Here is a 57,671-nt window from a genome sequence, read left to right on the forward strand (position 1 = left end):
ACGAGCAGATAACAAAATCGACTCAATATGGAGAGTACCTTGTTTATTTGTTCGCCGAGGACATGTCAGCAGTATATTTGACGTTCTTGCAAGGCGTTACTGAGCCGCTAAAGCAAGGGAAGAAAGCTGCATATCAATATCTGCAAAATAAAGTTATTGAGATTCGAAAAGTGGTTCCATTGGAAGGTATGAATAAAGATAGGAACATCATTTTGACTGAGAGTGGCGGGTTAGGCGATGCTTATCAAGAATCGACTATTGCCTACTTCAAATACACCAGAGAAACAATGCCCTCCGACGAGCAGCTATTGGCCGATCTCAGAGCCATGATCGATAACTATACTCTATACGCGGAGAGGAGACAGGTGGCTGTGACCGCAGAGACGAACCTGCATGAAGAGACGGAAGCATTCGAAGTCGAAGTGCCAATTCTGGAAGACCATCTACGTGTCCAAGAGAGGGTCAATCAAATCAAGACATTCATCGCAATCCGCGGCTTCAGCTACCCTGGCAGCTTGATCGAGAACTTCTACCTCTCGCTTAAGACGAAGCCTTTCGTTATCCTAGCCGGTATTTCAGGCACAGGTAAAACGAAGCTCGTCAAGCTATTCGCCGAATCGCTTGGTGCAACTGAACAGAACAAGCAGTTCGCCCTCATCCCTGTTCGCCCAGATTGGAGCGACCCGAGCGATCTGATTGGCTACCAAGACCTCGCCGGTAAGTTCCGTCCTGGTCCGCTCACCAAGGTGCTCCTTGAGGCTATGCAGCCAGCCAATCGGAACAAGCCATACTTTATCTGTCTAGATGAAATGAACCTCGCACGAGTAGAACACTACTTCAGCGATATGCTCAGCATTCTAGAGACCCAGCGGCGTGAGGGGGAACGTATCGTTACAGATACGATTGTTCCACAAGAGCTGCTTCAAACGATGGAGAACGACGGGACTCTCTCCATCTCGAATCTCGTTATTCCAGACAACGTGTTTCTGATCGGAACGGTCAATATGGACGAGACGACGCATCCTTTTAGCAAAAAGGTACTTGATCGCGCGAACACGCTGGAGTTCAATTACATTCGTTTAGACGATTTTCCGATGGAGCGCTCAGGTGATTCAGAGCAATCTGAGGCCGTTCCCGCTAGCTTCCTGAAGGCCGACTATCTTGCTCTTCAAGATGCCTTCTCTGAACATCAGCAGCTTGTGAGAAGCACGACCGGGCAACTCGTAGAAGTGAATCAGATTCTTGAGGAGCTGCATGCTCACGTTGGTTTCCGTGTCCGTGATGCGATCTGCTTCTATATGATTTATAACCAACGATTTGAACTACTGGATGAGAATGCGGCCTTCGACACGCAACTGCTCCAGAAGATTCTTCCTCGTATCCAAGGTAGTAGCCAGTCGGTGAAACGAGTTCTCATCGCGCTGATGCAATTTTGCGTTGGCAAGAAGGGCGGCAGTATGTCGGATCTTGAGATGGACTCGTCCGAACTATACAAACCATGGCGAAGCTACAATGAAACACCAGAAGCACGCTATCCTCAGAGTGCTCGCAAGCTAGCCTACATGCTGCGGAGGTTAGAAGAAGATGGATTCACTTCTTTCTGGCTCTCCTAATGAAAGCCGCGAGCTGCTGCAGCTACGAACGAATTTGTTCGATGTGTATATCAAAGGCAAGGCGTATCACCCAACGGTAGAGACGCTCCAGCTTCATCGCGAGAACGAAGGAACGCGGATGAAGACGGAGATCACGGCTACAGTATTGAATGAACAGATTCAGCTTCAGGATTACAAGCTATTCTCGGTAGCTTCGCAGGATTGGGTGGACGGACTTACGGAACAGGCGGAACCATGCTTCTACGAGACGCAATCCTATGAGCTTATTATTGAGAGTCATACGGATCAGAAGATTGAGTTCTTCCATGTGAGTCCGTATCTGCGACAAGCCGTGAAGCCAGTCGGGCGGAGTGGGAGATTGTTCTCAGGCGTGCTCCAGTTCCAGAATGAGATCGGTTATACGGATCTAGAGATCCGTCTGAACGGACAAACAGGCCTTAAGCTCCAGTTAGAGATTTATCCGACGAAGCTAGATTATAAGCGGGATTACCATGCGATTCTGAATGAAGTGAATCAGCAAATCTATAACCTGTCATTTGATTTCATGCGCAAAACCTATCAGGCCACAGGACTAACGCAGACTAGCTCGCAGAGCTTGACGGAGTATTTTACGATACTGCGCAATGTCTTTGATCAGTTAACGGGGGCGATAGAGCGCATCGATAAAATGCCTCATCATCGGATGAATCAGGAGCAGCACATTCGAACCGCAGACAAAGTGAAGCGGGCAGGTAGTGAAAATGTCGCATTCCTCGCGAAGCGTCCACATCTGTTAGTTCAAGACCATAAGATTGGTTTCATTCCGATCGGTACCGAGATGTACCGTCCTACGCAATTGCTCGAGACGAAGCGGAAGCTAGACTACAACACGAATGAGAATCGGTTTCTCCGATGGATGTTAGAGCGGATTGATCATAAGTTAGCCGATCTTCAAGCGATTGTCACCGATAAGAAGCGTCGTTCTCAAAGTCCTGATCCTGTTCTTCTCGATCAGATTAAACGAATGAAGACTGTACTTAGGCGGTTGCTCCAGTTTGATTTTCTCCAGCAGGCGGGGGAGATGCGGCATTTTAACATTTCGATGGTTCTCCAAATGGCACCGGGATATCGGGAAGCTTACCGAATCTATCTGATGCTAATGAAGGGCCTGTCGATACAGGGTGACCTATTCCATGTATCAATGAAGGATCTGGCTCAACTCTATGAATATTGGTGCTTCCTCAAAATCCATGATTTATTGGCGAAGAAGTATCGACTGTTAAAGCAGGATATCATTCGAGTGAACCGAAGCGGACTTTTCGTAACATTAGATCGAACGCAACGTGCGAAAGTAGATTATGAAAATCCGAATAATGGTGAACGATTCACGCTCTATTACAATGCTCTGCCTTCCGAGGATCAGCATAAGGAGCCGCCGACATTAGCGCAGAGGCCCGATAATGTGCTCACCCTTCATAAGCATGATGGTCTGGGTCAGTCGAAGGTTTACAAGTACGTATTCGATGCCAAGTATCGGATCAATCCTGCCTTCGAAGGGTCTTGGTACCAACGCCAGTATGGTCAACCTGGTCCAGAGGAAGACGATATTAATACGATGCATCGTTACCGTGATTCGATCGTGTATCAGGAGAAGGGTTCTACAGAGTATGAGCGGAGCATGTTCGGCGCGTATGTATTGTTCCCGTATGCGGATGAGGAGAAGTTCCGCACGCATCGTTTTTACCGTAGTATTGATTTGATTAATATTGGCGCATTCCCGCTATTGCCGGGCAGTACGTCGTTGCTGGAAGCTTTTCTAGACGAGCTCATTCTTGATAGTCCGGAAAAAGCATTCGAGCGCTCCACCCAGCCTCGTGGTACGAAGCCTTATTACGAGAACAAGCTCAGCGGACGCAATATGCTCGTTGGCTCTATGCGTACAGGTCAGTTGGAAGCTGTACTGCGAGGCAGCAGCTACTATATGCCTTTGAAAAATCTATCCGATCACAAGGTGCTGACCTCGTTAGAGTATATAGCGCTGTACCAGTCTCGGAAGCAATTTGAACATGAAGCTGGTGTTCAGTGGTATGGACGTATTACAGATTGGCGGATTGTCAAACGACGTGAAATTAAGGAGCGGCCTCCGACCGAGGGGACAGAAGAAGAACTGTATGTGTACTACACAATTGAACAATGGCAGCAGCGTAAGACCACGATCGAGCCCGGGGGCCAAAGTGTTTACACCTGTCTATATACGACCAAGTATTTGTTCGACAATGCGCTAGAGCTTGCTGAGCTCCGATTGGAGAATGAGGAACAGCTACGTGAATGGCGGGAGAAACGTCGTCGCGGTAAGGTGAAGGTCCGGTTAGATAGCGAACATGTAGATTTGGCGGAAAATGTGATTGGAATAGAGCTTGAGTGATGTCTCATGCTAACTAAAGGAGCCTCTAGATGTTATCCAAGCTGATGGCATTGTTTAAGAACGAACCGTCCAAGAAGAAAGCGTCAACTTCCATCAACACTGCTGGAGCTAAGAAGAAGCCGTCGCAGAAGAAGGTTGAAGCTGGACGAATCGGGGAAATTGGCGAATACAAGATTAACATTCAATTAGACCAATTGCCGAAGGATTGTACCTATCTAAGCGATTTGCTACTTCCAAATTCGAAATCACGGACGGGCTATTCGCAGATTGACCATTTGGTTATTTCCCCTTTTGGATTGTTTGTTATCGAAACAAAAAACTATAATGGCGAGATCAAAGGCACCCGTTCCGATAAGTATTGGAGTGTAAGTAATCGTTTCAAGATGTACAATCCGCTCATGCAAAACTATGGGCATATTAAGGCGCTCGAGGCTCAGCTTGGTGAATATAAGTCGGCGAAGTATATATCGATGATTTCCTTTACGATGAGATGCAGATTCAGCATTGATCCCGAACTGCGCAAAATTCATTCCGACGAACTTATCGTTTACGATGTGGAGCTGTCAGAGTTTATTAACCGGAAAATCCTTCGTTTGAAGGCTGAGCTGCCTGCTGAAATATTCTCGGGCGATGACACTCGACGCATTTATGAGAAAATCAATAACATCAATATTGTAGACCCTCAAATTAGAGCTGAGCATGTTCATAAGATGAAAAGTGGAAAAACGGAATAATGGACCGTTTGATGAATGAACAGGTAGAAGGGGCTGTCCATCAACAGCCCTTTTTTTCACAATCCCCTTGACCCTCACACCAATGTCACGGTTTATAATCATCTCGAATCGACCATGCAGGAGGCGTTGTGTTTATGAAAATCGGTGAGCTCTCGGCTCGGACAGGTGTCAGTATTCGTTCGCTTCGTTACTATGAGGAGCAGGGACTACTGGCTCCGACGCGGAGCGATAACGGATATCGTGAATTCTCGCCGCTGGCGGAGGAGCAGGTGCGAACGATCCAGCTGTACCTTGGGCTCGGGCTGTCCACGGATCAGATCGCCGGTTTTCTGCACTGCGTCTTGAAGAACAGGGAAGCGTTCTGCAATGAGGTGCTGCCGATCTACCGCGAGAAGCTTGCGGAGATCGACTCGCAGATTCATCTGCTGCAGAACATTAAGCTGAACCTGGAAGATCGCATTCGGTCGATTCTAGATGAACGGCCTGAGGGTCAATTGGAGGAATGAGAGATGAGCCTGCCCGTTGTTGACGTAAGCAGCTTTGACCAAGCGATTCAGTCGAATGAGCTGACGTTTGTTGATTTTAGCGCGAAATGGTGCCCGCCTTGCAAAGTGCTGCATCCACTGCTGGAGGAGCTGCAGCAGGAGGAAGGGGGGCGAGTGTCAATCGCTTATGTGGATTGCGATGAATCGCCTGAGCTGTCCTCGCGGTTCGGCGTCATGTCGATGCCGACGGTGATTCTGTTCCATAATGGTGAACCAGTCGAGAAGCTGATCGGTCTGCGACCGAAGGAAGTATACCGGACGTTACTGGGTCGGTATACCGTTTAAGTAAGTCGTCTGTTCAAGAGAGGTCCGAATTCGGATCTCTTTTTTAGTTATAATTAGAGGAGAGCAACAGCCATCTGAACGAGTAGGAAGTGAACCCATGATCGAAGTAGCAGCTGCCATCATCGAAGACGAGCAAGGCCGGATCCTGATTGCAAGACGCAAGCCGGGCAAGTCGCAGGCGGGCTTGTGGGAGTTTCCCGGTGGCAAGATCGAGCAAGGCGAGCTTGCGGAAGACTGTCTTCGTCGAGAGCTCATGGAAGAGATGCAAATTAACATCGCACCCTACGCTTATTTCGGTGTGAACGATCATCACTATGGCGCGACGCATATTCGGCTCATTGCTTATCGAGCGCGGTATATGAGCGGTCAGATTGCCTTGGTCGATCATGATGAGTACCGATGGATCACCACGTGCGATCTCACGGAATTCACTTTCGCCCCTGCGGACGTGAAGTTTGTCGAGATGCTCCAGCATTCAGCGTCTTAACGTACAGCAATAACAACGCACAGAAGGACCATGGATGCCAAACAAGCATCCATGGTCCTTCATCATGCCTCCGCTATCTCACAGCTGTTATCTCAGCTATCTCATAGCTATTCAGCATTCTTTCATTATCTATTCCCCAATCCTCACATACACCCGCTCGCCATGCTGCTCCACGACAACAGGCGAATCATAGAACCCGCTGAGCACATCGGTCGTCAGCACGTCCTCGTTCCGGCCGCTGCGCACGACCTCGCCCTGCCGAATGAGCAGCGTGTGCGTGAACACCGGCAGAATCTCCTCCGTGTGATGCGTGACGAAGATGATCGTTGGCGCATCCGGGCTTTCTGCCAGCTCCTTGATGCTGTCCAGCAATCTCTCCCTTGAGAATAGGTCTAACCCGTTGCATGGCTCGTCCAGAATTAGAATACGAGGCTTCGCCATCAGCGCACGCGCGATGAGCAGCTTCTGCTTCTCGCCCTGCGAGCAGGTCCGGAACTCGCGATCCCATAGATGAGAGGCGCCTAGCTTGGCTATCAATGTGCGAGCAAGCTCTATATCTTCCTCTTCAACACGGTCATACAGGCCAATCGTCGCGTGTTTGCCGCTGATGACGATATTTTGCACACGGTCGGATGCGTACAGCTTCTCCTGCAGCGAGGTGCTGACCCAGCCGATTTCTTTGCGCAGCGCACGCAGATCGACTTCTCCGAATCGATGCCCCAGTACGCTGACCGTTCCTTCCGATGGCCAGAAGTAGCCGTTAATCAAGTTAAGCAGTGTGGTCTTGCCAGAGCCGTTGAGCCCAAGCAGCGCCCAATGCTCGCCGGGAGCCACCTGCCAATTCACATCCTTCAGCAGCGTAAGTCCTTCCCGGCGATACGTCGCATGTTCGATCTCGATAATCATTTCATTCGTTCTCCTTCCCATGGGGTGGTTCGTTCAACAACAAAGCATTTGTTTATTATATCAAAAACGGCATGAACAGCGCGTGAACGACGCTAGCCTATCAGTATAATTTAACATACCCCGCGCAGATTCGACGTACAGCGTCGTTATCTGTAGGAGACGGTACCCAAGTACAGTATAATGAACTCATATATTCAAACACGGAGAGGTCGAGGTTGGATGGAGCGTGTGAACGCGCAAGTGTTGAGCTTTGATTGGATTCGATATGACGTTATGAACTATGCCATGCAGCAAAACTTTGTCCCTATGATTCGGAAACTAACGTTTCACAACCATTTGGCTGTCGATCTGTCCGGCGTACAGGTTCGGTTGAAGGCGGAGCCAGATTTTGCAGTGGAATGGTCGAAAAATCTAGATCATATACCAGCAGGGCAGCCGATTGAGCTGGGACCGATTCAATTACAGGTGAACGGAACGTTTCTAGCAGGATTAACCGAACGTCTGACAGGCGTTCTGTCGCTGGAAGTGACACATGAGGGGCAAGTGCTCATTCAAGAGAGTGTCAATCTGACCTTGCTTGCGTACGATCAATGGAGCGGATTAACGATGGCACCCGAGATGGTGGCCGCCTTTATTATGCCGAATCATCCGGTCGTAGCGCAGATTCTAAGAGAGGCATCGGTCTGGCTCGAGAAGTGGACGGGCAATCCGTCCTTCGATGCCTATCAGAGCCGCAATCCGAATCGCGTGCAGCAGCAGGCGGCAGCGATATATAACGCCATACAAGCGCATCAGCCGACCTATTGCGTTACCCCGGCAAGCTTCGAAGAGCTGGGACAGCGGGTTCGATTACCGGATGCGATCATTAGCACGCATAAGATGGGCAATTGTTTGGACCTATCTCTTTTATATACCGCATGTCTAGAGGCGGCGGGGCTGCATCCGCTCGTTATTTTCACCGAAGGGCACGCATTCCCTGGGGTTTGGCTGGTTGAAGAAACATTCGCGGAGAGCCTACAGGATGACATCTCTTTACTTAGCAAAAGACTTGCAGCGGGCGTGCACGAGATCAGCATCGTGGAAGCGACCGCTATGTGCGCAGGCAGCCATTCGAGTTATCAGGATGCAGCCGGGCTTGCAGCTCAACATTTGGCGCAGCCGGATCAGTTCGATGGCTTTATTGATGTGAAGCGGGCTCGTTCCAGCGGCATCCGTCCGATTCCGATTCGAATCGCCTCAGCATCAGGCGGGTTTGAATTGGTAGAGGAAGAGCTGCCTCGTAAACATTCGCATGCCTCAGGAGAGGCGCCCGAAGAGATTATCGTTCAAGCGCGCCCTGTTGAGGTCGATTCGATCTCGATGACGAAGCTGAAGCAATGGGAGCGGAAGCTGCTGGATCTTACGCTTCGCAATACGCTGATCAACTTTCGAATGACGAAGTCGGCGCTGCCGCTGCTCCATTCACGACTAGGCGAGCTGGAGGATGCGCTGGCCGACGGACAGGAGTTTCAGCTTCTGCCGAAGCCTGTGGATTGGGATCGTTCGGATCGAAGCGCAGAATTGTTCCAGCAGGTCAGTCATGAACATCCGCTTACCCAGCTTGTCTACGAGGAGTTTCGGAGTAAACGTCTGCGTGCAGCGGTGGATGAACGGCAATTGCTAGAGAAGGCGATCCATCTCTATCGCTCTGCCAAGCTATCGCTGGAAGAGAACGGGGCTAATACGTTGTTCCTCGCGTTTGGGCTTCTCAAATGGTACGAGTCTCCGGCGAGCGAACAGCCGCGATACGCGCCAATTGTCCTCGTTCCAGTTGAATTGGTGAGAAAAACATCGCGGGCAGGCTTCATTCTTCGCCTACGCGATGAAGAGCCGCAGGTGAACATTACGCTGTTGGAGATGCTGCGGCAGGACTTCGGCATTCAGATCAGCGGACTGGACCCGCTGCCTCGCGACGAACACGGCATCGACCTAGCAGGCGTTTTTACGACGATCCGCCATGTCATTATGAATCTATCGCGGTGGGATATCGTGGAGTCAGCGATTATCGGCCTATTCTCGTTCAATCGATTCCTAATGTGGAACGATATTCGCAGCCGTGCAGAGGATCTGGCTCGCAATAAAGTCGTGTCCAGCCTCATAGCAGGCCGACTGAACTGGACGCCGGATATCGCATTCCCGCAGCCAGCCGAGCTGGATCAACGCTATGCACCGGATCAATTGACGCTGCCGATCAGCGCAGATTCCTCGCAGATTGCCGCGATCACGGCTGCGAACAATGAGCAAAGCTTCGTTCTGCACGGACCGCCGGGAACGGGCAAATCGCAGACGATTACGAATATGATCGCTTCCGCTCTCGCGAGCGGGAAGACGGTGTTGTTCGTCGCGGAGAAAATGGCTGCGCTTAGCGTAGTGCAGAGTAGGCTTGAAGCCATTGGTCTTGGCTCATTCTGTCTGGAGCTGCATTCGAATAAGAGCACGAAGAAGGCCGTATTGGAGCAATTAAGGCTGTCTCTGGAAGCCGCTCATAAGGCTTCGCCGGAGGATTGGAAGCAAGAGGCAACACGATTGGCTTCAGCAAGAAGTGAGCTGAACGCTTATGTGAACGCCTTGCATCGCAAGCATGATTTTGGTGCCACACTCTACGAAGCCATTGGCAGCTATGGTCGAGTAAAGACGGCAGTTTCCATAAAGGCGATTGATCCTGCCATTGCAGGTGCGATGACGCGTGAGCAATGGCTAAATTGGGACAGTGCTGCGAAGGAGCTTCGCGTTGCAGGGGAAGCAGCGGGACATCCATTCGACCATGCTTGGACGGATGCGGGTTGCAGTACGTATACGCCTGCGCTGCGTTCGCAGGCTGCTGAGCTGCTTACGTCGTACGCGAGCAACCTTATAGAGATTCAGCGGGCCTACACAGATGTAACAGAGTGGCTGGGCTATACGCACTCCGATCCGACCCAAACGGAGCTCCAATTGGTAGAAGCCGTAATAGAGTGTATGTGCACAATGCCAACGATCGTGCCGCATAACCTGCTTCGGGCGTCGGATTGGAATCAGACAAGCGAGCAATTGATGAAGGTCGTTCAACAAGGGCGAGCTCGCAATGAATTAAGAGCCGGCTTGCAGTCTCAATTCACGGCGGATGTATTAACGCTGGACGCTTCCGTTGTGCTCGCAGAGTGGAAAAGTGCAGAGCTGCAATGGTTTATACCGAAGCTGCTGAAGCAGAACCGTATCTATAAGCTGCTGCGCAAGCTGGCACTGCCCGGTAGAGCTTTCACGAAGGCAGACGTCTCTGCAACACTAACAAAGGTGATTCAATACCAGGAAGCTTCGACCGCGATCAAACAGTTTGAGTCTGTGATGTCTCCTCTCCTGGGTTTGCTATGGAATAGTGGAGAGGCAGATTGGGATGCTGTTCAGCAGTTGAATGAATGGGGAGGCAGGCTGCAGCAAGCGCTCATCCGATTGCATCAGGATGCTGCTCAGGCGAAGTCAGCAGCAACCCGATTAGCGGATCAATTGATCGCTGGAGCGGACACCTTCCTTCGGCAGCGAGGACCTTCCTGCAATCTGTATGTGAACGCTAATCGCGAACGGGAGAAGCTGGAGCAGCAACTGTCAGAGCTGTTGAAGATTGATTTCGCCCGAGTGGATGCGAAGCGGGGCAGTCAGCCTTGGTTGGATTACCGTGTCCAGATGACTTCGCAGTGGAGCGGTGCGACGGATGAGCTGCGTGAATGGTGCACCTGGCGTCTAGTAAGAGATCGTGCGGAGCAGGAGGGACTGACCTCTCTCGTCTCGGCGTACGAGTCTGGAGAGCTTCAGCACGGGGATGTTGTACCCGCATTCGAACGGGCATGGTGGCAGGCGATCATTCATTATATTGTGGGAGAAGATCCGCAGCTGTCCGCCTTCTCAGGCAAGCTGTTCGAAGAGAAGATTAGAGCGTTCCGCGAGCTCGACGAGCGGTTCGAGCAATTAACGAGACAGGAGATCGCGGCAAGGCTGGCTTCCAACGTTCCGCCGCTAAGCAGTGCGGCTGCTTCGAGCTCGGAAGCGGGGATTTTGCTCCGGGCGATTCGAAGTGGTGGTCGTGGGCTGTCGTTGCGCAAGCTGTTCGAGCAGATTCCGAATCTATTGAATCGGTTATGTCCTTGTATGTTGATGAGCCCGATGTCTGTGGCACAGTTCGTCGACCCCAAATATGCACCGTTCGATCTGGTCGTCTTCGACGAAGCTTCGCAAATGCCAACAAGCGAGGCCGTTGGTGCAATGGCGAGAGGACGCAATATTGTTGTCGTAGGCGATCCGAAGCAATTGCCGCCAACCAGCTTCTTCTCGGCAACGTCAGGCGAAGAGGATTCGGGTGACACGATCGTGCCGGAGGATCTGGAGAGCATCCTGGACGATTGCCTTGCGCTCGGAATGCCGCAGGAACATCTGTTATGGCATTATCGCAGCCGTCATGAGAGCTTGATCGCGTTCAGCAATCGGTATTTCTATGAGAATAAGCTGCTCACATTCCCGTCGCCTTGGGAGCGCAGATCGAATGTGCAGTGGCACCCTGTCGAAGGCTATTATGATCGCGGCAAGACCAAACAGAATCGGGCGGAAGCGGAGCAGGTTGTTGCAGATATCGTACGTCGATTACGCAGTGCGGAGTCCCCGAAGCATAGCATCGGCGTCGTCACGTTCAACTCGATTCAACAAGGGTTGATCGAGGATCTGCTGGATGATGCTTTCCGGCAGGACAGTGAGTTAGAGCAGCTGGCATCCCAGTTGAAGGAACCGATTTTCGTCAAAAATCTAGAAAACGTACAAGGCGACGAGCGTGATGTCATCTTGTTCTCCATTGGCTACGGGCCGGACGGGAATGGCAAGGTGGTTCTAAACTTCGGTCCGCTCAACCGCGACGGCGGCTGGAGGCGGCTCAACGTGGCCGTATCTCGTGCACGGCATGAGATGCATGTGTACTCCACACTGAGGGCGGAGCACCTAGATGTATCTAGGACGCAGTCGCAAGGTGTCGCGATGCTGCGATCTTTCCTTGAATATGCGGAGAAGGGTCAAGCTGCGCTTGGTATCCAAGCCGATCAATTGACTTCTCGCCAGCAGGGCTATGAGGCGCAGATCGCAGAGCAGTTGAGGGAGAAGGGGTACAAGGTCGATCTCCATGTCGGTACGTCCGGCTACAGAATGGACTTGGCCATTGTCGATCCGGCTGATCCAGGGCATTACGTACTGGCTATTCTGACCGATGGAGCCAGCTATCGAGAGGGAGCGACGGCACGAGACCGCGAGGTGCTGCGTGAGCAAGTGCTTCGCCAGCTTGGCTGGCGTACGCACCGCGTATGGTCGCTGGATTGGCTGGACAATCCGGGCAAAGTAATTGGCCAGATCGTTGAAGCGATACAAGCTGCGCAGTTGGATGAACGTTCCACGGAGGCGAAACGTAGGAAGGACTCTGCTTATGCAGCAATCTTAGATAAACTGCCACGGTCAGCCGCCAAGGTTACAACCGAGACAGAACCGCCTTCGAAGAAGGCGGAGCCGCCGGTTGCTATAACTAGCAGTCAGACAACAACTGCCGCAGAGCAAGTCAGCAGCATGCAGACGTGGAGAATGCCCTATCAACCCGTTATGCTAGGCAAAGTAACGCTGCCGTCAGAGGATATCTACCAGCCGATCAATGCCAGAACGGTTCGCAAGCAGATTGAACAGGTCATTCAAGGCGAGGGGCCGATCAGTCGATCGCTGCTCGTGCGAAGGGTGCTGCAGTCGTGGGGTGTCACGCGAACGACTTCGCGGGTGGAGCGTCATTTGGACGAGCTGATGAAGGAACTTGAGCTGCATACGACCGAATCGGACGAGACGATATTCTATTGGCCGCAGGAACTTGATCCAGCGCGATATGAGAATTTCCGAGTAGCGGAGGAGGATCAGAATCGCAGAAATGCCGAAGATCTGCCGCCTGAAGAGATTGCGAATGCGCTGAAGGAGCTGCTGTTCAACCAAGGCAGTCTACCAGTCGAAGATATGGCGCGGGAGACGGTGAAGCTGCTGGGCTACTCCCGTACGGGCAGCGCATTGGAGCGCGCCGTACAGGCGGGGCTGCAGGTAGCGGTAGCCAAGGGCTATGTGGAGATCGAGAATGGTCGGATTAGTTACCGGCGCGGATGATATGTTTTTAAAATACACTTGTATGATAAGATGTAAATGACATTTACAGACTGGTGGTGGTTGAAGTGGAGAAAATCTTAACGACGCAAGACCTAATGGATCAATTTTCAAACATGAATAAAGACAACTCTGTGTGTCAGATTTACATTCCTGGCAAAGGGAAGTTTACGATTGTGTTGCAGGAAGAAGATCCGAAGTCTATCGCATCAGAGGTACGTACTAATCCATCGCTGAAGCAGTTAATCAATGAAAGCATGGAGGCTTACCATAGTGGAGACTCTGCTTCTACAACCGATCTGTTGAGAGCGTTGAAGCCGAAAGACTTTGAGAAATGAAGGTAAAACAAGTCGTTTGGCCAAGACCTGTAATAAATAAGCTAAAGTCATTCAGCAATGAACGGTTTACACCGGAAGAGACATACGATTATATCGTTCAGTTGTTTCCGGGTGAGAAGTGAACGAATTATACCTTTAACATAACGATCCTCCCTGCAAAGGGAGGATCGTTTATTGTAAGAGGCAAATACGCTTGCCCAACCGATAGGGACAATTATTCATCCATGCTATAATTAGGAATCAAATTGCCAGAAAGGATGTATCTGTGCATGAGCATTATTAAGCTGCAGGGCGTAGAACTGGTTCAAGCCCCGATGACCAAATGCAAAACATGCAAGGGACTGCTAACCGTGCGCAAGCTGGAGGTGCAGTATGTGTCCAGTCAGCGCAAGGACCATACCGCCTATCTGCCTGCCGATGTCTGGTACTGCCAGCAGTGCGATAAGGGCTATGCATGGGACGCATTCAAGACGGTGATGGACTCGTCGAATCGAAGCTGGAGAATCGTAGAGCTATCCGCCGTTTCGAAAAATGCGGTCTCCGCCGCTTCCAAGTCACAGCGGCAGCCACAGCCGCAGCAAGTACCGGGCGCTGTCACCGCACAGCTCGACGCGGTCGACTATATCATTGCAGATCAGGCGCGCTATTGCGTGAACTGCGGAGGCGCTTTAATCAAACAAGCCGTCACGCTGCGCCTGTCCAATGAGCAGCAAGCTTTTTATATTCCATGCGAGATCCTCCAATGCGGCACCTGCCAACGTTGGCAGATGAGGAGGCATCACTACATGTCCCTGTCCGCGAGCCACAGTCCACATGTTATTCAAGTAGTACACCACGATCGCGTCTACGAATCGTTAGCTCATCTCGTCCATCGACAAGGCGCAGCGGGGCAGCCTGCAGCCGGCGACCCTTCTCTGTCAGGACAAGCAGCGAAGACGAATAAACAATTTAACAAATACGGTGTGTTTATTCCGGCTCCAACGAATAAGAAGGGTTACTTTGACGAGTGAGCGCTTTCGTTAGATTGGATGTAAATATCTCAATTTCACCCCTAGTTTGTTCATATAGGCTCTTCATCGACGAAACGGGCTCAATACCATGCTCCTGATGAAGCAATCTAGCAAACTCTTCATAATGTATCATCATGGCGTGACTTTCTCCCATGTGGAGGTAGGCGGTCATGAGCATCTCGTTCAATTCGTCTGAGAAAGGATCAAACTGGAGTGCGCGACGAAGGCAGAAGACAACCAGTCCAGGCTTGTGCTCCGAGGCATAGAACGCTGCCATTCGTTTGCTTAGCAGGACATAATCCGCTTGGTACTTCTTCTCCATCTCCTTCGCCCAACTGAAGCCGTCGCCCTCCATATAACTGCCGATATACAGGGAAGCGACACGTTCATAATCGACGATATTGGCGGCATTGATGTTGACGCCTAAGACAGAGTCAAGAAGATCGACATCACACCATGAACGATCCATTCGAAGGCGGTACGCATTATTCCGCGACTCCAGCGTCTCGTTACATCCCATATCTCTTAGCATTTTGCGGATATGGTAGACGCATGTGTACAAATACGCGGAGCTTTGCTTCGTGTTCGCTTCCGGCCATAAATCTACTAGGATTTTCTCCTTGGGCACGAACTGATTCCGATGATGGACGAGATAGGCCATCAGCTCGCGATCCTTTACTCGCTTCCACTTGATCATGCTTTCGGTCTGGCCGCTGACGTCCCAATGGAAATGGCCAAAGCAATAAAAGGACGAGACAAACTGCTGCTCAGCCGCCGCTGCACGTTCCTGGAGACGAGCTTTGTGCCGCCAAAATAAACGTTCAATGGTGTTGTCCAGTCTATCCCGCACCAACGGCTTGAGAATATAATCGACGACATTCAGCTCGAACGCCTCGATGGCATATTGGTCGCAGCCTGTCACGATGATAATATCGAGCTCTGGCGATCCCGCCCTCATCTTCTTCAGAGCTGCGAGCCCATTCATAATCGGCTTCTCAAAATCAAGTATGACAGCGTCGACGCCGCCATCTTGAATGATTCTAAGAGCTTGTGCAGTTTCATTTAACTTGCCGACAATTTCGATTCCCTTATAGGCTTGAAGTAGGGCCTCCATCAACAGAAGATTATTCGTCTCAGCATCGACTAACAATACACGCAGCATCTATAAGAATGGCTCCTTAACGGATGAACGTTGTACCAGATGGCAGTGGCGCTATCCATTATTGGATGGCAGCTGGTCGTTCTTCCAAATCGACTTATGCACCTAGTTTACATTATTTTGCTAGAGTCAGTCGATTCGCTAGTGGGACTTTTTACTCATTAAATCTTGTAATTTTTGTGACTAAAGTCTCGACGATCTCCGAAATATCCTAGGATTTGCAAAAGATACTTTATTGTGATGGGCAACGTGAGCAATATGGGCAATAATAAGAGAGTATTCATCCGAAATGATAAGGCAGGAGTTGTGCGCATTATGCATGCATTCGAAATCATAGTAGCTATCCTCATCGTTCTCGTTGTCATTACCGTCCTCTTCCTGCGTTATTATCCGCCATTCGGGGCGCGTGCCTCGAAGGAGCAGCGGCAGCGATACGGGCAATCTGCCCCGTACAACGGGCAGAAGCGAAAGTTCGAGAATCTCATTCCGACGAGTATGTCCATGAATGCGAAGGAAGGCGTCGATCTGCTGAAGCAGTATTTAAAGGGTAATCGGAACGCGAGACCGCGCCGACCGCTGTCGGCGTCTGCGTTCGACTTACAGGCCATTCACAGCGGTGGCGAACAGCCGAAGGTGACGTGGTTCGGCCACTCGGCTGCGCTTCTAGAGCTGGACGGCGTCAAGCTATTGCTTGACCCGATGCTTGGTCGCGCGCCGTCTCCCGTTCCGGTCGTAGGCGGCAAACGATACAGCGAGTCGATGGCAGGAATCATTGAGGCGCTCCCAGCCATTGATGCCATCATCATGTCGCATGACCATTACGATCATCTTGATTACGGTTCGATTCAGCGATTGAAGCATAAAGTAGGCCAGTTCATTGTACCGCTTGGCGTAGGCAATCACTTCGAGCGCTGGGGGATTGAGCGGGAACGAATTAAGGAATTTGATTGGTGGAACGAATATTCGTTCAACGGGCTGTCTCTTGCTTGCACGCCGGCGAGACATTTCTCGGGCCGGGGTCTGAATGACCGTAACTCGACGCTCTGGTGCTCCTGGGTAATCAGAGGCCGCAGCGCAAGCGTCTACTTCAGCGGCGACAGCGGGTACGGGCCGCATTTTGCTCAGATCGGGGAGAAGTACGGTCCTTTCGATCTGACGCTCATGGAGTGCGGGCAGTACAACGAGCGCTGGGCGGCGATCCATATGATGCCGGAGCAGACGGTACAAGCCCATCTCGATGTGCGTGGCAAAGTGTTGATTCCAATCCACTGGGCCGGATTTACGCTGGCGCTCCATGATTGGACGGACCCGGTCGAACGTGCGGTTCGAAGCGCGAAGGAACGGGATGTGCAGGTGTGTACGCCAAGAATCGGCGAGACCGTTGCGATCAATGCGGGGGCTTATCCGACGGGAGCTTGGTGGCGGGAGTAGCAGGGGACATAAGAATGAAGCGGGACGCATCCATTTGATGCGTCCCGTTTTTTGCATTTGCAGCAATCAACGAATCGGCTCTGGTTTCAACGTCTCACTTCGGACAACACCAGTGTTTATGCGGGCTGGTGCACTAATTTTAGCTTCTTTCACTTATTTAAGGTCGACCGTTTTCTAAGTCATTTTTATCCAATGACACTCACTCTAATCCAATGATTGTCCCCATATTTTTCCGTTGCCCTCGAATCTATACTGTAGTTGCTAAGAATTTGTAAGCGTTTCAATTAGACGCTTCACAGCATAATCCTCCACCAAGAAGGGGCGATTCAGATGAAGGGTAACAGGGGCAGGCAGGGCAGGAGAAGAGGGGCAGGCATACTCGTTTTAATCGCAATGCTGTTAGTGAATTTGCTGTCGGTTGTTCCGACTGCAGCAGCGGCAGATCCGGTCATACCGGACGATGCGATGAAGATTAATGGTGAAGACGCAATAGCGGGCAACATCGGCAATGATCCGAACGGTCAGGAAGGCTCGTATGCATGGATTGATCACAACAGTGCAGACTCGCGCATTACGTATGAGATTACGGCAGCTGAGGCGGGAACGTATCAATTTGCTTTCCGCTACACAGCAGGTACGGTTGGCACGGCGAAGGCAAGAACATTGGCTGTTGACGTGAACGATCAAGTTCATGTGGATGATCTGACACTGCCGGATACAGGGACATGGAATACATGGTTCACGGCTTACGAGACACTTGATCTGCAAGCAGGATTGAATACGGTTACATTGCGTTCGGAAGCGGCACAGAACGGGATGTGTCTGGACTACTTCCACGTTTGGGAGACAGCTGTAGAGCCTGCTCCTACAACTCGTTACGAGGCGGAGAATGCCGACATTAACCGGGCAATCGTATGGGAGAGCACGCAAGCGTCGGAAGGCAAGTACATCGGCAACATCGATTACGACGACAGCTATGTGCAGTTCAACCAAGTGCATGTGGACACGGCAGGCACGTATGGGGTAACGATCGGGTATGCGAACGGAACAGGGGCAGACTCAACGCATAATCTGGTCATCAATGACACACCTGCAGGTACGGTTACATACCCTGCGACCGGCGGATGGATGAACACGACGCCTTATAACGATTTTGGGCAAAAGAAAACGATCAACGTTGAGCTCCAAGCAGGCGATAACACGATTCGTCTGGTCAAAGGAACCGGCTACGCCGAGGTCGACTATATCGATCTGATCGGCTCCGTGCCGAAGGTTAGTGTACAAGCCGTCTCGATTCCAACGCCAAGCTCGAATCGTATATTCGTAGGCGAGACGCTGCGGCTCAGTGCAGTTGTCACGCCGGATAATGCATCCAAGAAGCAGGTGCTGTGGACGGCAGCTAACTCGGACGAATCAACCGAAGCAAGGGCAACGATCGATGCTTACGGCGTACTGACCTCACTAGCGGCCGGCGACGTGACGGTAACCGCGACATCGGTTGATAATCCGGCAGCGACCGCTTCCGTGACGATCACGATTGCGAACGTTGATCCGTTCGTCGTTGACCTATCCGATCGCTATCGCCCGGTAACGCACGCGGCATCCGGTGCATTGTACGGACTAGCTGAAGAAGGTCGTCCAACAGACGATCTCATCGCGCCGCTCAAGCCGCGCATGTTCACGCAGATGGCGCCAAGTGGCGGCCAGCTGCCGAATGGAGAAGTGTCGCCGATCGGCGATGCGCTGAAGGTGGCTTCGATTGCAGAACGCAACGGCGCTTCGGTGACGATCCGGATGCCGGATATTTACCCCGATTTCCCGTACAAGTGGGTAAGCTGGGACGACTGGTATGCGAAGGTCGATCAGATGGTGAACGCTAGACTGACGTCTGGCGCGAGCAATATTTATGCGTATGAGCTCTGGAATGAGCCGGATTGGACTTGGGATACGACGAAGGCAGGCGCTTATCTCGACGGCTGGAAGAAGACCTACGACCGCGTACGTTCGCTTGACCCAGACACGCCAATCATGGGACCAAGCTACAGCATCTATGTTGAGAGCTGGCTGCGCGACTTCCTCTCCTATTGCAAAACAAACAACTGCTTGCCGGATATCATTAGCTGGCATGAGCTAGGCGACTTTAGCGGCACACCGAACCCGCAGAACATTGAGTCGCGTATCGCTAACTACCGAGCAATCGAACAGGAGCTGGGCATCGATCCGCTGCCAATCAGCATTAACGAATATATGGCGTATTCCGAGGATACGATTCCAGGCAACACGATTCAATATATCGCGCAGTTCGAGCGCGGCGGAGTGGATACGGCGAACACGGCATTCTGGTTCCGTCCAGGTCGTCTTAGCAACATCGTGACGGATACAGGTAAACGGAATGGCTCATGGTGGATGTTCAAATGGTACGGTGATATGACAGGCAAGATGGCGATGACGACACCTCCACAGCCAAGCAGCATGGGTCTTGATGGTATTGCCAGCGTCGATACGAGCAGCAGCAATGTGCAAGTTATATTCGGCGGTGCGGATGGCGATCGCGACATTGTTGTACGCGGCTTCGATTCCGATGGACTTGCCTATACAGGCGGAAAAGCTTACGTGACCGTTGAGTCGACACCTTGGTACGGTGTTGATACCGAAGTGAAGGCGCCGACTGCCGTTTACAGCGGCGAGTTCGATATCGTGGACGGTCAAATCATTGTCCCGATGACGGATATGAACCCGATCTCGGCTTATCACATCGTCATTACGCCAGCGCAAGCGACGGCGAATACGCGTTACGAGAGTGAGCACGCCACGACGAATAAAGCAGGCATCTTCGCAAGCGAGCATGCTTCGAATGTTAAGTACGTCGGACAGATTGATTTTGCAGACAGCTATATAGAATATACGGTTAATGCGGCAGCTGCGGGTACTTACAACCTGACAATTGGTTATGCGAATGGCATGGATACAGTGTCGACGCACGAATTGTCGGTGAACGGTAAAGCGGCAGGTACGGTTTCGTATGCGCCAACAGGTGGCTGGACCTGGAGCGGAAAGACGGGTGTGGCTTCCGTACAAGTAACGCTGACAGCAGGTGCGAATACGATTCGTCTGACCAAAGGCGAGACGGGCGGCTACGCGGAGCAGGATTATATTCAGCTCACGCCGGTAACCGCATACGAGCAGCGTTTCGAGGCGGAGCAGGCGACAATTACGGATGCACAAGTGTTCACTGGAAGCTATGCTTCGGACTTCCGTTATGTTGGCTATATTAACAATTCGGACAGCTCCCTGTTATTCCAACCGATTGTTCCGACAGCAGGCCAATACACGCTGGAGATCGGTTATGCGAATGGCACGGAGACGACTTCGTCACACACGCTTACGATTAACGGCACGGACTCCGTTGTGCAATATGCACCGACAGGTGGCTGGGTGAATGCCTATGCGAACAAAGGCAATCGCAAAACCGTAACGCTTGACGTCAATCTGATCGAGGGCGAGAACAGCATCAAGCTGACGAAGATGGATGGCTATGCGGAGCTCGACTACATCAAGCTGACCGCTGCGGCAGCTCCAGTCGATAACGGTGGTAACAATGGCGGAGAAGATGGTGGTAATAATGGTGGCGGCAATGGGAACGGCGGAGGCGGCACAACAGGCTCCGGTGGTACCTTGGTCGCAGCAGCACCATCGAGCAGCAACACCGTTGGCACCAACGGTGTAGTGACGGCCAAGTCGACTGTTGACGCGGCAGGCGCAGCATCGGCTGTATTCGAGGCCGATTCACTGAGTGAAGCAATCCAACAAGCAGCAAGCGGCAAGCTGACGCTGAAGATCGATGGAGCAGATAAGGCTGGCAAGGTATCGATTACGATTCCAGCGGCACCGCTTCGTGATGCTGGCAAAGGGTTAACCGACGTTACGATTGAAGTAAATGGCGTGACGGTTGTAGTTGATGCATCGCTGCTGACGCAAACCAGTGATGCGAAGAACATCGTCCTTATGGTTAGTACGAAGTCGGCTTCCGAGCTGCCAGACAGCGTACGTGATGTAGTTGGCGATGCGACCGTATATGATTTCTCCCTGACGCTGGATGGTAATCGCATTGCCGACTTCGGTCAACATGGTGTAACGGTCAGCGTTCCATATGAGCTGAAGCAGGGCGAGGATCCGCACAACGTCGTCATCGTCTACCTGACAGACAGTGGCGACTACGAGGTTGTAACGAACGGTTGGTACGATGAGAAGACGGGCACAGTGACGTTCCAGCCAAAGCATTTCAGCCTATATGCAGCGATTTACGTCGATGCAAGCTTTAATGATCTAGGTGCTGAACAATGGGCAACGACGGCAGTTGAGGCACTTGCTGCACGTGAAATCGTCAAAGGTGATGGCAAAGGTGCATTCCGTCCGAACGATTCCATCACACGTGCAGAGTTTGTGCAGATGGTCGTCCAAGCATTTGGTCTATCGAATGACCAGGCATCGGCAAGCTTCTCTGATGTGAATAAGGACGATTGGTTCTATGCTTCTGTCGCGGCTGCGGAGCAATATGGCATCGTTACTGGCAGAGCGGACGGCACATTCGGCGCATCATCCAACATCTCAAGACAAGATATGGCGCTGATTCTGTATCGTGTTGCGAAGCTGGTTGGTACACCGCTCAACACCGGCGAACCTAGCAGCTTCTCGGATGCATCCGCGATTGCTGGCTATGCAGCTGATGCAGTCGAGGCGATGTACCAAAGTGGTATCGTGCATGGCATGGGCAACGGCAGCTTCGAGCCAGGTGCACAAGCAACGCGCGCTCAGGCTGCAATGATGATCTACAATTTGCTGCAACTGACATAATACGATGTAGAGTATATGAAGGCAGGTAATAGAGCGCCGTCCCGATCATGGGGCGGCGCTCTGCTTGTTATCACGTATGCATGGTATACTGGGTGTAAAATGTAAGAAACTCGAGGTGACCCCATGCCAACGACGTTTAATACACCAGACGAATATATCGCGAGCTTCGCGCCAGATATTCAAGAGAAGCTGCAATCGATCCGCAGCTTAATCAAGCAGCTAGTGCCGGAGGCGACAGAGAAGATCAGCTACGCGATGCCAGCATTCGCCTTGCATGGCAATCTCGTCTTCTATGCAGCGTTCAAGAACCATATCGGCTTCTACCCGAGCGGCAGCGGCATTGCGGCGTTCGAGCATGAATTTATCGGGCTGAAATGGTCGAAGGGCGCCGTTCAATTCCCGATGGACAAGCCAATCCCTTATGACCTAATCAGCCGTATCGTCGAGTTTCGAGCCGGGGAGAGTCGTGCGAAGGCCGAGGCGAAGAAGACTGCGAAGAAGGCTGCCAAGAAGGCTTAATCTCTAGATTAAGGAATGTTGCTATTTAACAACGGTAATGTGAAAGCCTACGGTCAGTAGGCTTTTTTTGCTATTCTAGAGCGCGATATTCTTATGGATAAGACAGTCTGTATGTTTATTAGATGAGTTTATCTAACATTTTACAAACATTTACTTGGAATTTTATTAGTACTTATCTTGTAAAATAATCCATTGAGAATGTTCTACAATGGAGGTATCGTAATGAATTCAAGCAACAAGCAGAGTCGCATCTTGCCTATCATACGCAAGCTGTCCGTGAAATCGTTCAGAGCAAAGATGATCGCGACATATCTGCTGATTTCCATCATCCCCATGCTATTCAGTTCTATTTTCTTCGCTTATTATCTGAACAATGTCGTAACGAAGGAAATTCACACGAAGGAACGGGACGTCGTTAATAGCAATACGGTTGCCATAGAATACGCGATCCAGCGTAATGTCTCGTCCTTAGAGCAAATAACGAAGAATAATCCTGATGTCATTAATGGCAACAAGCAGGGTATAGTGGATTATTTCGCCCAGATTAAATACGCTAATCTTGAAGTGGAGGAGTATGGGTATGTAGACGAACAAGATACTGCGTTTACTTCCTCTGGCAGCAAGCTCGATGTATCCGACCGTGATTACGTGAAGAAATCGCGGGATACGAAGCAGACGGTCATCAGCGATATCTTGGTCAGCAAACGGACCGGAAATCACATCATCGTCATTTTCGTTCCGATTCTGGATCAACAGAATAACTATAAAGGCGGTATCTTCAGCACCGTTACAACCGAGAATCTGGATATTTTCACCGACATGATCAAGATCGGAGAAACAGGTTTTGGCTACCTCGTATCGTCTACGGGCACGCTGTTGAATTATCCGGATAAAAGCTTGGTTGGCAAGAACGTCAATGAAATCCTCACACCGGAACAATCAGCCAAGCTCGAAGCAGCTGCTAAGAAGCAAACGAACGGGATCGTTGATGTGACCGATGAGAATGGCGATAAACGAGAAATCAGCTTCAATACGATTCCATCGACGGGCTGGCGCTTGATTTCTACCGTGGACTATGATGAGGTCTACGATTCCGTTGAGACAGCAAGAACGATTTCGATATGGCTAACTATTATTACAGCGGTCGTCGCCGCCGTGTTCGCGCTGACGTTATCGCTTGGCATGACGAAGCTGGTTTCGAAGCTTACGGATGCTGTGAAGAAGCTTGCGACCGGCGATTTGACCCCGCGTCTTCAATTTTATCGCAAGGATGAGCTTGGACAGCTCGCCCTTGATTTCAATTACATGGTGGATTCATTCTCTCTCATCGTAGGGAAGGCCAGCCATGCAGCGGAGCAGGTCGCAGCCTCTTCGGAGCAGCTAACAGCGACTGCGATGAATTCGGTAACCGTATCGAACCATATCGCACAATCCACGCAAGAAGTGCTTCGCGCAGGAGAAAGCCAACTGCAGGGAGCGGAGCAAACGTCCACGGCGATGGGAGAGATGGCTGTAGGTGTGCAGCGGATTGCGGAATCCTCATCGGCTGTGACGGAGCTTTCCCAAGATTCGCTGCATGAAGTACAAAAGGGATCCGTTGCGATTCGTGAGGCGGTCGAGCAGATGAAGCTGATTCACCACTCTGCCAGAAGATCGGCGGAAGACATGCAGACGCTGGAGGGCTATTCGCAGCAGATCGGCGAGATCGTCACCCTCATCACCGATATTACGAATCAGACGAATCTGTTATCGCTCAATGCCTCTATTGAAGCCGCACGAGCGGGCGAGCAGGGACGCGGGTTCGCCGTGGTGGCGAACGAAGTGAAGAAGCTGTCCGAGCAATCGACGCTCGCTGCCGCGAATATCGGCAATTTAATCCGCGAGGTGCAAGCTTCAACGGCTAGAGCGGCGGCGGAGATGAATCAAGGGGTACAGAACGCTGATCGGGGATCGGAGCTGATCAACACGGCAGGACAGGCGTTCACTCAGATTGCGAGCATGTTCCAAGAAGTGTCAAATCAGATCCAGGAAGTATCCGCAGCATCGCAGCAGATGTCGGCTGGAACAGAACAAGTGACGGCGTCTATGGCCGAGATCGTAACGATGACAGATGGCTCGTATCGTCACACACAAAGGATCGGAGAAGGAGCCGGACAGCAGCTGCAGTCGATGGAGGAGATTTCATCCGCATCCGAGCATTTGAGCAGCATGGCACAGGAACTGCAAGAGGCGCTCTCACAATTCAAGACGAACTAAGCAGATGAAGCGAGAATGGACTAAGAATAAGAGAAGAGGGGCTTCGCATCGAGCGGGCCCCTCTTTCTGTGCGTCCCTATAAATCTATACAGTAACGAATCTCTTCACTCGCTCGAAGGAAGCCGATCGATTCATACAGGGATAGGGCGGAGTCATTGTCCGTGAGCACCATAAGACCCGCTTTCGACAGACCTAGCGATTGGATATAGGTTAGACCTTGCGCGAGTAGGAAGCGAGCCAATCCACGCTTGCGCCAAGGCTCACGGACGAACACCTCTTCAATCTCAGCTGTATCGTCCACCTGACAGACCATTAGGCTTGCTGCCAGTTTGCCATCGTGGCGAATGGTCAGCGCTTTCCAATTCGGACGTCTCTTGTATTCATGAAGCCGCGTTAGACCAAGCGGCGTTTCGGGCCAAATCTCCGAATCGGCCTCCAAATATTCCTCTTCCTCAAGGTCAGTCGCCATTGCCCAAGAAGCATACTCAAATCCTTGTGCCAGCTCGATAACCGGGATCGGCTCCGATAGGTTATGCTGCATGCAGTACAGCGTGCTGAGGTGACGATACCCCTCCTGTATAAAAAATGCATTGTTCGCTTCCTCGGATCGATCGTTGCCGAAACACAGCAGCGTGCCATATTCGGTCGACAGCGTGTCTTTCAATTGCAATGCTCTTGCATACAGCTGCTTGTACAGCTGTCCTAGCAGCTCATGATCCGCTGCGCGATCAGGGACAGTCTTCACATTAACATAGATGGAATGTTTGCTCGCTGGTGAGCGTCCAGGTGGTACAACATTCACGATCCCGACCTGCCCTTTGGCAATCATCACGCCTTCCTGATAGGCACAGTAGACGTTTGGCCAGTTGTCTTCGTCTCCTACCCACCAGAATACGGCGTTCGGATTGTGCTTCATGACCGATTGATGCAGCTCCTCGAGCAGCGGTGAATCCTCCTGCTGATAAGGCCGAATAACAATTTCTGCTGTTATATCTTTCATAGGTAATCCCCCTTTAAACTTCTCGTATGGAAGGAACTTACAGTAGGTATATACGGAATGTGGAAACCATAGTTGCGGTAACGCGTATCTATTAACGGGATACCGACAGTCGCGTCAGCTAACGGACCGTAGAAGCATTAATGAGCGCGTACAACCTGTTTCCATGTGCTAACGGACTCGAGTGTCGCTATATCGCTGTAAATCTACTATTTTGGATCAAAAAACACGCATTAGCATCATCCCAGTCCGTTACAGCAAGCAGGCGTGTAGCCGCACAGAATAAAGTCTCTCTAGTCCGTTAACGACACGTCGATCAGCCCTGCACACGCGACGAATTTCTTCTTGTGCGGGTCGGTTCTCTCCATTAGACTAGGGAAATGTACGATGGCATTAAATGAAGGCTTGCCCAGTATAAGGGAGGCCGCGAATCCAACTCGAGAGGGTGTATAAGGTGTTCAAAAGGCTTGCATCGGAAGCGCTCGGTCTTAGCGATATCGGGCAAATCATTCCACCTCAAGACTATGATAAGGTCGACTCGGATGACTACGTCTTCCACGAGGATAACGAGAAAATTTATTTCGTCATTAAGTCCAAGAAGGACGAATACTGCTTCACCAATCTGGCGCTGATCCATCTGGACGGTGACAGTGCGCTCAGCTCCAAACGGGTGCTGAAACGTTACGCTTATTCGTCGTATTCCGTATCGAATGTATTGCTGGAGACAGCGGGTACGGTCGATATGGACGTCGAGATCAAGTTTGTGATTGGCGATACGCCATTCTCCATCGATGTGCGCAAGAGCCAGCTGGAGCAGCTGAAGGATTTGTACAAAGCGCTGTACAAGATCTCTGATATCAAGAAACACAATAACGAATATTTGAAGCTGGCGGGCGAGAGCATCGAAGTGGCCAAAGAAACGCTCAGCCACGCAATGCCGCAGAGCGCAGCGCTCTCCACGCAGTTTGATCAGATCAACCTGTCCGTCTTCAACTGGAAGAAGGATAAGCTCGACGAGTATAAGATCAAAGATTTTGGTTTCGTTTTCGAGAAATATATTAACAATTAATAGGCATCATTCATCCATCTGGGGCCCGAGAAATCGGGCTCTTTTTGTTTGCTCTAGGATTTGTTTAAGCGTATTGATAGAGGGAATAATAGAGTTAAGAGAGATATCCGAGCACAGAAGTGTGTCATGGAACGCATGCCCTCTGTATATATTGGGCGAGTGGAAGTAATCAACTGGCGCAGCACTTGTCCGATTAGGCAGGAGGATGCAGGAGATTGATGGCACCTCTGAACAAAAGGAGACCACGCCATGCGCAAGCTGGAACGCGATTTACTCGAGCTGCTATCCATTACAGCCCCGAGTGGGCAGGAGCGGCCGGTAGCGGAGTATTTGATCGAACGTCTGCAGAAGCAGGTCGATCGAGTGGAATTTGACCATTACGGCAATGTCATTGCCCAGCGCATATATGGCACCGGAATCGGGCCGACCATTCTGTTGTGCGCGCATATGGATACCGTTTGGGTAGATCCGGCGCGGGAGATTTTGCAGGACGGCGATATTTGGCATAGCAGCGTAGGTCCGCTTGGGGCGGACGATCGAGCGGGTATCGCGATTATCTTGGCGGTGCTGCGCAGTTTGGCGAGGAGCGGGGCGTTCCATGGGCGGATTAAGCTTGCTTTTACACGTGAAGAAGAGATAGGACGGATTGGCTCGGAGCAGCTCAATCTGGCGTGGCTGAGCGGGGTGGATATGAGCGTTGTTGTGGACCGCAGAGGGAGCAGGGACATCGTCGTGCGCAACAGCCGCATGGCGTTCTGCGAATGGAGTCTGGCGGCGTATTGGGAGTCGATCGGGACGATGTGCGGAATGACGGGCTGGCGCGCGGTGGAAGGCGGCCTTAGCGATGCCGTGACATTCGCTGCGTACGGCATTCCATCTGTTAATCTGTCTGCGGGCTACGAGTACGAGCACACGGCGGAGGAATATGTGAACGTGCGAGCGTGCAAGGACACGGTGCGGCTCATCGTGCAATCCCTGACGAATTATACGGCGGCGCAGCAGACGGCATCCACTGTTGTTTTTTGAAAATTATAGATCTCTGAATTGCGATTGAACTAACGAGAAGGCATAAAAAACGGCGATTGTTCAGAGGCGGAGTGCCCTGTAACAATCGCCGTTTTATCTACAATTACTTAGTAAAGGAGTCTACTGGCAACTTGAATGTCCATGGTCCTTTCATAGCGACCTGAGGGTTGCTTACAGTAAACTGCAGCTTATTGCTGGTTGGCTCGACTTTGACAACAAAATGATCAATTATCCCCGTCTCGTCATTCAGTGTTCTTCCATCAATGCTAAAATCGCGAACCAAACCGCGAGTGTCTGCCGATCCGCTGGTATCTACATAAACTTTAGCCCATTCCTCGCCGTTTTCTTGGAACCGTTCAATAGCAGAAATTTTGATTGGGAAGCCTGCTAAATCGAAAATGTAATCAACATCTTTCTTAGATTCCTTTGGAAGATCGAGTGAAACTGCAGCCTCGTCCTGGTATATGACGTTAATCTCTGGGATCGTAATGATATAGTTTTTTGTATTCAGGTCGGACATATTGAAGAGGAACTCGCTTACGGGACTAGAATTAGCCATTCCTCGCTCGAGCGAGATAGGTTTGCCCGCGTCATCCCAAACTTGAACGTGTTGAATCGGAGCGTAATCACTGCCGGTGAAATTCAGGCCATAATCATCGATCATAAACTTATCAGGAACTGTGGAGACCAAGCTGATTCTCGCTTTTTCCCCTGAGAGACTGGCGACAGCAGAAATCTGAACATCGTCTACGACGACCGTTTCTCCTAGTTCGTCATAGCTGCTTACTGACTTAGATTCGATTAATGTCAGCGGAATCGAAACCTCGGGGAATTGATCGATTTTAATCTTGGCATGTTTGCCTATATCAAGAGTTCCCTTGTACCAAAACGTTCCGGCCCATTTATCCGTAGTATAAGTAAGTTGAGATGAAGAGACGGTATAAGCGACTCCTTGGTCGTTCACAACGGTCAGGTTATTAAGTTTATTCACATGTGAAGCTGTTACGGTTATATAGGACATTTCTTCATCAACCATCATGCCCGTGATGGATATCGATCCTTCGCCAACCTGAGCATCCACTTGTTGAGGGAGTATAAGCATTTCGGACTGCTCTTTTGAATCTGTGACGATGCCAATGCCCGGGACAAAATGTAATGCATTGCGTAAAGCTGCGAATACTTGAGTGTTAAAAAACGCAGTAGAGACTATGGTAATACCGAGTACTAATGCAGCAATTGCTCTTCGAGGGCGGGGTCTCATCCATATGGACCTTTTCTTTTTTTGTTCAATTTTATTGTACGCGTTCATCTCGGCTAAGGCCGATTGGACTCCCAATTGGCTTCTTTGATGCAGATTGCGAGGGACTGGAATATTATCGATTTCTTGTTTTAGTTTATCGTTCATAAACATCCTCCTCGAATAATTCATTTCGAAGTTTTTTTAATGCTCGGTACAATATGGTTTTGGCTGAACCTAATGGGATTTCCAATACATCTTTAATTTCTTTTAACGTAAGGTCATGATAGAACCGGAGAATGATCACACTTTTTTCATCTGCGTCCAGCGTTTCGATTAATTCTTTGAGCGATAACGCGAGTGGAATATCCACGTCGTCCTGTTTAAGGCGTATATTTTTATACTCGTCGGTAATCTTAATGACCTTTTGCCGTTTCCGTAGTAGATCAATGGAACAACTGATCGCGATTTTAATAAGCCACGTTTTGAAATATTTTGGTTCCTTCAGTGTTGAAATAGATTTAAATGACCGATAAGCGGTCTCTTGTACGACATCCAATGCATCGTCCTGATTACGCAGATAGACGAATGCAGTACGATAGATGGCTTCTTCATGTTGTTGAAATAGTGTCAGAAAATCAGAACTATTTCCTCTTTGTGCGCTTCTGATTAAGGATTCAATGGTTATAACCTCCATCCGTTGCGTGATAACAGTTAGACGCGGGTAGTTAGAATTTGGCTTTGTCGTTCTCTAACTTGATCCCAAATCCCAAAGGTTGAGCATCTATTACAGGGAATTTCATTCATGTGGTTGAATGGTGAATGGTGTCAAAATGTTCTCTTGAGTGAAATATCGGCTGCGTGAGCAGATCTGTCGACAGGTGGTCTCCTCTTTTTACCAAATATATAGCGATATATCGAGGTCCTTCTTGAAGACACCTAGCGTTATGCTATGTACGAGTGCGAGCAGTCATCGGAGGAATATGTGAACGTGCGGGGGTCAATGATTCCGCTTATTGGATTATGAGGGTTGGTTAATGCGACAATGGTGCGTAAAGACGACGAATAACCGACCATCAGCGATGGTCGGTTATTCGTGTTCTCCCCGTAATATGCGTACCAGCCTGTCGGCTTGCCGTCCGGGATACCGCAGCGCGGCTATACGTTGGTCACAGCTGTTTGTGCTCCCCTTTCCTGGCGCTGACGCTTTAGCGCATCCAGCTCCAGCAGCACGCTGTCCTGAAGCTTGTCCTGCGGCAAGCCAGCAGAAGCCGGTCCTGTTATCGACTGAACTTGCTTACGTGCGGTCGCTTCAGCCTCTAACTGCCATACCTTCTCTTCCATCCGGGCGAATCCGCGCACGGCTTGCCGAGGGTCGAAGCTGTACAATGTATTGTTCACGCTCTTCAGTGCTTCGGCGGTTTGCACTCTCGAAATCAGGTAGTGTTTCTTTGCCTGCAGCGCATCGTACGTTTGCTTCAACTGCAAAATCTGCTCTTTCAGCTGCACCGTCTGCTGCTGCAGCGATTCGAATTGGCTGCGATATTGCATAAGCCGTTCTTGAAGAATCAGTTTCTCGCGAAGCGCAATTTGAGCAATCGCGTCCTCGCCTCTGTCAACGGCAAGCTCGGCTTGGTGGCTGCGTTTGGCAAGCAGCGCTTCCGTCTGCTCGATAAGCACGGCATGCTTTCGCTCGACAAGCAGCTGCTGCGTTAAAGCTTCCGCCGCGCGGTCTAACTGCTCTTCAAGATCACGGAGATATTGCTTCACCATATTGATCGGATCTTCGACCCGATCCAGAAAACCATGCACGTCGGACTGTACGATTGTTTTGACACGTTTGAAAATACCCATTATTGTTTCGCCTCCTTAGTAAGTTGCCGTTCCCATTGATCCAAAATGTGAACATCATTGTGTGGTACTGGTTCTGCAAGCCATTCCGGCGAAGGTGTCATCTCGATGTCTGATCCACCTTTGCTTCTCTTGCGAATATAGATGTAAGCGCCAATTACGACAGCTGCAATGACAATCGTCCAGAAGGATAGAAGCGACCACAGTGCGACTGCTGCCATGAGTCCGCCGATCCATTTCAGCACCGATTTGCCTTTAGCAAACAGTACGGCTCCGATCAACAGTACTCCGATTTTCGTAAGCAGTCCGATGAGTGCAAATCCGCCTCTGTCATGTTCGACGCCAATGCGCTGCACGAACACCTGATTACCACTCCTGAATGAACCTCCGTCATGTCCAAAGCCTGCCTCTGGCCCGATTACCTGGTGGACACCATGCGTCCAGCCGGAGCAAATGACCAGTACGAATACCGAAAGCACTGCAAGAAACGGCCATTTTAACATTTTCCATCTCGTCGATCTCATTCATGTTCACCTCCTTGTTTTCTTTACACCCCCAGAATAACGCCCTTTGGTGAAAAACAGGTGAAAGAGGAAGTTCAAAAAATCCGCTTTTGATCACGAAGATCACAGGCAGTGAATTCGACGTTGAATCTTGGATGAAGCCTTTTGGATTTTCAATTTTCTATCAGCTTGTCTTCATCTGCCTTTCATCTTTACTTGCTATCTTATAGGCAGCCATTTAGTAGAAACGATAGAAAGAAAGGTTGATAGAGATGAACCTGCTGTTAGCGGAAGACGATACTCGCCTTGGCGAATTGATTGTTCATATGGTGGAAGCGAAGACGGGCATCCGGGTGGATTGGGTTACGACAGGCAGCGACGCCTACGATTATGCGCTTGCTTCGACCTATGACGTGGTGCTGCTGGATTGGATGATGCCGGAGGGCGATGGAGCGGCGACTTGCAGAAAGCTGCGCAAAGCCCAGTATTCGGGGGCAATTCTGATGCTGACCGCCCGCGATTCGGTACAGGATCGCGTCGCCGGACTGGATGCAGGTGCCGACGACTACCTGGTGAAGCCCTTTGAAATAGACGAACTGTTAGCCCGAGTCCGTGCCTTGACCCGGCGCAACTTCGCGCCTCTCATGGAGGAGATGGTGCAGCTGGGCGAAATACGACTGAACCGGGCCAGCCATGAAGTCCAGCTGGGTGACCAGCGGATTGCGCTGACCACAAGAGAATTCCAGATTATCGACCTGCTGGCGGTTAATCGCGGAAGGGTGCTCACACGCGAACTCATTCTGGATCGGATCTGGGGATTCGATTCGGATGTTACTCCTAAAGCCGTCGATGCGACCGTCAAGCTCGCACGGAAGAAGCTGGAGCTTGCCGGACACAAAGGGCTTATCGAAAGCGTGCGCGGCGTCGGGTACCGGATTCATGTTTAGGGGCAAAGACAGTCGTAAGGGCAATCCGCATAACGATATCATCAGACGGACGCATTGGCGATTGACCGTGCAGTACAGCGCTCTGCTGCTATTGTTCCTCGGCTTGTTCGCAGCTGCCGCATACTCGTTGTTTCAACAATCCGCCCGCAGTGAGCAGGAGAGCAAGCTAAACGCGCTGCTCGACGATGAGCTCCGGTTTATACAAGAAAACTACGGAAATATGCGTGCCAATCGAGTTAGCGATAAGAAGGACAATTCCTTTCAAATCGGCGCCGATCAAGCCTTTTATTATTGGGTGGACCAGCAGGGAAGCCTCGTCTTAGGCAATGAAAGTGACAGCGCAATTCGCTCGCAAGCGCTGCGAGCATTAGAGGGGTGGGTGTCAAGAGGCGACAAGACCCGCAAGGTAGAGTTTGAAACGCAAAGCCGCTTGTTCTTCCAAAGCCATAATGACATGGAGGCGGAGCAAACACCGTTTCTTGTGGCAAGCCGGAAGCTAACCGCTGCCGGCCGCGATATCGGCACGTTGTATGTAGGCGTCGACATTAGCTCGCAGGAAGAGATGCTGCGAACCGCCGCACTGGTGCTTGGCGGTCTGACGATTTTGTTTGCCGTCGCCTGCGTCTTCGTCAGCTACCTTATGTCTAGACGAGCTATGATTCCGATCGCGCAGTCGCTTGCCCGACAGCGGGAGTTCGTCGCCGACGCTTCGCATGAGCTGCGTACGCCGTTAAGCGTGCTGATGTCCTCCATCGAATCGCTTGGGATGCGCAAACAGGCGCCGTCGGACGGGAATGACGATCGATTCGAACAGCGGACACTTGGCTATATGAAGGATGAAGTCAAGGGGATGACGCGCCTGGTCGGCGACCTGCTTTATTTGGCCCGCTCGGATTCCGGTGCAGAGCAGCTGCAGCTGGCCCGTTTCGATATTCGGGCAAGCGCAGAGCGAACGTTGAACAGTCTTGCTCATCTGTTCGAGGCGAAGCAGATTGTGCTTGACTTGCAAGCGCCGGACAAGCTGCTGATGTACGGCGATGAGCAGCGGCTTCTTCAATTGCTCGTCATTCTGGTCGACAATGCGGTGAAGTATTCGCCGTCCGGCACGCTCGTACGCGTGAAGCTGGCCGAAGAGAAACAGCGAAGCCATCGAATCCTTACGATCGCCGTAGTCGATCAGGGCATCGGCATTTCGGCAGAGGAGCAGGAGAGGATATTCGAAAGGTTTTACCGGGAGGACAAGGCGCGTTCCCGACAATTTGGCGGACATGGGCTAGGTCTAGCCATTGCGAAGCGGATCGTCGTGTCTTGCGGCGGCATCATTCAGGTGGCGAGCAAGTCGGGACAGGGCAGCGCATTTATTGTCAAAATTCCGTTTTCCGAATAGGTCATCGCAGAACTTTGGGCTTGGTATAGGGGCGCTATCATTAGGGTGATCGATTCTGATTGGTCTGGACCATCGTCGATTTATGCTCACAATATGAACATTCGCAGCGAATGACTGTGTTCTATAATGAGGATAATGGGAAGTGGCAAGGTGAAACGTCATCGTACGTTTCATTTCAAGTCAGATCGAAGGAGAATGAACATGGCTAGATTAAGCATCATCCTAGTATTATTAGCGCTCATCACAGCCTGCAGCAGCGATAAAACCGAGACGTCAACGGGGACTAGCGAGCCTGCTGGGCAGACGACGGATAGTACGCAATCCGCAAATCCTACGTTAGAGCGTGCGACTCTTACCGAGCGCGATATGAAGATACAGTATCCACAGGTCACGAATTTGGGAGATGCGAAGCGGGAGAAAACGATTAACTCGCTGCTCAAAAATGAAGCGCGCAAAGCGATCAGCTATTACGCCTATAACGAGACGACGATGGATATCGATTATACGGTGAAACGATTCGACGATAAGATACTCAGCATCCAATATACCGGATATGCCAACAGCAAAGGCGCTGCGCACCCGAACAACCTTTATTTTACGACCAATATAGATATGACAACGGGAATGAAGATGCTGTTGAAGGACACGGTGAAGGTCGATGAATCGTTCGTACAGCTGCTGCGAAAGGGCAAGTACATTCCCGCTGATCCTAGTGTGGATCTAAGCAAGGAAGCAGCGAACGAATTAAACAATTGGTCGGACGCAGAGATGGTTACCTACATGAAGCAGGCTGACGACATCGGCATCGGCAACGTGTTGAACGTATTCACATACCGCACGGAAGATGCGCTGGGCATCAGCATCTCTGTCCCTCACGCGCTTGGTGATCATGTCGAGTTCGAGATTCGTAATGCGGATTTGGCTGATAAGTTTGTTGAGGTAAGTCAGTAGTTAGAAAGATAGTATGGAGGAGTCAACCCGCCTTGGAAATCGAAGGCGGGTCTTTTTCTATTCTGCTGCATGGATTGCTCCCGAATGCCAGACAATAAATCGCAGGATCTGGAAAGGAGCAACCTTTACTTATGCGTCTAACCGCAACTTTAGGCGAAGCCTATAATCACGCACCGTATCCGATGAACGGGCATGGCAAGCGCAATGTACATGTATTGAAGGAAGCGTTCGAAGCAGTCGATGGTGACGTGGACAGCGATATGTATGGAAACGGTGCAATCATGGAGCAGTTTCACAATACATTCGCACAGCTGCTCGGTAAGCCAGCGGCGGTGTTTTTCCCAAGCGGAACGATGGCGCAGCAGATTGCCCTTCGGATTTGGTCGGATGCAGCGGGGAGCAAGAAAGTCGCCTATCACCCGCTATGCCACTTAGAAATCCACGAGCAGGACGGACTGAAGCATCTGCATCATCTTGAACCGATTTTGCTTGCAGATACGACAAGGCCTGTGCTGCTGTCGGATGTGCTTAACATGCCGGAAGGTGTCGCATGCTTGCTGCTGGAACTGCCGCAGCGGGAGATTGGCGGGCAACTGCCGGATTATAGGGAGCTTGAAGCGATCTCGGCGCATTGCCGGGAGAAAGGGATTAAACTGCATCTGGATGGCGCACGGCTATTCGAGATCACGCCTTATTATGGTCGTTCCGCTGAGGAGATTTGCAGCTTGTTCGACAGTGTATACGTGTCGGTATACAAAGGACTTGGCGGAATCGCAGGTGCGGTGCTGGCGGGCGAGTATGATTTTATAGAAGAGTCGAAGGTTTGGAAAAGGCGGCACGGCGGCGATCTGATCAGCTTGTATCCCTATTTCTTGAGTGCTGACTATTACACAGAGCGCCGACTCCCGCGCATGGCGGAGTATTACGAAGGAGCAATTGCGCTCGCAGAGCTGTACAATAGCTGCCAACCAGCCATCCGTACGGTTCCGCAGGTGCCGGTGTCGAACATGTTTCACGTACATATCGGTATGTCCAAGGAACAGCTGGAGCCGATTCTGATCGAGGTTACGCAGCAGACCGGGATTGGATTCACGCATATCCTTCGCCCGACAGGCGATGCGAGCTGCTTCTATGAAGTCAGTATCGGTGATCGATTCGCTGAGCTGCCGCGGGAGAAGGCTCGGGATGCTTTTCGCCAATTGAGCGATCGATTAATGACCAGTCACAACCGTAATCCATAAGAAGCGAAACCGCTCCGATCAGTTCTATCGATCTCAGCGCATTCATAGAATGGGTTGACTAATGGTAGAGGAGTGATCGCAAGTGGAGGAAACACTGCGGAAGTATTACGAACTAAAGCAGCAGCAGAAGGAAATTGAGCAGGAGCTGGAAACGCTGCGGAATGTCATTATCGCGTACTGCAACGGGAATCCGGCAGGCGAGCTGCAGGCGGGCGAGTACCAAGCGAAGATTGTGATCCAAGAGCGTAGAGAGTATGACGATACGCGGTTGTTTGAGGCGCTGCCTGAAGCTGACATCTGGCGGCTTGTGTCCAGGGCGGATACGAGCAAGGTGGCGAGTTTGGTGAAGCTGAACATTTTGACAGAGGATCGGCTGCGGGGAACGTTCACGAACAAGACAGTTCAACAGCTCCAAGTGAAGCGGGTCTAGCGCGTGATATAATGGAGTATGCATGTTGTACCCCATTCGCAAGGAGAGGATGAGCAGCCATGTCCACCCTAGAAGATAACGCCTATTCGTATCTCAAAATAACCCAAGTGAACCGTGTCGCGACCGTCACGCTGAACCGTCCTCCAGTAAATGCGCTAAGCACCGAAGTCATTGAAGAGTTAGCGGCCTGCCTAGACAAGCTGGCGGCCGACCAGGACATCAAGGCCATTATCCTGACTGGCGAAGGCAAATGCTTCGCGGCAGGTGCAGATATTAAACAATTCACCTCTGCATTCGGCGATGCGCGGGCGGGTGCTCAGCTTGCGCTCTCGATGCAGGCGAAATTCCGGCGAATCGAGACGATGACCAAGCCGGTCATTTGTGCGATTAACGGAGCATCGCTTGGCGGAGGACTGGAGCTAGCGCTTAGCTGCCATCTGCGTATCGCAGCCGACGAAGCACAGCTCGGACTTCCCGAGCTCAATCTTGGTCTCATTCCCGGCTACGGCGGCACACAGCGACTGACAAGGCTGATCGGCAGGGCGAAGGCGACTGAGATGATTCTATTCAGTCAGCCGATTAACGGTCAAGAGGCGGAACGTCTTGGCCTCGTCAACAAGTCGGTCCCGCGCGAGCAGCTTCACCAGGCCGCAATCGAATGGGCAGAACGCATTGCCAACGACAAAAGCGCAGCATCCGTCGCCGCAGCTCTGACCGCAATCGCAGAGGGACTTGATCTAACATTAGACGAAGGCCTCAACCGTGAAGCCGAACTCTTCGGCGCCCTGTTCGAGACCGATTCTATGCGCGAAGGCGTCACCGCCTTCATCGAGAAACGCCCAGCTCAGTTTCGCGACTAAGCGAACAACATAAACGCAGTCATCGTCCTCTATGCGGCGATGTTTGCGACCCAATAAGCGCTGCGCAGCAGCGCTTATTTTGTTGATCTGTCCCTCCAACACCGGACAAGTGCACCATAGCCACACTTAACTTGGTGAAATGCAGGTAAAATCACCATTTGCTGCAGATTAGGAGTGAATTACCTACTCTTAAATGAGTGAATGTAAACTTATTAAGCAATTAAGTAATGCTTAGCTACACTTATTGTGATGGAGAGGAGGGGGCGTCCGGGAGAGGCTCATATCACCCAATTTACTCGCGCAAACCAAAGTTCTGCCCAAAGGGCAGACGACTCCCAGCACGTAGCTCATACAGCGCATCTCAGTTCCTCTATAGTCCCCAAGTAGAATTTCAGGTAAGGAGAGTGCACCAAAGTATGTTTGCAACGCGTCTCTGTCGTTCTATCGTTCTCCAATCCAATTACAGGTACGGTGAGCGTACCAACGTAAGTTTGGCCGAAGGGCATACGGCACCTAGCACGCAGCTCAATCAAGCGTCTCTGTCGGTCCAACGTTCCCCCTTCCGGGGTCCCGGGGTTGGGAAACCCCGGGGGCCCTCCTGGGTAGAACTCTTGATCATTTAAATGGGTAGAACTCCTCAAGTTGATAATCAATATATTAATTGATTAGCACATATGTTATTATATTAACGTATGAAGGAAATGATCAGCACGGTGAGTTACAAATTTCTCTGCCACAACAGCTAACACTTTATCCTATCGCTAACTAAATCTATATAAAACAGGTGATCATTTATGGGCAGCAGCAAACTTAACAATGAACGCAGCACAAGCCTGATCGCTCATTATGCTTTTGATGATGCAGCGAATGTCGGGCATGACCGCTCGGGCAGCGGTAAGGACGCGATTGCGTCAGGCTCCAAGAAGCCAACGATCGAGACAATTGGCGGCCGCTTAGCGGTATCACTCGCAGGTGGTACAGGCGGTACGTCGTACCTGCAGCTGCCAGCTGATCTGCTGGCGAATGTAAGTGATTTGACGGGCATTACGGTATCCGCGTGGGTATACCTTCGCAAAGGCCACAACGTATGGGAGCGCCTCTTCGACTTTGGCCGCGGCCCGAGTGGACCTTACTTGTTCCTGACGCGCGGCTTCCGCGGTACATGCTTCGCAGGTGGCGACATTGTCGTTGATCCGGGTCGCGGCTTCGCAGCAGGCGAATGGATTCATGTTGCGTTATCGGTAACAGGTACGCAAGGCGGCAAGCTTAGCAGCGCCGGCCCTGTTGTGTACGTGAACGGTGAAGCGGTTGCAGACGGCACGATCAGCCAAACGTCGAGCGGACGTTATGCGAAGCTTCGCGAATGGTTTGCGACGTTCACCGATACGGCGAACTACAGCAACAACACGATCGGCAAATCGCAATACGATGTAGACCCGGACTTCAACGGTGCAGTATCGGACTTCCGTATTTATCAAGCGGGTCTGACGCAGGACGAAGTCATTGAAGTGATGTGCGAGTCGTTGACCGACGAGGCAATTGTTGCGCTGGCGAAGGACAAGTACCTGTCGTTCCCGACGACAATCATCACGAAGGATATTATGCTCCCGACGGCGCTGATGGGCGGCAAAGTCGAAGCAAGCTGGCAGTCAAGCAACTCCGCTGCAATCAATGAACAGGGTAAAATCAATGCGGACCTGTCCGAAGCACAAGCAGTGACGCTGACGGCAACGCTTCGCAAAGGCGGCTGCCAAGCAGAGAAGAGCTTCTCGGTATCTGTCATTCCGCAAGGACTTCCACCATACACGCTAACAATCGAAGGCGGCAAGGAAGTGCTGGACGTCAGCGATGTGCTGTACGGCTTGTTCTATGAAGATATCAACAATGCAGCAGACGGAGGCATCTACGCGGAGCTTGTACAGAACCGTTCATTCGAAGCTTTCGCGTTCGACAGCTTCTCGCATGTTTGCGGCGAGTGCGGTACCTCGACGGGACGCAACTACGATTCGATGCACGCTTGGTTTGGCGATGTAGACCGTGTGACGGTTCAAAGCGAAGGCGGCTTGAATGCACACTTCGGCATCGAAGATCCGGATGTGAATGCTCACTATATTACGGTTCCTGACGGTACGAAGCTGTTTAACCGCGGATTTACGGATTCGAATGGCGCATGCGCGATGTCGATCAAGGCGGGAGACCGTTATGACTTTACGATTTGGGCCAAATCCGAAGCAGGCGGCACCATTACGGCACAATTGCTGAACCCAGACGGCGGTGCGATCAGCGAGCCTGTCATCGTGGAAGTAGCGGGCGGCGGCCAATGGTCCAAATACGGTGTTGATTCTAAAGTTGTACTTACAGGAACGGCGACAGTACTTGGTCAGCTGGTCCTTACGTTTAATGGTGAAGTATCAATTGATATGGTGTCGCTCATGCCGCAGGACGTATGGGGTGCGGGTGAAGAAGCGCGTTCAGCTTCTGCACATGCGAACTATACGGGCAACTCCAACTACCGTTTGCGCAAAGACTTGGTTAACGCACTCGTCGATCTGCATCCGAAGTTCCTCCGTTTCCCAGGCGGCTGTATTTCCGAAGGCTCGCACGTATGGGACAATGTCTACGATTGGAAGCATTCGGTTGGCGATATTGAGCTGCGCAAAGAGAACTACAACGTCTGGGGCTACATGATGACGATGGGCCTCGGCTATATGGAATATTTCCAGCTGGCGGAAGACCTGAACGCGACTCCGCTGCCGGTTATGGCTTGCGGCGTGCTCTGCCAAGCGCGCTCGGATTATGCGAATCCAGCAGGCGGCGAGCTTCGTGAATACTACATCCGCAGCTTCACGGATCTGATCGACTTTGCGATCAGCACCGATTTTGAAGGCAATGAGTGGGCAGCGCTCCGTAAGCAGATGGGTCATGAGGGTCCTTTCGATCTGCGCTATCTCGGCGTAGGCAACGAGAACTGGGGCACCGAGTTCTTCGCGAACTTCGAAGTGTTCAAGGCAGATATCGAAGACTTCATGGCGGCGAACTATCCGGACCACGAGCTGCACATCATCTCGACGGTCGGTGCGCAAGCGGATGACGATGCTTATCAGCTCGGCTGGAACTTCCTGCGCGGCGGTCAGAAGGGCTCCGAGAAGATCCGTTTCACGGACGGCAAGACGAGCTGGGAAGAGACGGTTACTTGGTATGGCAAGCAGGCGAACTACATGGATACCATTGCGGACGAGCACTACTACCGTTCGAATGAATATCTGCTGAGCAACGGCGACCGCTACAATTACTACGAGCGTGTATACAATGCGGACGGTACGCTTAACGAATCGCAGACGTCGAAAGTATTCGTTGGCGAGTACGCGTCGACGGACAAGAACACGTTGGCAGGCGCAGTAGCTGAAGCAGCGATCATGACGCATTTTGAGAACAATTCGGATGTTATTCGTCTTGCCGCAACGGCACCGCTGTTCAACAAAGTGTTGACGGACGGCACCTATCGCTGGACGCCGGACTGCATCTGGTTCGACGACGAGACGGTGTGGTTCACGCCGAACTACTATGTACAACAGCTGTATGCGAAGTACATCGGTACGAAAGTGCTTGGCACATCGTTCACGACGTATCGCAATGGCGCACCTACAGTGCTCACGCCGCGCGGCGGCATCGAGATCGCAACGGGCAATGCGGAAATCGCAGTCCGTCGTGTGACGGTTACGTCGAATGTGGATGGCAGCGTATTGCTGGAGCAAGACTTTACGCAGCCGCTGCAAGCGCAATGGCAGGTCATTCCGAGCTCGACGGCTGGCTATACGGTAGATGCAGAGCGCGGTCTCGTGCTGCATGCACAGAACGGCGGTCTGAACGGCCTGTATATGCTGAACGACGCATGGACGAACTACAAAGTCGAGGTAGTGGCGGAGAAGCTGTCGGGTGTAGAAGGCTTCTACATCGGCGCGGGTCTGACGGACATTACGTCCGAGCGCAAAGATGTGATCGAATACGCGATCAACTACGGCGGCAACGCAACTGGCGTGAAGGTGTACAAGCAAGGTGTAGAGGGCTACACACTTGGAGATTATTCATCCAGCACAGCTGCAGGTAACCTTCGTCAATATGGACACGAGCCGCTTGTAGAAGGTGTTGCTTATAAGATCACGGTCAACTACGGCGGCGAGAAGGGCGATGCGCTCATCTGCTCGTACACGGATGGCGAAGCGACGAGCCATGTGCACGCATACAAGCTCGAAGCGTATAACCGTGAAGTGTTCAACTCCGTAACGAAGGACGACAAGCATGTGTATGTGAAGCTGGTTAACGCAGACAATGTGGATAAAATGACGCGTATCGAGCTCCGTGACCTGAGCGTCGCTTCGTCCGCGCAGCTCATTACGCTCACAGGTGACGAGTCGATTGTCCATACACCAAACGTGAACAAGAAGAACGATGAGCGGGTGCAGCCAAGCGAATCGCAGCTGCACATCGAGGGCGACAGCGTTGTACTGACGCTGCCAGCGAACTCGGTCAGCGTGATCGTGCTTGATCTCGTGTAAGTAGAGAAGAACCCCTTGGAAGCAGGAGGTGGCGGGTCATTCCGCCTCGGATGTCGTCATGGTGCCGATTCAAGAGCTTGAAGCCTATGGCTTCTCGGCGAAATTTGCGGCTCTAGTCCGTGAAGGATTCCCGAATGCGGGCAGCTACCAAGGGCTGAAGAGCAATATTGGGTTGTAAGCAAACAGCACCCCGGCCGATAAAGGCTGGGGTGCTGTATTTTTAAACCCGATTACTTCAACGTGTAAGGAAGCTTGAACTGCCACAGCTCCGTACCGTTCTCTTCCGTTGTGCTGTCGACACCGAAGTCGTTGTCGTTCACGATCGTCAGCGTGTCGCCGTTGGTCAGCGTTACGCCTTCGATTTTTTCATAAGGGAATTTGAACTCGACGGAGTCAAGCACCGTACGTTTCGATACGGGCTTGATGCTGTTTGCTTTCAGATCTGCAACCGTCATTTGCTCCAGCGTTTTGCCGGCTGCTTTGTCGTCGTCATATTTGCCGAGCACGTTCGTTGCATTCGTCAGATCAACCGCATAGATGCGTTTCAGCTGAGCTTTGTCGCCGGAGAACTTGTCGCGCTCGTCGATAAGCAGCGTGTGGTCGTTGACCACGACGAGGTCGGATACGACGATGTCGCCTTGTACGAGATCCTTGAATTGCGAAGCGTCTTCCAATTGGTAGACGAATTCTGCTATTGGTTTCAGCGTCGACAGATCGAATTTGATGATGCGCACTTGGCGCGAGTTGTCCATTGTTTTGTCCGGGTTACGGAGCGCATTTTGCATAGCCATGAACATGTACTTGCCGTCTTGCGTAATGCCTACAGCTTCAGCGCCGCGGTTTTGACGCAGCTTGTTGTATACGGCTGGCAGCGTCTCGCGTGCAGGAACGAGCGGCGTTTCCACTTGCGAAGCCCAGCCTTGTGGGACGATGCGCTCGATGAGCGTGCCGTCACGTTTGACGTGAGCGATCGATGGACCGTACTCGTCGGAAATCCAGAACGTGTCGTCCTGTGCGTTATAAGCGAGGCCTTCGATATCGAGACCGTATGGATCGTAAGCAAGCTCTGTCTCGCCTTTCGCATCGTAAGGTGCTTCGTCGCGGCCTTTAATGTTAGGCAGACCTGTAATGTTCGCTTTGTTCGTTACAGGGTCTACGCCGTCCACCTTCAGCGGGAACTGATCTATGATGTTGATCGTGCCGTCTGCGATTTCGATCTTGTAGATCGTTGGCGTATAGTCAGCGAGTGGGAACGTGCGCACCGTTTTGCCGTTCACTTCTATTTGTCCGTTTGGTCCGCGGTCTGCTGTCGTATAGAACACGTTGTCCGGATCGCCTGGGAGATGCGTCAGCGAGGAGCCAACACCCATTTTGATACCTTCAGCGAGGTTTGGATCTTTCAGTGCATATTTACCGATCAACGTTGGCTTGTCCGTCAGTGCAACGCCTTGGCTGAACGCATCATAATCAACATATTTGCCCGCAGCTTCGCTGAGTGCACGTACTGGCACGTACAGGTGACCGTCAATATTGACTGGCGTCTCGGATATCGAAACGGCTTGTCCATTGTTCGAAAACTTGAAGCCTAATGCCGGCGTACCGTTAATAACCGCTGCCGATGCAAATCCGATACCTGCCGTCAGGAACAGACCGGTTGCAGTTGTAATGACCCATTTCTTTTTCATTGTGAAGTACCCCTTTTCGGATGGTAGACTTGGCTACTAGATTTGCTTCACTAGTTATACCGAGATACAGTTATCCGTACATTATCTGGATGTGTAGATTATGTAAAAAAGCGGAAGGCGGCTCGGGTAGCGACGAACAATAATCGCGATCGAACAGCCTTCGCTATGAGCCGAACTTACCAGACATCGAACATCCCTTTGCGATGATGAGGCTGCTTATGCTTGCTCTTCTTGAACACGGTAATCTTGTTCTTCACTGCTCCTTGCCCGCCTTGCTCGTCATTCTTCTTGCCCGCGATGCCGCTGCGTCCGTTGCCATTGGCGAAGTTTGCTTTCTTATTAAATGTGCGGCCATGAAGTGCGTTTTGTCCGCCTTGGTTCGCATTTTGCCCGACATTCCGAAGAATTTGCCCGCCGCCCTCTGCGCGCTGATTAATGATAGGACCGTTGAAAATAATGATGTTAATCGTTGTGCCGCGTTTGTGTTTCTTTGCCAGACCTCGTAGTGCATCAAAGCCCTCAGGGCCCAATCCAATTGCCATCTTGGTCGCATCATTCCTTTCATTCTTTCATACTCGTAACATATGAAACTATGACGATTGGAGCGTATATTTTTGCCCCGTGCGCTTCATCCATTTTGAATCGACACAACTCGACATCTTGTCCTATTGACATGAAAAATTAGGTTATGGTATATAAAAAGAAGTGCTTTAGCACTCTCGATGCGGGAGTGCTAACAATAACCGTGAGCCATAGCTCGGAAGGAGATTGAATCATGACCAAAACCGCATTCAAAGCAGAATCCAAGCGTTTGCTTGAGATGATGATCAACTCGATCTATACCCAACGTGAAATTTTCCTGCGGGAGCTGATCTCGAACGCCAGCGATGCTATCGATAAAATCTATTACAAGGCGCTGACGGACGACAGCCTCGTATTTAACAAAGATAATTATTTCATCAAAATAACGGCCGATAAGGCCAGCCGTACGCTGACGATCGCCGATACCGGTATCGGCATGACGCAAGAGGATCTGGAGAACAACCTCGGCGTTATCGCGAAGAGCGGCTCGCTTGCGTTCAAGCAGGAGAATGAAGCGAAGGAAGGTCACAACATCATTGGCCAATTCGGTGTTGGTTTCTACTCCGCATTCATGGTCGCAGACAAAGTAACGGTGACGAGCCGTGCACTGGGCAGCGACGAGGCATACCAATGGGAGTCCGAAGGTGCTGAGGGCTACACGATCGTGCCAGCTTCCAAGGAGACGATTGGCACCGAGATCGTCATGACGATCAAGCCGAACACAGAGGATGACCAATACGATGAGTTCCTTGAGCCTTACCGCTTGAAGGCAATCGTGAAGAAGTATTCCGACTTCATCCGCTACCCGATCAAGATGGACTTCGAGAGCCAGCAGCCGAAGGAAGGCGCGGACAACGAATTCGAGCAAGTGATCGAAGAGCAGACGGTCAACAGCATGGTGCCAATCTGGCGCAAGAACAAAAACGAGCTGACCGATGCGGATTACGAGAACTTCTACTTCGAGAAGCGTTACGGCTTTGACAAGCCAATCAAACATGTCCATATCAGCGCGGACGGTGCTGTTGTCTATAACGCAATCTTGTTCATTCCAGAACGCACGCCTTTCGACTATTATACGAAGGAATACGAGAAAGGGCTGGAGCTGTACTCCAACGGCGTCCTCATCATGGACAAATGCGCGGACCTGCTGCCAGACTACTTCAGCTTCGTCAAAGGGATGGTCGACTCTGAGGATCTGTCGCTCAACATTTCCCGTGAGCTGCTGCAGCATGACCGTCAGTTGAAGCTGATCGCGAAGAACATTAAGAACAAAATCAAATCGTCGCTGCTTAGTCTGCTGAAGGACGAGCGCGAGCAATACGACAAGTTCTACGAATCGTTCGGCCGCCAGCTGAAGTTCGGCGTGTATGGCGACTACGGCATGCACAAGGACGATCTGCAGGATCTGCTGCTGTTCTACTCTTCTACGGAGAAGAAGCTCGTATCGCTGGATGAGTATGTGTCGAGAATGCAGGAAGACCAGAAGTTTATCTACTATGCAGCCGGAAGCTCGATCGATCGAATCGAGAAGCTGCCGCAGACGGAAATTGTCGCGGATAAGGGCTACGAGATGCTCTACTTCACAGACGATATCGACGAGTTTGCGATCAAAGCGTTGAACACGTACAAGGACAAATCGTTCAAGTCCGTGTCGAGCGGCGATTTGGGCATCGAAGCGGATGAGAAGGACAAAGCGGACGATGCTGAAGAGAGCGGCACCAAAGAGCTGTTCGAAGGCATGAAGACCATTCTCGAAGGCAAGGTGAAGAGCGTTAAAGCGTCGAAGCGCTTGAAGTCTCACCCGGTATGTTTGTCCGCAGAGGGCGAAGTATCGATCGAGATGGAGAAAATCTTGAAGGCGATGCCGAACGGCCAAGACGTGCAGGCTGACAAGGTGCTTGAGATCAACGTGAACCACGAAGTGTTCCAAACGTTGAAATCGGCGCAGTCGTCCGACCCTGAGAAGCTGAAGCTGTACACGAACCTGCTGTACAACCAAGCGCTGCTCATCGAAGGCTTGCCGATCCAAGACCCGGTGGCGTTCACGAACGATATTTGCAAGGTCATGGTGTAAAATAAGCTTAAAACCGCGGTCCCCGTAATGGAGGCCGCGGTTTTTTGTGATCCCGTCGAACTGCTGCCGATGGCTTGCCGAAAATTCGAATCTTAAAGTAATTTTCGCTGAGCGAGGTACAGTACAGTTAACTGGTATTTTTATTGATGACTTTCCTAATTTATGGTATGTTCTAGTCACTGCTCAGGCCTTATGCAGTCCACGAGATTAACTCAAAGCGGCGAACCTCTGTGTTTATCCAGAATACCTGGCAATGAGTGCGAAAGAAGCCGTTAACCATTTCGCCGTAGGTGCAGCTTTCATCACTCGTTTTTGTTGGTGGCAGTACACAATTTGTAGGAGGTTTTTTATAATGAAGCATATATTGCCTTTAGGAGAATCTCCTATTTTAGGCTACCAACATCATGCGTATACACTTTCAATTAGTGCACTCCACCCTTCATTCCATGATTGGTTCTATAGCAACTATATTCAGTTGTGTTTCTACAAAGATTCACCTTCTTTTAATTTTTACCAGTTCTCAAGACTTAATCCATCACCATTTCTAGGTGAGATGTATTTGCATAAAACACTCGTGACAAGGTATGTTGATTTACTGCAATTCATTATCGATTCTTTGAATGATAATAACTATATAGTAACGTTTGCAGATGAATATTATGTACCGAATAGATCTGCGTTTCAAAAATTTAACCTTGTACATGACGTGTTGATATATGGGTATTGTTTGGATAGAAACGTGCTATATATTGCGGGTTATAATGACATGACATATGGGTTCTCCGAAATTAACTTCGAAGACTTTGAAAGCGCATTCATAAACATAAACAATCAAGGTGGTAATTTAGTCAAATGGGCGAATGGTATACATTTATTTCAACTTAAATTAGATAACCAATTTCACTTTGATCTGACCTTAATCATTGAGTTGCTTGAGGATTATCTATATTCACATAACTCATCAAATCGATTTAAAATGTATGAAAATCCAGATCATCATGTATATGGACTTCATACATATGACTTACTGATTGAATACTTGGAAAAAGTGGATGATCAACCAATTGATCTACGAATGTTCCATATTTTTTATGAACACAAGAAAGTGATGGTCAATCGATTGAAATATTTACATGAAGTAAAAAAAATTAAAATCGACACAAACCTAATTTCAGAATATTCAAATCAAGAAAAAGAATCCTTACTACTTAGAAACCTTTGTTTAAAAGCTAATATCAAAAAAAATATAAACATAGTCTCGACAATAGTCGAACAATTAAAAAAAATGAGAGAACACGAGATAAATATTGTTTCTCAACTACTGCATAACCTGCGTGCAAATTTAACCTGAATGACGAAAGCGAAGTCTCATATTGGATTAACCCGAACAAGCCGATGGCTCCAAGGCTCCAAGCAGGAGAACCATCGGCTTTGTTTTCCTCAGCGTGCTTAGAACAGGGTAGGAATCGGGGGACAAGAGCTTGCATTAATAAGCTGCGGATCAAATCCGTAGAACGTCCAGCTGAAACCGGTCCAGCGATAGCCGGTTACTGCACCGGATTCTAAGCTCATCGGATAATACCAGAAGCTATCCCCGTTCCACAGCCACACATACGTAATATGTTGAAGGCAGTCCACAATATAAGACACGTTAGGTTTCGGCGGAATGAAGGCCGGGGGAGGGGGCAGCGGAACGGCTGATCCCGGAACGCCTGGCGGCATGAATGTCATGGGATGCACTCCTTGTTGAGCAGGTCATATTGTCTTTACGCATTGCCTTACTTGTGAATCATACGTAGGTGACTAACCTGATGATTGTACGTTCGCCTAGTGCAGATAAATTCATCATGATAACAAAAGCCTGTCTAACTCCATTGGAGCCGGACAGGCTTTTGTCATTGCTTCAGTTCGGTTAGCGTGACGTACCTCCGAATAATTACAGCACCCTAGAGGGAAACTATCGTCTGCATCGCCGCATTTTTCCAATCCCGTTAGGATGACTTAACCGGTTTGTCGGACTTGTTTTTCTTCATTTGGTACCGCTCCTTGATGACCTTCCAGTTCATGGTGAGCCAGACGGTGACCGGAGCTAGGGCATTCAAGGCAAAGACGAGATAGACAACGAACCACATGAACCCTTTCGTATTGAGCAGCTTCTGATAGAACCATGAGTGATACAGATCCATAGGTGAGCAGCCCCTTTCTGACAATAGAATGAACCAGCAGATAACTGCCTATACCAACGAGGAAAAGAGGGATGGAGGATGCCAGATGTATCAGAAGAAAAGCCGGACACGATTCAAGAAGAGTTGAAAAAGTCGGTTCAGCCGAAGCTGTCGGACAACGTCGCTGTGATGGAAGCGATTATGGGACAGAGCGTAGACGTACTGAAGCGCGACTTTATGCTGTGCGGCAGCACCGACCATCCAGGTGCGATCTATTTTCTGGACGGCATGGCGGATGCAACGATTGTCGACGTCGTATTGAAGTCGCTTATTACATACGGCAGCGAACGGAAGCTGGACCCCGAGAGGCTGACAACGGCCGATATCATCCGTACAGAATTGATGATTAATGCGTCGGTGAAGCCAGTTGAACACATTAAGGATGCCATATCCGCGATGATCTCTGGTGATACGCTTGTATTCATCGACGGCGTCGAGCAAGGAATGATCGTCAGCTCAAGAGGCTGGAAGGACCGGGGGGTGGAAGAGCCGGCTTCGGAAAACAACGTCCGCGGCCCGCGCGACGGCTTCACGGAGACCATCCGTACGAATACGGCCAACGTGCGGCGTAGAATTCGTGACCCGCATCTCCGCATTGAACCGATGGTAATCGGCACGCGGACGATGACGGACATCAACATCGCTTACATTCAGGATTTGGTCAAACCAGGACTGGTTGACGAGGTGAAGAAGCGGCTGGACGGCATTAAAATCGATGCGATTCTGGAGAGCGGCTACATCGAGGAGCTTATTGAAGATTCGCCGTTATCGCCCTTCAATACCGTTCAAAGTACGGAACGGCCGGACAAGGCAGCCTCTGCGCTCCTTGAGGGCCGCGTCGTTATTTTCATCGATAATACGCCGGTTGTTCTGATCGTTCCGACCTTCTTCTGGCAGTTCATTCAAGCACCGGATGACTACTACAACCGTTATTGGGTCGGTTCGTTTTTCCGTATCGTACGGTATTTTGCTTTCTTGATCAGCTTGCTGCTGCCATCGATCTACGTCATGCTGGTGTCTTTTCATCATGAAATGATTCCAACGCAGCTTGCGCTCACGATCGCATCAGGACGCGAGGTTGTCCCATTTCCTGTGCTGCTGGAGGCACTTATCATGGAACTGGCCTTCGAGCTCATGCGCGAAGCAGGTCTTCGCATGCCGAAGCCGATCGGTCAAGCGGTCAGCATCGTAGGCTCACTTATTATAGGACAGGCGGCCGTTCAGGCAGGTCTTGTTTCGCCATTCATGGTTATCGTCGTGGCGATCACCGGTATATCCTCGTTTGCGATTCCGAGTTACTCGTCGTCGCTTGCACTGCGTATGTTCCGCTTCCCAATTTTGCTTGCTTCAGGAACGATGGGCCTGCTTGGCTTTGCTGCAACCTTCTTCGCCCTGCTGCTTCATGCGCTGTCGATTCGATCGTTCGGCGAGCCTTATTTGACACCGCTTAGTCCATACCGCCCTTCCGATCAACGAGATATGATGCTGCGGGCACCGATGTGGATGCTTAATTCGAGGCCGGGCTTTGCGCAGGATCAGGACCGAATGGGCCATGACCAAATGCCAGCTCCACCGAAAAAGGATGGATCCCAATGAAACGTATAGGTTACTGCATCCTATTGATTGTCCTCGTAGTCCCGATGCTTACGTCCTGTATGGGGCTGCGGCAAATTAACGAATTAGCGATGGTTGCCGCCGTTGGTCTTGATCTAGGTGAAAAGCCGGGAACGGTCCGGCTATCTGCCCAAATTATCCGTCCGGCAGACGCACGTGGTCAGACGGGGGCGCCTTCCGGTGGTACAGGAGAACCGATCTATTCGATTACTACGGAAGGGTCGAGTATTTTCGATGCGATTCGGAATATGGGGCAGATCTCTTCTCGCCGTGTCTATTGGGCGCACAATTTCCTTATTGTGATGAGTGAGCAGTATGCACGCAAAGGGATCGATGATATGGTCGATTTCTTCACGCGCAACCATGAGCTTCGTATGAATACGTGGGTTGCCGTCTCCGCGGATAAGCCCGAGGAAGTGATCTCGACGGTGACGGGATTAGAGGTTGTGCCAGGCGAGGCGGTAGATCGTCTGTTCCGTGATCATCGAATTCCGGGCCGCGCACCGGGTACGAACATGATGTCGCTCGAGGAGAGTCATTTGAGCAGCTCTACGCAGTCGGTCATTGCAAGAGTATCGCTGCAGCCCAGGGGTGTTTCCAATAAGAAGCCCGGTGAGCATGGCTCTATCCAGCAGGTTGAGCTGAAAGGGGCTGCCGCCTTCAAAGAAAGTAAAATGGTTGGCTGGCTGACTGCGGACGATGCGCGCGGCGTACTCTTTTTTCTCGAACGTCTGGATAAGGGGATTGAGGTCGTCACTTGTCCGGATTCAAGCACGGACATGATGACGCTGGAGTTCAATTCAGCGAAGCTGAAGGTAACGCCTTCGTACACGCAAGGAAGTCCGAAGTTCAAAGTCCGGCTGACGACCAGTGCGGATATCGTCGAGAATGGCTGCAGCCAGACGACCGAACAGCTGCGCAAGGATGCGGGTGAAGGATTGGACCAAGAATTGACGAAAACGCTGGAGGGCGTTATCGATAAGGCGCAGCATAAGTATCAATCCGATTTTCTTAAGCTGGGTGACGTGTTCCGCAATAAGTACCCAACAGAATGGAAGAAGCTGAAAGGAAATTGGGATGACGCTTTTTCCGAGGCGGAAATAACAGTAGTAGTGGAGACGACCGTCAAATCGGGGGTTGTCAAGGCGACCAGGGAGGGGATTAAGTAATGAAGATTCAGATATCGAACGGGATGTTCATTGCGATGATCCTTAACATTATGTATGCCAAGGCGATCGGGGTTACGCAAGGCGTGCTGGCGCGCGCGGTCGGCCAAGATATGTGGCTGGCTACGCTGCTCGGTACATTAGAAGGGATTGTCATGATGTACTTGACCTATGTCGTGATTCGGCGGACACCGGATAAGGATTTTGTCCAGCTAGGGCAGCTGCTGCTAGGCCGATGGTTCAGCAGTTTAATAGCGCTTGTGATTTTCGCTTTTTTTATTGTGGCATTTGGTCCGATTATGATTACGTTTGTGTATCATCTGCGTGATTATTTTTTACCGGATGCTCCGCTCTGGATCTTCGTTGTCACATCGTTAGTCGTCGGTGCAATCGGCTGCTACTATGGACTGGAGGTCATGGGGCGCATTGCGATGATAGGGCTGCTGTTTATGTTCGCACTGAATGTGCTCATTACGATTGGATCGATGCAGGAATTCGATATTCGCAACCTGCTGCCGGTTATGGAGTCAGGGCTGCCGAGGACGGCCAAGGCTAGTATGCATTATCTGGCTGACTGTGCGATGGCGACGATGATGGCGACACTTGTTCTTCCTTTGGTGAAAAAGGTTGATATAGGCAACGGGAGGTTCGGCGTGCTCGGTATTATCGGAAGCGGCATGATGATCATCATATGGGCCATTCTGGAGGGTGCTGTACTGTCCTCTGAGGTGACGAGTCAATATACGCTGTCATGTATGAAGCTCGCTCGCAACGCCCATATTGGAACCTTCCTTCAGCGTTATGAAATGATCATGATCGCACTGTACTCGCTGCCCGCCTTGTTCGAGGTTATGTTCTGCATTTACGGAACTTCGGTGTGCATTTCTCGCATCTTCGGGATAAAAAGTAATCGACCCATGATCATTCCTTGCTGTATTGTGCTTGGCGTTTTCGGCTATTGGATCATTGAGGATCACTTCCGTGCGATTGATTTTCTCGAAAATTATTGGCCGTTCATTGCGCTGCCGGTCGCTATTGGGCTGCCGCTTATCATGGTGCTCCTGCGTGTGATGCTTGGTTCCAAGCTTCAGAAGAAGTCGGCGTGAAGGAGTGTCCCTAATTGTAATTGTGTGTTCGCAACGTTCGGTTGTCAGCACCTGATGCCGAATCTACTTCCTTGGGATGCTTCGTGATCGCAAGCGTAATGTGCTATGATCGAAGCATTATGATTTGTGTCGTCGCACAAGGGAGAGGGAGATACGATGGCATTGCTGCTGTTTGTTGCGGGAGGTGCTGGCGCTGGCAAAACAACGCTGGCCCGGGCGCTTGCACGCCGCTGCCGTATGGCGCTGCTCGATATGGATATCTTGCTGCGGCCAGCTGCCGAAGCCATTATGACCGGTGCGGGGCTCGACCCGAGCGACCGTGATTCGGCTGAATATAAGCGGCTGTGCCGCGATCTAGGCTACCGCATAACGATAGATGCTGCGCTGGATCAACTAAGCAATGGTCAGGACGCAGTCGTCATTGGACCGTTCACACGTGAGCTGGAGGATGCGAATTGGATTGAAGGAGAGCTTGCTAAGCTCGGGAATGGGACATTCCCACAATCACCGGAACAAGTCGAGGTGAAGGTAATCCTCGTCTATTTGCCAGCTGCTGAGCAGCATTATGAGCGTATTCTAGCTCGTGGCTCTAAGCTGGATCAGTGGAAGCTGGACCATTGGGATGCATTCAGCTCATCACTCGTTCGCAGAGAAGTGCGCTGGCCGCTGCCGGAAGGCGCGGTGCTGGATTGGGATAACTCGGAGCCGCTGACTGAGGAGAGGCTCGGGCTGCTAGAGCGGTTCGCGCGTGGAGACAAGAAGGCTGGTGTGGCGCAATGAGTATGCGGCTGACGCAACGTTCGATTCAACAGCTGTGCGGAACACTTGCTTATAAGAAGGGTGAAGCGTTCCGAAAGGCGGGTAAAGTCACCTTCACAAAAGCTGATCCGCTGCAATCTTATTATGAAGCGGTCGTACAAGGAACGGAACCTTTCACCGTCACGGCTGCGCTGGATACAGGCGGCGAGCTGAAGACGACCTGCACATGCCCGTCCTTGTCTTCTTATCGAGGTGGCTGCAGTCATGTAGCCGCGGTGCTGCTGGACATTCAGCTGCATGAAGCAGCGGAGGGGAAGCGTCCGCAGGAGTATGCAGCGGCAGCAGTTGGGAAGCAGAAGGCTGCTGGGATGGCAGAGTCGGATATGAATGGGAATGTGGCAGCAGGAGAGCAACAAGCGTCTTCTTCTGCGTTTGAAGAGAGCAGAGGCATGCTTCGCACGGCTGCGTCACAGACGAGCAGTGGTGAGCGCGGGGCTCAGCATGCCTCTGACGATGTGCATGTCATGAGCGAATTGCTCGAGCTGTTCGGCGGACGACCGCAGCGTCCGAGCGGTACGCGATCACAGTTCGATACGCGTGAACCGCTATCGGCGGAGATAACCGTAAGTCCGTTCCAGGACCGAATGGGCAGACAGCTGCTTGGCATCGAGCTGAGGCTTGGACCAGAACCGAAACGGCTGTATGTCGTGCAGAAGGTTCACGCCTTCCTTGAAGCCGTCGAAAGACGGGAATCGTACGCTTTCGGCAAGTATTGGACGTACGATCCAGAGCTTTATCGGTTTCCTCAGCAGGAGGATGCGGTGCTGCAAGCGCTCATTCGAATCGTACGGGATGAGCGGCTCTATCGAACTTCAGTAGATGGATTCGCCCATGCGGCGCAGGCAGCAGGTGATCGGATGTTGTTCATACCTCCAGCGGCTTGGGGAGAATTGCCGTCTCTGCTGGCAGAAGTTCCGAATGCACTGCTGTCTAATCGCGGACAGATCTATGAAGGGATCGCGTTGTTGGACGAGCCGCTTCCACTTCGTTTCGAGTTTAAGATGGAAGAGTCGGAAGGAAGCAGCCAGCAGGAAGCGGCGGCCTATCAACTGCAAGTGGAAGGCTTGGACAGCCTTGTTATTCTGCCGGCTTACGGGTTGGCGATTGCAGACGGGAAGCTGCTCGGGTTAACCGAGGCGCAGAGTATGCGATTGACGGAAGTGCAGCGGCTGCTTGATCAGACGAGCGAGCAGCGCTTCCGCATTACACAGGAGCAGATTGAACCGTTCATGGAACGGGTTGTGCCTGGTTTGATGAAGCTCGGCAGCGTGCATATGGCGAAGAACGTCTCGGAACGTGTGGTCCATACGCCATTGAAGGCGAAGCTGTATCTCGATCGCGTTCGTGAGCGGCTGCTTGCTGCGTTGGAATTTCACTATGGCGATCTTGTCGTCAATCCGCTTGAGTCTGCCAGCCAGCGCAAGGCGGATGACCGGATTTTGATGCGCGATGGGGAGCGGGAGCAGCGCATTCTCGCGCTCATGGCAAAGGCCGATTTCGTCGAGACCGAGGGCGGTTACTTGATGAGCGGCGACGATGCCGAGTATGAATTCCTTTATCATATTGTGCCGGAGCTGGAGAAGCTGCTGGACGTCTATGCAACGTCTGCGGTGAAGCTTCGCATTCATGTCGGCACGGAGACGCCAACCGTCAGAGCCGAGATCGATGAACGTACCGATTGGCTGGAATTCAAGTTCGACTTGGGCGGCATTCCGGAGCGGGATATTCGCAAGGTGTTGAAGGCGGTAGAGGAGAAACGCCGTTTCTATCGACTGCCTAGTGGCGCGCTGCTGCCGCTCGAAAGCGAAGAGATGGAAGAAATCGCGCGTCTTATGAATTTGCTTGGCGTTCGGCATGCCGATCTAATCGGCAGCGGGTTCAAGCTGCCAGCAGTACGCGGCTTACGGCTGATCGACGCGGATCAAGAGAGCCGTACCGTGAAGCTTGGCCGTTCGCTGCGCCAGCTGCTGCACAATTTGCGTCAGCCCGACAGCTTGAACTTCCCTATACCAGAAGCGCTTGATGCTGTCCTTCGAGACTATCAGCAGGTCGGGTATCAATGGCTGAAGACGCTCGCGCATTATCGGTTCGGCGGCATATTGGCAGACGATATGGGCCTTGGCAAAACCGTCCAGAGCATCGCCTTCCTGCTCTCTGTTCTACCGGAAATTCGGGAGCAGGGACTTCCTGCGTTCATCGTCTGCCCAGCATCGCTGCTGTACAACTGGCAGCAGGAGCTGGAGCGGTTCGCGCCGTCGATCCGCTCCGTTATTATAAGCGGCGGCCCGACCGAACGAGATCGTCTGCTGCAAGGCGATGCGGACGTCATTATTACGTCCTACCCGCTGCTTCGCCGGGATATTAAGACGTATGCGAAGCGTTCGTTCCATACGCTCATCTTGGATGAAGCGCAATATTTCAAGAACTATGCGACGCAGACCGCGCAGTCGGTCAAGACGCTGCAGGCGAAGCATCGGTTCGCGCTGACCGGAACGCCGGTCGAGAACCGGCTGGAGGAGCTGTGGTCGATCTTCGATGCCGTGTTCCCGGACTTGTTCCCGAGCAGGCAGCGATTCCATGAGCTGACGCGCGAGACGGTGGCGAAGCGGGCGAGACCGTTTCTGCTGCGCAGGCTAAAGCGCGATGTGCTGAAGGAACTGCCGGATGCAATCGAGACGCTGCAGTCGTCCGATTTGCTGCCGGAGCAGAAGAAGCTGTATGCGGCTTATTTGGCGAAGCTGCAAGCCGAGACGTTGAAGCATCTCGACGACCCAGACGATTGGGAACAGAATCGGATACGTATATTGGCCGGCCTTACCCGCCTTCGTCAGCTGTGTTGTCATCCGGCGTTGTTCGTCGAGGATTACCGAGGCGGCTCCTCTAAGCTGGAGCAGCTGCTGGACATTATCGAGGACTGTCGCAGCGCGGGCAAGCGGATGCTCGTCTTCTCGCAGTTTACGAGCATGCTGGAGATCATCCGCCGAGAGCTCGGCGTTCGAGGCGTGCCGATGTTCTCGCTCGACGGCAGCACGCCGCCGAAGGAACGGGCGGAGCTGTGCAGCCGCTTCAACAGCGGCGAGCGGGATGTGTTTCTTATTTCGCTCAAAGCTGGTGGTACGGGTCTCAACCTTACGGGCGCGGACACGGTTATTTTGTACGACCTGTGGTGGAATCCTGCCGTGGAGCAGCAAGCTGCCGACCGGGCGCATCGGATCGGACAGCGGAATGTGGTGCAAGTCATCCGTCTCGTCGCCAAGGGCACCGTCGAGGACAAAATGTTCGAGCTCCAGCAGCGCAAGAAGCGGCTCATCGACGAAGTCATCCAAGCTGGCGAGCAGCCGCTGGAGGCATTGAGCGAGGCGGATATTCGCGAGATTTTGCAGATCTAAAGCGCAGCAGGGGCGTAAGATGCGTGATAAGTGTGGCTCAGCCGCACTTATTTCATGTTCACTACGCAATCCGGTTCGTCTCCCACGAGTTGGACTGCTCGTAGAGTCGATAAGTTTGTTATAATAGACTTACTTATTGACGGAATGGGGCTCACTCATTGAAAACATTCAAGAAGGTTTATATCGAAATTACGAGCGTATGCAATTTGTCCTGCACGTTTTGCCCACCGACAGCCCGCGCGAAGGGCTTCATTAAGCAAGAGACGTTCAACCACGTGCTGGATCAGATCAAGCCGCATACGAACCATATTTATTTGCATGTGAAAGGCGAGCCGCTGCTTCATCCGAAGATCGACCAGCTGCTGGACGCCGCGCACGAGAAGGGGTTCAAGGTCAACATTACGACGAACGGCACGCTCATTACGAAAAATAAAGCGAAGCTGCTCGGCAAGCCGGCGCTCCGCCAAATGAACTTCTCGCTGCACAGCTTCGACGGTCATATCGGCTCGGAGAACCGCGACGGCTATCTCCGTGAGATTCTCGACTTCGTCCGTGAGGCGTCCGAGCATAACGTGCTGTTCTCCTTCCGTCTGTGGAATTTGACGCAGGACAACATGACGAACCAGGAGCGCAGCCGGAATCGTGAGACGTTGTCGATCCTGGAGAAGGAGTTCGGTCTCGACTATCAGATCGAGGAGCGTGTGGAGCCGGGCAAAGGAATTCGGATCGCAAAAAATGTGTATATCAATCAAGATTACGAGTTTCAATGGCCGAGTCTTGATGCGCCAGAAGACGATGGCAAAGGCTTCTGTCACGCGCTGCGCACGCAGGCGGCTGTGCTCGTAGACGGCACGGTTGTGCCGTGCTGCCTGGACGGAGAGGGCGTCATCAACCTCGGTAACGTGCATGAGACGTCGTTCTCGGAGATCGTCGACGGTGAGCGTGCGAACAATTTGTACTACGGCTTCTCGCGCCGCGAGGCGGTGGAGGAGCTGTGCCGCAAGTGCGGCTACCGCCAGCGGTTCGGTACGGGAGCTTAAGTAGGCGGTTAGTTGTCATCATGCATCATGCAAAAAACCATCCTGTCTCGCAGCAGCGAGATAAGGATGGTTTTTTGCATTTCCTATAAGGTGAGGCTATGTTTACTTCTGTTTGCGTGGGATCGTAAACGTGAGCCTTGTCTCCTCATAGGGCTCCGCCAGCTGAGTATGCTTGAAAGAGAATGTGTCGCCTCT

General features: G+C 51.4%; 42 protein-coding genes and 1 pseudogene (2 of these 43 cut by a window edge). 31 read left to right on the top strand and 12 right to left on the bottom strand.

Going from position 1 to position 57,671, the window contains the following annotated elements; genetic code table 11:
- The 6 genes from DFQ01_RS19225 to mutT all read left to right on the top strand — a co-directional run.
- On the top strand, positions 1 to 1,613 hold the 3' portion of the coding sequence (locus tag DFQ01_RS19225; RefSeq protein WP_110045532.1) for an MrcB family domain-containing protein. It extends 628 nt beyond the left edge of the window; the window shows 1,613 of its 2,241 coding nt (coding positions 629–2,241); its start codon lies beyond the left edge, outside the window; it ends in the stop codon at positions 1,611 to 1,613.
- Positions 1,585 to 4,017, top strand: coding sequence for a restriction endonuclease-like protein (locus tag DFQ01_RS19230; protein ID WP_110045533.1), 2,433 nt, complete (start codon positions 1,585 to 1,587; stop codon positions 4,015 to 4,017). Before DFQ01_RS19225 ends, DFQ01_RS19230 begins: the two co-directional genes overlap by 29 nt.
- A gap of 29 nt (positions 4,018 to 4,046) precedes the next feature.
- On the top strand, positions 4,047 to 4,751 hold the full coding sequence (locus DFQ01_RS19235; protein ID WP_110045534.1) for a nuclease-related domain-containing protein: 705 nt from the start codon (positions 4,047 to 4,049) through the stop codon (positions 4,749 to 4,751).
- Between the two features lie 134 nt (positions 4,752 to 4,885).
- Positions 4,886 to 5,257 (top strand): MerR family transcriptional regulator, encoded by a 372-nt coding sequence (locus DFQ01_RS19240; protein WP_110045535.1) that lies wholly within the window; start codon positions 4,886 to 4,888, stop codon positions 5,255 to 5,257.
- A gap of 3 nt (positions 5,258 to 5,260) precedes the next feature.
- Positions 5,261 to 5,581 (top strand): thioredoxin family protein, encoded by a 321-nt coding sequence (locus tag DFQ01_RS19245; RefSeq protein WP_110045536.1) that lies wholly within the window; start codon positions 5,261 to 5,263, stop codon positions 5,579 to 5,581.
- A 97-nt stretch (positions 5,582 to 5,678) separates the two neighbouring features.
- Entirely contained in the window at positions 5,679 to 6,068 is a 390-nt protein-coding gene (gene mutT, locus DFQ01_RS19250; protein ID WP_110045537.1) for an 8-oxo-dGTP diphosphatase MutT, read from the top strand.
- A 129-nt stretch (positions 6,069 to 6,197) separates the two neighbouring features.
- On the opposite strand, the gene DFQ01_RS19255 is transcribed toward mutT, so the two are convergent.
- The gene (locus DFQ01_RS19255) at positions 6,198 to 6,974 is read right to left on the bottom strand and encodes an ABC transporter ATP-binding protein (RefSeq protein WP_110045538.1); all 777 of its coding nucleotides are present in this window, start codon (positions 6,972 to 6,974) and stop codon (positions 6,198 to 6,200) included.
- A 219-nt stretch (positions 6,975 to 7,193) separates the two neighbouring features.
- Here DFQ01_RS19255 and DFQ01_RS19260 point away from each other — a divergent pair, with 219 nt between their 5' ends.
- The 3 genes from DFQ01_RS19260 to DFQ01_RS19270 all read left to right on the top strand — a co-directional run bounded on the left by DFQ01_RS19260 (position 7,194) and on the right by DFQ01_RS19270 (position 14,502).
- A complete protein-coding gene (locus DFQ01_RS19260) occupies positions 7,194 to 13,157 on the top strand; it encodes a DUF3320 domain-containing protein (RefSeq protein ID WP_174812529.1) in 5,964 nt (1,987 codons plus the stop codon).
- A gap of 65 nt (positions 13,158 to 13,222) precedes the next feature.
- Positions 13,223 to 13,492 (top strand): hypothetical protein, encoded by a 270-nt coding sequence (locus tag DFQ01_RS19265; protein ID WP_110045540.1) that lies wholly within the window; start codon positions 13,223 to 13,225, stop codon positions 13,490 to 13,492.
- A 269-nt stretch (positions 13,493 to 13,761) separates the two neighbouring features.
- On the top strand, positions 13,762 to 14,502 hold the full coding sequence (locus DFQ01_RS19270) for a hypothetical protein (protein WP_110045541.1): 741 nt from the start codon (positions 13,762 to 13,764) through the stop codon (positions 14,500 to 14,502).
- Here DFQ01_RS19270 and DFQ01_RS19275 read toward each other — a convergent pair.
- Complete coding sequence (locus DFQ01_RS19275) at positions 14,459 to 15,664, bottom strand: response regulator (protein WP_110045542.1); 1,206 nt, start codon at positions 15,662 to 15,664, stop codon at positions 14,459 to 14,461. The genes DFQ01_RS19270 and DFQ01_RS19275 overlap by 44 nt on opposite strands.
- 312 nt (positions 15,665 to 15,976) lie before the next feature.
- On the opposite strand from DFQ01_RS19275, the gene DFQ01_RS19280 reads away from it, so the two are divergent.
- The 4 genes from DFQ01_RS19280 (at position 15,977) to DFQ01_RS19295 (ending at position 24,721) form a co-directional block, all read left to right on the top strand.
- Complete coding sequence (locus DFQ01_RS19280) at positions 15,977 to 17,092, top strand: MBL fold metallo-hydrolase (RefSeq protein WP_110045584.1); 1,116 nt, start codon at positions 15,977 to 15,979, stop codon at positions 17,090 to 17,092.
- 330 nt (positions 17,093 to 17,422) lie between these two features.
- Positions 17,423 to 21,946 carry an S-layer homology domain-containing protein gene (locus tag DFQ01_RS19285; RefSeq protein WP_110045543.1) on the top strand — a complete coding sequence of 1,508 codons (4,524 nt, stop codon included), beginning with the start codon at positions 17,423 to 17,425 and terminating at the stop codon, positions 21,944 to 21,946.
- Between the two features lie 123 nt (positions 21,947 to 22,069).
- Positions 22,070 to 22,465 carry an iron chaperone gene (locus DFQ01_RS19290; RefSeq protein ID WP_110045544.1) on the top strand — a complete coding sequence of 132 codons (396 nt, stop codon included), beginning with the start codon at positions 22,070 to 22,072 and terminating at the stop codon, positions 22,463 to 22,465.
- 222 nt (positions 22,466 to 22,687) lie between these two features.
- The gene (locus DFQ01_RS19295) at positions 22,688 to 24,721 is read left to right on the top strand and encodes a methyl-accepting chemotaxis protein (protein ID WP_174812530.1); all 2,034 of its coding nucleotides are present in this window, start codon (positions 22,688 to 22,690) and stop codon (positions 24,719 to 24,721) included.
- 76 nt (positions 24,722 to 24,797) lie between these two features.
- On the opposite strand, the gene DFQ01_RS19300 is transcribed toward DFQ01_RS19295, so the two are convergent.
- The gene (locus tag DFQ01_RS19300) at positions 24,798 to 25,721 is read right to left on the bottom strand and encodes a GNAT family N-acetyltransferase (protein WP_110045546.1); all 924 of its coding nucleotides are present in this window, start codon (positions 25,719 to 25,721) and stop codon (positions 24,798 to 24,800) included.
- Positions 25,722 to 26,172: 451 nt separating this feature from the next.
- Between DFQ01_RS19300 and DFQ01_RS19305 the strand changes: the two genes are divergently transcribed.
- Both DFQ01_RS19305 and DFQ01_RS19310 read left to right on the top strand, forming a co-directional pair.
- Entirely contained in the window at positions 26,173 to 26,787 is a 615-nt protein-coding gene (locus DFQ01_RS19305; protein WP_110045547.1) for a PH domain-containing protein, read from the top strand.
- 249 nt (positions 26,788 to 27,036) lie between these two features.
- Entirely contained in the window at positions 27,037 to 27,813 is a 777-nt protein-coding gene (locus DFQ01_RS19310; RefSeq protein WP_110045548.1) for a M20/M25/M40 family metallo-hydrolase, read from the top strand.
- 103 nt (positions 27,814 to 27,916) lie between these two features.
- Here DFQ01_RS19310 and DFQ01_RS19315 read toward each other — a convergent pair whose 3' ends face one another.
- The 4 genes from DFQ01_RS19315 to DFQ01_RS19330 all read right to left on the bottom strand — a co-directional run bounded on the left by DFQ01_RS19315 (position 27,917) and on the right by DFQ01_RS19330 (position 31,425).
- Positions 27,917 to 29,218, bottom strand: coding sequence for a hypothetical protein (locus DFQ01_RS19315; protein WP_110045549.1), 1,302 nt, complete (start codon positions 29,216 to 29,218; stop codon positions 27,917 to 27,919).
- Complete coding sequence (locus DFQ01_RS19320; RefSeq protein ID WP_110045550.1) at positions 29,208 to 29,747, bottom strand: sigma-70 family RNA polymerase sigma factor; 540 nt, start codon at positions 29,745 to 29,747, stop codon at positions 29,208 to 29,210. Before DFQ01_RS19320 ends, DFQ01_RS19315 begins: the two co-directional genes overlap by 11 nt.
- Before the next feature lie 461 nt (positions 29,748 to 30,208).
- Entirely contained in the window at positions 30,209 to 30,904 is a 696-nt protein-coding gene (locus tag DFQ01_RS19325) for a PspA/IM30 family protein (RefSeq protein ID WP_110045551.1), read from the bottom strand.
- Positions 30,904 to 31,425 carry a hypothetical protein gene (locus DFQ01_RS19330; protein WP_110045552.1) on the bottom strand — a complete coding sequence of 174 codons (522 nt, stop codon included), beginning with the start codon at positions 31,423 to 31,425 and terminating at the stop codon, positions 30,904 to 30,906. The genes DFQ01_RS19325 and DFQ01_RS19330 overlap by 1 nt, the downstream gene beginning before the upstream one ends.
- A gap of 251 nt (positions 31,426 to 31,676) precedes the next feature.
- Between DFQ01_RS19330 and DFQ01_RS19335 the strand changes: the two genes are divergently transcribed.
- From DFQ01_RS19335 to DFQ01_RS19370, 8 genes and pseudogenes are all read left to right on the top strand, one after another.
- Positions 31,677 to 32,351, top strand: a complete 675-nt coding sequence (locus tag DFQ01_RS19335; RefSeq protein ID WP_110045553.1) for a response regulator transcription factor — start codon at positions 31,677 to 31,679, stop codon at positions 32,349 to 32,351.
- The gene (locus DFQ01_RS19340; RefSeq protein WP_174812531.1) at positions 32,344 to 33,738 is read left to right on the top strand and encodes a sensor histidine kinase; all 1,395 of its coding nucleotides are present in this window, start codon (positions 32,344 to 32,346) and stop codon (positions 33,736 to 33,738) included. Before DFQ01_RS19335 ends, DFQ01_RS19340 begins: the two co-directional genes overlap by 8 nt.
- A gap of 201 nt (positions 33,739 to 33,939) precedes the next feature.
- The gene (locus DFQ01_RS19345; protein ID WP_174812532.1) at positions 33,940 to 34,689 is read left to right on the top strand and encodes a DUF4163 domain-containing protein; all 750 of its coding nucleotides are present in this window, start codon (positions 33,940 to 33,942) and stop codon (positions 34,687 to 34,689) included.
- Positions 34,690 to 34,820: 131 nt separating this feature from the next.
- The gene (locus DFQ01_RS19350; protein WP_110045556.1) at positions 34,821 to 35,930 is read left to right on the top strand and encodes a threonine aldolase family protein; all 1,110 of its coding nucleotides are present in this window, start codon (positions 34,821 to 34,823) and stop codon (positions 35,928 to 35,930) included.
- A gap of 82 nt (positions 35,931 to 36,012) precedes the next feature.
- Positions 36,013 to 36,360 (top strand): hypothetical protein, encoded by a 348-nt coding sequence (locus DFQ01_RS19355; RefSeq protein ID WP_110045557.1) that lies wholly within the window; start codon positions 36,013 to 36,015, stop codon positions 36,358 to 36,360.
- 59 nt (positions 36,361 to 36,419) lie between these two features.
- Positions 36,420 to 37,220, top strand: a complete 801-nt coding sequence (locus DFQ01_RS19360; protein WP_110045558.1) for an enoyl-CoA hydratase — start codon at positions 36,420 to 36,422, stop codon at positions 37,218 to 37,220.
- A 794-nt stretch (positions 37,221 to 38,014) separates the two neighbouring features.
- Complete coding sequence (locus DFQ01_RS19365; protein WP_110045559.1) at positions 38,015 to 41,776, top strand: alpha-L-arabinofuranosidase C-terminal domain-containing protein; 3,762 nt, start codon at positions 38,015 to 38,017, stop codon at positions 41,774 to 41,776.
- 49 nt (positions 41,777 to 41,825) lie between these two features.
- Positions 41,826 to 41,954, top strand: a pseudogene (locus DFQ01_RS19370) (NUDIX hydrolase); the annotation flags it as partial.
- Positions 41,955 to 42,006: 52 nt separating this feature from the next.
- Here the strand turns inward: DFQ01_RS19370 and DFQ01_RS19375 are convergent.
- Together DFQ01_RS19375 and DFQ01_RS19380 are read right to left on the bottom strand one after the other, a co-directional pair.
- Positions 42,007 to 43,461 carry an esterase-like activity of phytase family protein gene (locus tag DFQ01_RS19375; protein WP_110045560.1) on the bottom strand — a complete coding sequence of 485 codons (1,455 nt, stop codon included), beginning with the start codon at positions 43,459 to 43,461 and terminating at the stop codon, positions 42,007 to 42,009.
- A 176-nt stretch (positions 43,462 to 43,637) separates the two neighbouring features.
- Positions 43,638 to 44,003 carry a hypothetical protein gene (locus tag DFQ01_RS19380; RefSeq protein ID WP_110045561.1) on the bottom strand — a complete coding sequence of 122 codons (366 nt, stop codon included), beginning with the start codon at positions 44,001 to 44,003 and terminating at the stop codon, positions 43,638 to 43,640.
- Positions 44,004 to 44,236: 233 nt separating this feature from the next.
- Here DFQ01_RS19380 and htpG point away from each other — a divergent pair, with 233 nt between their 5' ends.
- On the top strand, positions 44,237 to 46,117 hold the full coding sequence (gene htpG, locus DFQ01_RS19385; RefSeq protein ID WP_110045562.1) for a molecular chaperone HtpG: 1,881 nt from the start codon (positions 44,237 to 44,239) through the stop codon (positions 46,115 to 46,117).
- A 352-nt stretch (positions 46,118 to 46,469) separates the two neighbouring features.
- The gene (locus DFQ01_RS19390; RefSeq protein ID WP_110045563.1) at positions 46,470 to 47,468 is read left to right on the top strand and encodes a hypothetical protein; all 999 of its coding nucleotides are present in this window, start codon (positions 46,470 to 46,472) and stop codon (positions 47,466 to 47,468) included.
- Between the two features lie 98 nt (positions 47,469 to 47,566).
- Here the strand turns inward: DFQ01_RS19390 and DFQ01_RS19395 are convergent, their stop codons facing one another.
- Both DFQ01_RS19395 and DFQ01_RS19400 read right to left on the bottom strand, forming a co-directional pair.
- Positions 47,567 to 47,848: a transporter gene (locus DFQ01_RS19395; RefSeq protein ID WP_245946796.1), complete on the bottom strand. Its 282-nt coding sequence runs from the start codon at positions 47,846 to 47,848 to the stop codon at positions 47,567 to 47,569.
- A gap of 260 nt (positions 47,849 to 48,108) precedes the next feature.
- Positions 48,109 to 48,303 carry a hypothetical protein gene (locus tag DFQ01_RS19400; protein ID WP_110045564.1) on the bottom strand — a complete coding sequence of 65 codons (195 nt, stop codon included), beginning with the start codon at positions 48,301 to 48,303 and terminating at the stop codon, positions 48,109 to 48,111.
- Between the two features lie 78 nt (positions 48,304 to 48,381).
- Here DFQ01_RS19400 and DFQ01_RS19405 point away from each other — a divergent pair, with 78 nt between their 5' ends.
- The 6 genes from DFQ01_RS19405 (at position 48,382) to DFQ01_RS19430 (ending at position 57,476) form a co-directional block, all read left to right on the top strand.
- The gene (locus DFQ01_RS19405; protein WP_110045565.1) at positions 48,382 to 49,938 is read left to right on the top strand and encodes a spore germination protein; all 1,557 of its coding nucleotides are present in this window, start codon (positions 48,382 to 48,384) and stop codon (positions 49,936 to 49,938) included.
- Complete coding sequence (locus DFQ01_RS19410) at positions 49,935 to 51,125, top strand: Ger(x)C family spore germination protein (RefSeq protein WP_110045566.1); 1,191 nt, start codon at positions 49,935 to 49,937, stop codon at positions 51,123 to 51,125. The genes DFQ01_RS19405 and DFQ01_RS19410 overlap by 4 nt, the downstream gene beginning before the upstream one ends.
- On the top strand, positions 51,125 to 52,228 hold the full coding sequence (locus DFQ01_RS19415; protein WP_110045567.1) for a GerAB/ArcD/ProY family transporter: 1,104 nt from the start codon (positions 51,125 to 51,127) through the stop codon (positions 52,226 to 52,228). Before DFQ01_RS19410 ends, DFQ01_RS19415 begins: the two co-directional genes overlap by 1 nt.
- A 156-nt stretch (positions 52,229 to 52,384) precedes the next feature.
- Positions 52,385 to 53,008, top strand: a complete 624-nt coding sequence (locus DFQ01_RS19420; protein WP_110045568.1) for a P-loop nucleotide/nucleoside kinase family protein — start codon at positions 52,385 to 52,387, stop codon at positions 53,006 to 53,008.
- Positions 53,005 to 56,436, top strand: coding sequence for a DEAD/DEAH box helicase (locus DFQ01_RS19425; RefSeq protein WP_110045569.1), 3,432 nt, complete (start codon positions 53,005 to 53,007; stop codon positions 56,434 to 56,436). Before DFQ01_RS19420 ends, DFQ01_RS19425 begins: the two co-directional genes overlap by 4 nt.
- A gap of 158 nt (positions 56,437 to 56,594) precedes the next feature.
- A complete protein-coding gene (locus tag DFQ01_RS19430; protein WP_110045570.1) occupies positions 56,595 to 57,476 on the top strand; it encodes a radical SAM/SPASM domain-containing protein in 882 nt (293 codons plus the stop codon).
- A gap of 102 nt (positions 57,477 to 57,578) precedes the next feature.
- Here the strand turns inward: DFQ01_RS19430 and DFQ01_RS19435 are convergent, their stop codons facing one another.
- Positions 57,579 to 57,671, bottom strand: partial view of a copper amine oxidase N-terminal domain-containing protein gene (locus DFQ01_RS19435; protein ID WP_110045571.1) — the end only. 1,083 nt of this gene lie beyond the right edge of the window; 93 of the gene's 1,176 nt are visible here — the last part of the coding sequence; the start codon falls outside the window, past its right edge; the stop codon is at positions 57,579 to 57,581.

It is taken from the genome of Paenibacillus cellulosilyticus (assembly GCF_003182255.1).
Lineage (GTDB): Bacteria > Bacillota > Bacilli > Paenibacillales > Paenibacillaceae > Paenibacillus_T > Paenibacillus_T cellulosilyticus.

What these genes read in the sequence shown, in the direction of transcription:
- DFQ01_RS19380 (WP_110045561.1), bottom strand. Translation starts at nt 44,003, where the DNA reads ATGGCAATTGGATTGGGCCCTGAGGGCTTTGATGCACTACGAGGTCTG.
- DFQ01_RS19320 (WP_110045550.1), bottom strand. Translation starts at nt 29,747, where the DNA reads ATGGAGGTTATAACCATTGAATCCTTAATCAGAAGCGCACAAAGAGGA.
- DFQ01_RS19245 (WP_110045536.1), top strand. Translation starts at nt 5,261, where the DNA reads ATGAGCCTGCCCGTTGTTGACGTAAGCAGCTTTGACCAAGCGATTCAG.
- DFQ01_RS19340 (WP_174812531.1), top strand. Translation starts at nt 32,344, where the DNA reads ATGTTTAGGGGCAAAGACAGTCGTAAGGGCAATCCGCATAACGATATC.
- DFQ01_RS19280 (WP_110045584.1), top strand. Translation starts at nt 15,977, where the DNA reads ATGCATGCATTCGAAATCATAGTAGCTATCCTCATCGTTCTCGTTGTC.
- DFQ01_RS19235 (WP_110045534.1), top strand. Translation starts at nt 4,047, where the DNA reads ATGTTATCCAAGCTGATGGCATTGTTTAAGAACGAACCGTCCAAGAAG.
- DFQ01_RS19325 (WP_110045551.1), bottom strand. Translation starts at nt 30,904, where the DNA reads ATGGGTATTTTCAAACGTGTCAAAACAATCGTACAGTCCGACGTGCAT.
- DFQ01_RS19400 (WP_110045564.1), bottom strand. Translation starts at nt 48,303, where the DNA reads ATGGATCTGTATCACTCATGGTTCTATCAGAAGCTGCTCAATACGAAA.
- DFQ01_RS19345 (WP_174812532.1), top strand. Translation starts at nt 33,940, where the DNA reads ATGGCTAGATTAAGCATCATCCTAGTATTATTAGCGCTCATCACAGCC.
- DFQ01_RS19425 (WP_110045569.1), top strand. Translation starts at nt 53,005, where the DNA reads ATGAGTATGCGGCTGACGCAACGTTCGATTCAACAGCTGTGCGGAACA.
- DFQ01_RS19335 (WP_110045553.1), top strand. Translation starts at nt 31,677, where the DNA reads ATGAACCTGCTGTTAGCGGAAGACGATACTCGCCTTGGCGAATTGATT.
- DFQ01_RS19405 (WP_110045565.1), top strand. Translation starts at nt 48,382, where the DNA reads ATGCCAGATGTATCAGAAGAAAAGCCGGACACGATTCAAGAAGAGTTG.
- DFQ01_RS19420 (WP_110045568.1), top strand. Translation starts at nt 52,385, where the DNA reads ATGGCATTGCTGCTGTTTGTTGCGGGAGGTGCTGGCGCTGGCAAAACA.
- DFQ01_RS19360 (WP_110045558.1), top strand. Translation starts at nt 36,420, where the DNA reads ATGTCCACCCTAGAAGATAACGCCTATTCGTATCTCAAAATAACCCAA.
- DFQ01_RS19330 (WP_110045552.1), bottom strand. Translation starts at nt 31,425, where the DNA reads ATGAGATCGACGAGATGGAAAATGTTAAAATGGCCGTTTCTTGCAGTG.
- DFQ01_RS19255 (WP_110045538.1), bottom strand. Translation starts at nt 6,974, where the DNA reads ATGATTATCGAGATCGAACATGCGACGTATCGCCGGGAAGGACTTACG.
- mutT (WP_110045537.1), top strand. Translation starts at nt 5,679, where the DNA reads ATGATCGAAGTAGCAGCTGCCATCATCGAAGACGAGCAAGGCCGGATC.
- DFQ01_RS19285 (WP_110045543.1), top strand. Translation starts at nt 17,423, where the DNA reads ATGAAGGGTAACAGGGGCAGGCAGGGCAGGAGAAGAGGGGCAGGCATA.
- htpG (WP_110045562.1), top strand. Translation starts at nt 44,237, where the DNA reads ATGACCAAAACCGCATTCAAAGCAGAATCCAAGCGTTTGCTTGAGATG.
- DFQ01_RS19270 (WP_110045541.1), top strand. Translation starts at nt 13,762, where the DNA reads ATGAGCATTATTAAGCTGCAGGGCGTAGAACTGGTTCAAGCCCCGATG.
- DFQ01_RS19350 (WP_110045556.1), top strand. Translation starts at nt 34,821, where the DNA reads ATGCGTCTAACCGCAACTTTAGGCGAAGCCTATAATCACGCACCGTAT.
- DFQ01_RS19310 (WP_110045548.1), top strand. Translation starts at nt 27,037, where the DNA reads ATGCGCAAGCTGGAACGCGATTTACTCGAGCTGCTATCCATTACAGCC.
- DFQ01_RS19395 (WP_245946796.1), bottom strand. Translation starts at nt 47,848, where the DNA reads ATGACATTCATGCCGCCAGGCGTTCCGGGATCAGCCGTTCCGCTGCCC.
- DFQ01_RS19410 (WP_110045566.1), top strand. Translation starts at nt 49,935, where the DNA reads ATGAAACGTATAGGTTACTGCATCCTATTGATTGTCCTCGTAGTCCCG.
- DFQ01_RS19415 (WP_110045567.1), top strand. Translation starts at nt 51,125, where the DNA reads ATGAAGATTCAGATATCGAACGGGATGTTCATTGCGATGATCCTTAAC.
- DFQ01_RS19295 (WP_174812530.1), top strand. Translation starts at nt 22,688, where the DNA reads ATGAATTCAAGCAACAAGCAGAGTCGCATCTTGCCTATCATACGCAAG.
- DFQ01_RS19240 (WP_110045535.1), top strand. Translation starts at nt 4,886, where the DNA reads ATGAAAATCGGTGAGCTCTCGGCTCGGACAGGTGTCAGTATTCGTTCG.
- DFQ01_RS19315 (WP_110045549.1), bottom strand. Translation starts at nt 29,218, where the DNA reads ATGAACGATAAACTAAAACAAGAAATCGATAATATTCCAGTCCCTCGC.
- DFQ01_RS19365 (WP_110045559.1), top strand. Translation starts at nt 38,015, where the DNA reads ATGGGCAGCAGCAAACTTAACAATGAACGCAGCACAAGCCTGATCGCT.
- DFQ01_RS19375 (WP_110045560.1), bottom strand. Translation starts at nt 43,461, where the DNA reads ATGAAAAAGAAATGGGTCATTACAACTGCAACCGGTCTGTTCCTGACG.
- DFQ01_RS19275 (WP_110045542.1), bottom strand. Translation starts at nt 15,664, where the DNA reads ATGCTGCGTGTATTGTTAGTCGATGCTGAGACGAATAATCTTCTGTTG.
- DFQ01_RS19260 (WP_174812529.1), top strand. Translation starts at nt 7,194, where the DNA reads ATGGAGCGTGTGAACGCGCAAGTGTTGAGCTTTGATTGGATTCGATAT.
- DFQ01_RS19290 (WP_110045544.1), top strand. Translation starts at nt 22,070, where the DNA reads ATGCCAACGACGTTTAATACACCAGACGAATATATCGCGAGCTTCGCG.
- DFQ01_RS19390 (WP_110045563.1), top strand. Translation starts at nt 46,470, where the DNA reads ATGAAGCATATATTGCCTTTAGGAGAATCTCCTATTTTAGGCTACCAA.
- DFQ01_RS19300 (WP_110045546.1), bottom strand. Translation starts at nt 25,721, where the DNA reads ATGAAAGATATAACAGCAGAAATTGTTATTCGGCCTTATCAGCAGGAG.
- DFQ01_RS19230 (WP_110045533.1), top strand. Translation starts at nt 1,585, where the DNA reads ATGGATTCACTTCTTTCTGGCTCTCCTAATGAAAGCCGCGAGCTGCTG.